The organism is Prevotella sp. HMSC077E09 (genome assembly GCF_001814685.1).
GTDB classification, from domain to species: Bacteria; Bacteroidota; Bacteroidia; order Bacteroidales; family Bacteroidaceae; genus Prevotella; species Prevotella oris.
The window spans coordinates 26,342-84,012 of the sequence record NZ_KV817599.1; the positions used below are offsets into that span (position 1 = coordinate 26,342).

At 43.5% G+C, this 57,671-nt stretch carries 43 protein-coding genes, 1 tRNA gene and 1 pseudogene (1 of these 45 cut by a window edge); 23 read left to right on the forward strand and 22 right to left on the reverse strand.

The window, feature by feature from the left end; all coding sequences use genetic code 11:
* A pseudogene (locus tag HMPREF2983_RS14205) lies at positions 1-227 on the forward strand (hypothetical protein); the annotation flags it as partial.
* 42 nt (positions 228-269) lie between these two features.
* On the opposite strand, the gene HMPREF2983_RS12935 reads toward HMPREF2983_RS14205, so the two are convergent.
* The 8 genes from HMPREF2983_RS12935 to HMPREF2983_RS12970 form a co-directional block, all read right to left on the reverse strand.
* Complete coding sequence (locus HMPREF2983_RS12935) at positions 270-2,414, reverse strand: alpha-amylase family glycosyl hydrolase (RefSeq protein WP_070669087.1); 2,145 nt, start codon at positions 2,412-2,414, stop codon at positions 270-272.
* Positions 2,414-3,301 (reverse strand): ACP S-malonyltransferase, encoded by an 888-nt coding sequence (fabD, locus tag HMPREF2983_RS12940; protein ID WP_070669089.1) that lies wholly within the window; start codon positions 3,299-3,301, stop codon positions 2,414-2,416. Before fabD ends, HMPREF2983_RS12935 begins: the two co-directional genes overlap by 1 nt.
* A 153-nt stretch (positions 3,302-3,454) precedes the next feature.
* A complete protein-coding gene (gene rplI / locus HMPREF2983_RS12945) occupies positions 3,455-3,973 on the reverse strand; it encodes a 50S ribosomal protein L9 (protein ID WP_070669091.1) in 519 nt (172 codons plus the stop codon).
* Between the two features lie 19 nt (positions 3,974-3,992).
* Positions 3,993-4,265, reverse strand: a complete 273-nt coding sequence (gene rpsR / locus HMPREF2983_RS12950; RefSeq protein ID WP_004372676.1) for a 30S ribosomal protein S18 — start codon at positions 4,263-4,265, stop codon at positions 3,993-3,995.
* 2 nt (positions 4,266-4,267) lie between these two features.
* Positions 4,268-4,612: a 30S ribosomal protein S6 gene (gene rpsF / locus HMPREF2983_RS12955; RefSeq protein WP_004376498.1), complete on the reverse strand. Its 345-nt coding sequence runs from the start codon at positions 4,610-4,612 to the stop codon at positions 4,268-4,270.
* 368 nt (positions 4,613-4,980) lie between these two features.
* The gene (locus HMPREF2983_RS12960; RefSeq protein WP_004372674.1) at positions 4,981-5,679 is read right to left on the reverse strand and encodes a response regulator transcription factor RprY; all 699 of its coding nucleotides are present in this window, start codon (positions 5,677-5,679) and stop codon (positions 4,981-4,983) included.
* A gap of 44 nt (positions 5,680-5,723) precedes the next feature.
* A complete protein-coding gene (locus HMPREF2983_RS12965) occupies positions 5,724-7,286 on the reverse strand; it encodes a sensor histidine kinase (RefSeq protein WP_070669093.1) in 1,563 nt (520 codons plus the stop codon).
* Positions 7,287-7,452: 166 nt separating this feature from the next.
* Positions 7,453-9,615 (reverse strand): elongation factor G, encoded by a 2,163-nt coding sequence (locus HMPREF2983_RS12970; RefSeq protein ID WP_070669095.1) that lies wholly within the window; start codon positions 9,613-9,615, stop codon positions 7,453-7,455.
* A 139-nt stretch (positions 9,616-9,754) separates the two neighbouring features.
* Between HMPREF2983_RS12970 and hemW the strand changes: the two genes are divergently transcribed.
* The gene (hemW, locus tag HMPREF2983_RS12975) at positions 9,755-10,909 is read left to right on the forward strand and encodes a radical SAM family heme chaperone HemW (protein WP_070669097.1); all 1,155 of its coding nucleotides are present in this window, start codon (positions 9,755-9,757) and stop codon (positions 10,907-10,909) included.
* Between the two features lie 652 nt (positions 10,910-11,561).
* Here hemW and HMPREF2983_RS14095 read toward each other — a convergent pair.
* The 7 genes from HMPREF2983_RS14095 to HMPREF2983_RS13010 all read right to left on the reverse strand — a co-directional run bounded on the left by HMPREF2983_RS14095 (position 11,562) and on the right by HMPREF2983_RS13010 (position 21,739).
* On the reverse strand, positions 11,562-11,729 hold the full coding sequence (locus HMPREF2983_RS14095) for a PG1828 family lipoprotein (protein ID WP_004372669.1): 168 nt from the start codon (positions 11,727-11,729) through the stop codon (positions 11,562-11,564).
* A gap of 271 nt (positions 11,730-12,000) precedes the next feature.
* On the reverse strand, positions 12,001-15,225 hold the full coding sequence (gene carB, locus HMPREF2983_RS12985; RefSeq protein WP_070669099.1) for a carbamoyl-phosphate synthase (glutamine-hydrolyzing) large subunit: 3,225 nt from the start codon (positions 15,223-15,225) through the stop codon (positions 12,001-12,003).
* Between the two features lie 7 nt (positions 15,226-15,232).
* Positions 15,233-16,309, reverse strand: a complete 1,077-nt coding sequence (carA, locus tag HMPREF2983_RS12990) for a glutamine-hydrolyzing carbamoyl-phosphate synthase small subunit (RefSeq protein WP_070669101.1) — start codon at positions 16,307-16,309, stop codon at positions 15,233-15,235.
* Positions 16,310-16,367: 58 nt separating this feature from the next.
* Positions 16,368-18,254, reverse strand: coding sequence for an amidophosphoribosyltransferase (locus HMPREF2983_RS12995; RefSeq protein WP_070669104.1), 1,887 nt, complete (start codon positions 18,252-18,254; stop codon positions 16,368-16,370).
* A gap of 13 nt (positions 18,255-18,267) precedes the next feature.
* Positions 18,268-20,112: a glutamine--fructose-6-phosphate transaminase (isomerizing) gene (glmS, locus tag HMPREF2983_RS13000; protein WP_070669106.1), complete on the reverse strand. Its 1,845-nt coding sequence runs from the start codon at positions 20,110-20,112 to the stop codon at positions 18,268-18,270.
* 94 nt (positions 20,113-20,206) lie between these two features.
* Entirely contained in the window at positions 20,207-20,983 is a 777-nt protein-coding gene (locus tag HMPREF2983_RS13005; protein WP_004372664.1) for a polysaccharide biosynthesis/export family protein, read from the reverse strand.
* 668 nt (positions 20,984-21,651) lie between these two features.
* Positions 21,652-21,739 (reverse strand) — tRNA-Ser (locus HMPREF2983_RS13010).
* Positions 21,740-21,895: 156 nt separating this feature from the next.
* Between HMPREF2983_RS13010 and uvrA the strand changes: the two genes are divergently transcribed.
* Complete coding sequence (uvrA, locus tag HMPREF2983_RS13015) at positions 21,896-24,715, forward strand: excinuclease ABC subunit UvrA (protein WP_070669108.1); 2,820 nt, start codon at positions 21,896-21,898, stop codon at positions 24,713-24,715.
* A gap of 35 nt (positions 24,716-24,750) precedes the next feature.
* Positions 24,751-25,608, forward strand: a complete 858-nt coding sequence (locus HMPREF2983_RS13020) for a glycosyltransferase family 2 protein (protein WP_083316845.1) — start codon at positions 24,751-24,753, stop codon at positions 25,606-25,608.
* On the opposite strand, the gene HMPREF2983_RS13025 is transcribed toward HMPREF2983_RS13020, so the two are convergent.
* A complete protein-coding gene (locus HMPREF2983_RS13025) occupies positions 25,592-26,062 on the reverse strand; it encodes a hypothetical protein (protein ID WP_070669112.1) in 471 nt (156 codons plus the stop codon). The two genes, HMPREF2983_RS13020 and HMPREF2983_RS13025, sit on opposite strands and share 17 nt — an antisense overlap.
* A 159-nt stretch (positions 26,063-26,221) precedes the next feature.
* Here HMPREF2983_RS13025 and HMPREF2983_RS13030 point away from each other — a divergent pair, with 159 nt between their 5' ends.
* A complete protein-coding gene (locus HMPREF2983_RS13030; RefSeq protein ID WP_070669113.1) occupies positions 26,222-27,025 on the forward strand; it encodes an MBL fold metallo-hydrolase in 804 nt (267 codons plus the stop codon).
* Between the two features lie 30 nt (positions 27,026-27,055).
* On the opposite strand, the gene HMPREF2983_RS13035 is transcribed toward HMPREF2983_RS13030, so the two are convergent.
* Positions 27,056-29,269: a translocation and assembly module lipoprotein TamL gene (locus tag HMPREF2983_RS13035; protein WP_070669115.1), complete on the reverse strand. Its 2,214-nt coding sequence runs from the start codon at positions 29,267-29,269 to the stop codon at positions 27,056-27,058.
* A 150-nt stretch (positions 29,270-29,419) separates the two neighbouring features.
* Here HMPREF2983_RS13035 and HMPREF2983_RS13040 point away from each other — a divergent pair, with 150 nt between their 5' ends.
* From HMPREF2983_RS13040 to rpmA, 4 genes are all read left to right on the forward strand, one after another.
* Positions 29,420-30,172: an RNA methyltransferase gene (locus HMPREF2983_RS13040; RefSeq protein WP_070669118.1), complete on the forward strand. Its 753-nt coding sequence runs from the start codon at positions 29,420-29,422 to the stop codon at positions 30,170-30,172.
* 48 nt (positions 30,173-30,220) lie between these two features.
* A complete protein-coding gene (locus HMPREF2983_RS13045; protein ID WP_070669120.1) occupies positions 30,221-31,093 on the forward strand; it encodes an amino acid ABC transporter substrate-binding protein in 873 nt (290 codons plus the stop codon).
* 207 nt (positions 31,094-31,300) lie between these two features.
* Positions 31,301-31,618, forward strand: coding sequence for a 50S ribosomal protein L21 (rplU, locus tag HMPREF2983_RS13050; RefSeq protein ID WP_004372655.1), 318 nt, complete (start codon positions 31,301-31,303; stop codon positions 31,616-31,618).
* A gap of 17 nt (positions 31,619-31,635) precedes the next feature.
* Complete coding sequence (gene rpmA / locus HMPREF2983_RS13055; RefSeq protein WP_004372654.1) at positions 31,636-31,923, forward strand: 50S ribosomal protein L27; 288 nt, start codon at positions 31,636-31,638, stop codon at positions 31,921-31,923.
* A gap of 255 nt (positions 31,924-32,178) precedes the next feature.
* Here rpmA and uxaC read toward each other — a convergent pair whose 3' ends face one another.
* Complete coding sequence (gene uxaC / locus HMPREF2983_RS13060) at positions 32,179-33,582, reverse strand: glucuronate isomerase (RefSeq protein ID WP_070669179.1); 1,404 nt, start codon at positions 33,580-33,582, stop codon at positions 32,179-32,181.
* A gap of 202 nt (positions 33,583-33,784) precedes the next feature.
* Between uxaC and HMPREF2983_RS13065 the strand changes: the two genes are divergently transcribed.
* Both HMPREF2983_RS13065 and HMPREF2983_RS13070 read left to right on the forward strand, forming a co-directional pair.
* Complete coding sequence (locus tag HMPREF2983_RS13065; protein WP_070669122.1) at positions 33,785-34,840, forward strand: asparaginase; 1,056 nt, start codon at positions 33,785-33,787, stop codon at positions 34,838-34,840.
* Between the two features lie 47 nt (positions 34,841-34,887).
* Entirely contained in the window at positions 34,888-36,159 is a 1,272-nt protein-coding gene (locus HMPREF2983_RS13070) for an O-acetylhomoserine aminocarboxypropyltransferase/cysteine synthase family protein (RefSeq protein WP_070669124.1), read from the forward strand.
* 96 nt (positions 36,160-36,255) lie between these two features.
* On the opposite strand, the gene HMPREF2983_RS13075 is transcribed toward HMPREF2983_RS13070, so the two are convergent.
* Positions 36,256-39,183, reverse strand: a complete 2,928-nt coding sequence (locus HMPREF2983_RS13075) for a TonB-dependent receptor (RefSeq protein WP_070669125.1) — start codon at positions 39,181-39,183, stop codon at positions 36,256-36,258.
* A 1,014-nt stretch (positions 39,184-40,197) separates the two neighbouring features.
* On the opposite strand from HMPREF2983_RS13075, the gene HMPREF2983_RS13080 reads away from it, so the two are divergent.
* From HMPREF2983_RS13080 to HMPREF2983_RS13105, 6 genes are all read left to right on the forward strand, one after another.
* Entirely contained in the window at positions 40,198-40,722 is a 525-nt protein-coding gene (locus HMPREF2983_RS13080) for a DUF4494 domain-containing protein (protein ID WP_018919171.1), read from the forward strand.
* 6 nt (positions 40,723-40,728) lie between these two features.
* Positions 40,729-41,403, forward strand: a complete 675-nt coding sequence (locus tag HMPREF2983_RS13085) for a YggS family pyridoxal phosphate-dependent enzyme (RefSeq protein WP_070669128.1) — start codon at positions 40,729-40,731, stop codon at positions 41,401-41,403.
* A 94-nt stretch (positions 41,404-41,497) separates the two neighbouring features.
* Positions 41,498-42,706, forward strand: coding sequence for a pyridoxal phosphate-dependent aminotransferase (locus HMPREF2983_RS13090; protein ID WP_004372640.1), 1,209 nt, complete (start codon positions 41,498-41,500; stop codon positions 42,704-42,706).
* A gap of 7 nt (positions 42,707-42,713) precedes the next feature.
* Positions 42,714-43,961: an ABC transporter permease gene (locus HMPREF2983_RS13095; RefSeq protein ID WP_070669181.1), complete on the forward strand. Its 1,248-nt coding sequence runs from the start codon at positions 42,714-42,716 to the stop codon at positions 43,959-43,961.
* Positions 43,962-44,054: 93 nt separating this feature from the next.
* Positions 44,055-45,722, forward strand: a complete 1,668-nt coding sequence (locus tag HMPREF2983_RS13100; protein ID WP_070669130.1) for an AMP-binding protein — start codon at positions 44,055-44,057, stop codon at positions 45,720-45,722.
* Between the two features lie 50 nt (positions 45,723-45,772).
* The gene (locus HMPREF2983_RS13105) at positions 45,773-47,437 is read left to right on the forward strand and encodes an AMP-binding protein (RefSeq protein WP_070669132.1); all 1,665 of its coding nucleotides are present in this window, start codon (positions 45,773-45,775) and stop codon (positions 47,435-47,437) included.
* Between the two features lie 466 nt (positions 47,438-47,903).
* On the opposite strand, the gene HMPREF2983_RS13110 is transcribed toward HMPREF2983_RS13105, so the two are convergent.
* Positions 47,904-48,311, reverse strand: a complete 408-nt coding sequence (locus tag HMPREF2983_RS13110; protein ID WP_004372634.1) for a DUF3127 domain-containing protein — start codon at positions 48,309-48,311, stop codon at positions 47,904-47,906.
* A 201-nt stretch (positions 48,312-48,512) separates the two neighbouring features.
* Here HMPREF2983_RS13110 and dnaN point away from each other — a divergent pair, with 201 nt between their 5' ends.
* From dnaN to HMPREF2983_RS13140, 6 genes are read left to right on the forward strand one after another with little or no spacing between them, the layout of a single operon-like run.
* Positions 48,513-49,634, forward strand: coding sequence for a DNA polymerase III subunit beta (gene dnaN / locus HMPREF2983_RS13115; RefSeq protein ID WP_004376538.1), 1,122 nt, complete (start codon positions 48,513-48,515; stop codon positions 49,632-49,634).
* 26 nt (positions 49,635-49,660) lie between these two features.
* Positions 49,661-50,521, forward strand: coding sequence for a 3'-5' exonuclease (locus HMPREF2983_RS13120; RefSeq protein WP_070669134.1), 861 nt, complete (start codon positions 49,661-49,663; stop codon positions 50,519-50,521).
* Positions 50,515-51,705 (forward strand): bifunctional phosphopantothenoylcysteine decarboxylase/phosphopantothenate--cysteine ligase CoaBC, encoded by a 1,191-nt coding sequence (gene coaBC / locus HMPREF2983_RS13125; protein ID WP_070669136.1) that lies wholly within the window; start codon positions 50,515-50,517, stop codon positions 51,703-51,705. The genes HMPREF2983_RS13120 and coaBC overlap by 7 nt, the downstream gene beginning before the upstream one ends.
* A complete protein-coding gene (locus HMPREF2983_RS13130; RefSeq protein WP_070669138.1) occupies positions 51,662-52,567 on the forward strand; it encodes a type IX secretion system protein PorD in 906 nt (301 codons plus the stop codon). The genes coaBC and HMPREF2983_RS13130 overlap by 44 nt, the downstream gene beginning before the upstream one ends.
* A gap of 10 nt (positions 52,568-52,577) precedes the next feature.
* Complete coding sequence (gene recN / locus HMPREF2983_RS13135; RefSeq protein ID WP_070669140.1) at positions 52,578-54,239, forward strand: DNA repair protein RecN; 1,662 nt, start codon at positions 52,578-52,580, stop codon at positions 54,237-54,239.
* Positions 54,240-54,299: 60 nt separating this feature from the next.
* A complete protein-coding gene (locus HMPREF2983_RS13140) occupies positions 54,300-55,955 on the forward strand; it encodes a tetratricopeptide repeat protein (protein WP_070669142.1) in 1,656 nt (551 codons plus the stop codon).
* A gap of 79 nt (positions 55,956-56,034) precedes the next feature.
* Here the strand turns inward: HMPREF2983_RS13140 and HMPREF2983_RS13145 are convergent, their stop codons facing one another.
* A complete protein-coding gene (locus HMPREF2983_RS13145) occupies positions 56,035-56,466 on the reverse strand; it encodes a DUF5675 family protein (RefSeq protein ID WP_070669182.1) in 432 nt (143 codons plus the stop codon).
* Positions 56,467-56,767: 301 nt separating this feature from the next.
* Positions 56,768-57,671, reverse strand: partial view of a BT4734/BF3469 family protein gene (locus HMPREF2983_RS13150; protein ID WP_070669144.1) — the final stretch only. It continues 1,334 nt past the right edge of the window; the window shows 904 of its 2,238 coding nt (coding positions 1,335-2,238); its start codon lies off the right edge, out of view; the stop codon is at positions 56,768-56,770.

The following is a 57,671-nucleotide window of genomic DNA, read 5'->3' on the forward strand; positions in this document are numbered from 1 at the left end:
GGGGACGCCCGAAAGTCGATTTTCTCCGTTTTTTCGCTTTCGGCTGTGCCCGAAACGCTGTTTTTACTGTTTTCTGCTCATCCGAGACCTCGGAAAGCCATTTTTTCCTGTTTTCTGCTCATCCGAGACCTCGGAAAGCTGTTTTTTTATCTCCGCCGCCCCAGCGAAACTCCGATTTTACGGATTACATTGCAAAGGAAAGAAAAATATCGCATATAAAAAAATGATGTTCTCTTTTTGACAAAGAAAACATCATTTTATATAAACTTCTACTGGACGACCTTGAAACGTATCCTGAAAGAATGTTTCAGTTCATCCCAATTTGTACCTAACAACTCGAACCGCCCTATTTGAGACGTTGATCTTACATGTTTCCCTAAACAAGGACAGACATCAAAATTGCCAATATGAACCAAACGAAGCATTTCTGATGCATCATCAGGGAGTCGATCAAGTTTCACATCCGCAGGGACATGGTCTCTGTCGACAAGTTCATAAGTGATAGGCATATCTTCTTGGATAAGTTCATTCATCCTTCTTTCAATCTCCTTCTCCTGCTGTCGGGTTGGTTTCTGCTCCAGGATGAAGCTCATTTTGCTCTTCTTTCGTTCAATATGCGCATTGTAGCTGCGCTCACAATGGAACATACGCATCATCAACTGATTGAGCAGATGTTCTGCCGTATGAGCCGGTGGGAACTCTTTCTTGTGATGCTCATTGAACAAATAATCACTGTCTTTCATATTCAAACTAAACTTAAAAATCCCACAACCATGGGCTGGAACTTTCACACGGACAGACGAATCGCGCATCAATTTCATTCCCACATACCTACCGGAAAACAACTCACGAGATAACACTTTCATTTCGGGCATTTGCCAAAAATCAAAGGCATGTGCCGGAATAATAACATCAGAAAGCCTGTCGGAGGAAGAAAAATTGGCAACGACCAATATGATGATATCGCCTTTCTTCCTTAAAAAAGCATACTCACGACACGAATCAAACCCTTCTTGAGCCTGATTAGCATAGGTGAGATCAAAGAATTCACCCTCACGGACAGCTGCTTCACGATGTGCAATATTCAGCAAAGTGCGGTACGAGTCTGAAAGTTTTCTCTCCTCATCTGTCAACAGATTGCAATCGGTAAAAGCCCGACGCACAGTCGACAGTGACCAATAATCGAAGATTGTTGTTCTTCCATCTGTACCGCTGAAACCCTCATGATCCATTCCCCTTTCGCCGAATTCCTGTCCACTATAAAGCATAAAAGGATTGGTTCGCATCAAGATTGCAACCGCGGCAGCAGGGATTGCCTTATCACCTTCTCCCGCAAAGAAATCACTTGCTATACGCTGTTCATCATGATTTTCGAGGAAGTAGAGCATATGTTCGTTGATATCATCCGTAGCCTGCCACCAATGGGTGATTTCATTTGCACTACGTGTACCCGTAATGACACCCCGCAAACAATCATACATGCCGACTTTATCATAAAGATAGTCGAAACCATTTGCGATATATGTGCGATATTGTGATCTGTCGTAAACTTCACCAATGAACAATAAAGAAGGACATCGTTCCTTTACTTTAGAAATAGCATAGTTCCAGAATTCGGTCGGCACCATCTCTGCCATGTCGCATCTGAATCCATCTATACCTTTTGAAGCCCAAAACAAAAGGATATCTGTCATTTTATCCCAGGTATCAGGACGTGGATCAAAATGATAGCTTTTACCCCCTGCATCACAGTAGTCTATACCATAATTCAACTTAATGGTCTCATACCAGTCATTAACTCCCGGGCGTGCACCAAAATAGTCATTGCCTGTTGCCTTAGCAGGGATTTCACTATAACTTACATCTGATGTTATTAGACTAAGATCAAGCGGGGTTCCCCAACAATAATAGAAATTATTCCTTGTCGAAAAAGCTAATGAAGTGTCATCATCCTCACCCAGATCACGCACACCAACTGGTTTGCAGACAGACTTGTACTCACGAGCAACATGATTAGGCACAAAATCCATAATCACTTTCATGCCTGCATCATGGGTGCGCTTTATCAACTCCTCCCATTCTGTCATACGCTGCGAGACATCATCCGCAAGGTCCGGATCTACGTCATAGTAATCTGCAATAGCATAAGGAGAGCCGGCTTTTCCCTTTACCACTTCTGCGTGTTGACGTGGAAGTCCAAAAGCAGAATAATCAGTTTGTGTAGCATGCCGCAAGATACCCGTAAACCAAATATGGGTAAATCTCATGTCATGAATTGTCTTCAGCGTTTCGTCATCAAACGAAGAGAACTTACCACAACCATTTTCGGCAATCGTGCCGGACTCCACAAGAGCCTCATTACGATTGCCGAAAAGTCTGGGTAATACTTGATATATTACGATTTTATCTTTCATTATGCAATGCCATGAGCATTAACATTCCTGTCTATCCTGCCAATCATGCCTTGTAAAGCCTTGCCAGGTCCACACTCTGTGAAATCATCTGCACCGTCGCTAATCATAGCCTGGACACTTGCAGTCCAGCGAACAGGACTTGTAAGCTGAGCTATCAAGTTATTCTTTATCTCAGAAGCATCTGTATGCGCTTTTGCATCAACATTCTGATAAACAGGACACTTTGGCGTATTGAATGTAGTTGCTTCAATAGCTGCCTGCAACTCATCCTTGGCTGGCTGCATCAATGGAGAATGGAATGCGCCACCGACTTTCAAAGGCAGAGCACGCTTTGCACCAGCCTCCTTCAGTTTTTCACAAGCAGAATTGACAGCATCTACATTTCCAGAAATAACCAACTGACCAGGGCAATTGTAGTTTGCGGCTACAACTATGTTATCTTCAGAACTTACAGAAGCACAAATTTCTTCAACCTTCTCATCTGGAAGACCAATAATTGCAGCCATTGTTCCAGGATTTACTTCACACGCTTTCTGCATGGCATTGGCACGCGATGCAACTAACTTCAAGCCATCCTCAAAACTCAAAGCACCCGAAGCAACAAGCGCAGAGAATTCTCCCAATGAATGACCTGCAACCATATCTGGGTTAAACTCCTCCCCCAAACAAAGAGCCTGAATAACACTATGCAGGAAAACAGCAGGCTGTGTCACCTTGGTTTCCTTTAACTGTTCATCAGTCCCATTGAACATAATCTCTGTAATCTTGAAACCAAGAATTTCATCTGCTTTATCGAAAAGCTCTTTTGCAAGAGCATTATTCTCATATAGGTCCTTGCCCATACCAACAAACTGGGCACCCTGCCCCGGAAATACAAAAGCTTTCATTTTCTTTTAATTTTATGTTTTATGATGTATGCTGCAAAAATACAAAAAAAAAAGCAGAAACATGCATAGATAAAAGAAAATCCCGAGAACAAACAAGTTGTTCTCGGGATTTATATAGATTTGCTTTACAGTGCAATAATCGTTGCGCTATAATTATTCTGCAGCAGGAGCTTCTTCAACTTCTTCCTCTGCTTTTGGAGCCTCCTCTACAGGAGCTGCTTCAACAGGTGCGTTCTCTGCAACAACAATTACAGGAACCTTAACCTCGACCTCTTTGTGGAAGTGAACAGTTGCCTCAAACTCACCAACCTTCTTAATATCGTGCATGGTGATAATCTTACGGTCAACTTCGATACCCTTCTTAGCAAGTTCCTCTGCAACGATAGCAGCATTTACAGAACCATAGAGAGCACCAGTAGCACTAACCTTTGCTGCAATAGTAAGTGAAACGCCATCCAAAGCACTTCCTTTCTTCTCTGCTTCAGCCTTAATTGCTGCAAGCTTGTGAGCCTGCTGCTTCAAGTTCTCAGCCAAGACCTTCTTTGCAGATTCAGAAGCAATAACGCCTTTACCTGTTGGAATCAGGTAGTTGCGTCCATAACCATTCTTTACATTTACAATATCATTCTTGTATCCAAGTCCGATAATATCTTCTTTCAGTATAATTTCCATATTGACAGTTCCTCCTTAATTATTTCATCAAATCGGTTACATATGGAAGCAGTGCTATCTGGCGAGCACGCTTTACAGCCTGTGCCACACGACGCTGATACTTCAAAGATGTACCTGTAATACGGCGAGGTAAAATCTTACCCTGCTCATTCAAGAACTTCTTCAAGAATTCAGGATCCTTGTAGTCAATATACTTAATTCCGCTCTTCTTAAAACGACAATACTTCTTCTTACGAGTGTCGATTGAAGGAGCTGTCAAATAACGGATTTCTGTCTTTTTCTGCTCTGCCATAATTAAGCCTCCTCTTTTTTACCAAGTTTGTTTCTACGCTTTTCAGCATACTGTGCAGCATACTTGTCAAGACGTACAGTCATGTAACGAATAACTTTCTCATCGCGACGATAACCTGTCTCGAGAGTGTTAATGATTGATGGCTCGCCCTTGAACTCAATCAGACAATAGAAGCCTGTTGATTTCTTGTCGATAGCGTAAGCCATCTTCTTCAGTCCCCAAGCCTCTTCATTCAGAATTTCAGCACCGTTATCGGTGAGAAGTTTCTTGAATTTAGCGACCGTTTCCTTCATCTGTTCATCAGACAAAACGGGAGTCAAAATGAAAACGGTTTCGTATTGATTCATACTAATAAAATTGAAAAAATTATTATTTAAATATTTAAATTACATCCCATAAAAACAAGTCTTAAAGAACCTATATTTCAGAAATGCGATGCAAAAGTACTGTTTTTTAATGACATAAACAAATTATTTCGTACTTTTGTACCAAACTTTTAATAATGAAGAAATTCTATTCAACAATGCTCAAGCATGCCATTCAATATATTGGGTTACCACTTGTATATTTAGGAGTTGCGCTCTTATGTGCCCACCATTTCCTAAATCTACACCACCATAACTGGATACTTTTCACAAGTTTGGCGCTTGTCATTATTGGAATTATCGGTCACACAATAAATGACAAACGCCAAACTAACTATTAGAATCTCATTTTAATCCTCTTCTGGTGTAATCAGCTTATAGCCTTTACCATGAATATTGATGATTTCAATCTGTGGATCATCTTTCAAATGCTTACGCAACTTCGTAATATACACATCCATAGAACGCGCATTGAAATAGTTATCATCAATCCATATCGTCTTCAAGGCAAAATCACGCTGAAGAATTTCATTTGCGTGTGAACACAGCAACGCAAGCAGTTCATTCTCCTTGGTTGTCAACTTTGTCTGCTTTTCACCTATAACAAGCAACTGCTTCTGGGTATCAAATGTAAACTTACCAATATGATAAAGCGTACTTTCCTTATTCTTCTTGCCACGTACGCGACGCAGGATGGCCTCAATACGGAACACGAGTTCTTCCATAGAGAAAGGCTTGGTAATGTAATCGTCAGCACCAATCTTAAAGCCTTCAAGGATATCTTCCTTTAAAGTTTTAGCTGTAAGGAAAATAATTGGAATTTCAGCATTGGCCTGACGGATTTCCTGTGCCAAAGTGAAACCATCTTTCTTTGGCATCATTACATCAAGCACACAGATATCAAATTTATTCTTCAAGAACTCTCTATAACCAACCTCACCATCAGGGCAAAGCGTAGCGGCAAAACCTTTTGCCTGTAAATATTCACGAAGAAGCATACCTAAGTTTTCGTCATCTTCGCACAAAAGAATTTTCAACTTGTCTTCCATAACTTCATTATTTTAAATGTTAGTAATCTATTATAACTTCAAAGTTAGTTTTCTACAAACGGCAATTTTATCGTAAAGGTAGTACCTTTTCCATATTCACTGTCAACATAAATCTCCCCATCTTGAAGATCAACCATCTTTTTAACATAGGCCAAGCCAAGTCCGAAGCCCTTGACATCATGAACATTACCGGTATGAACGCGATAAAACTTATCAAAAACCTTCTTCAAATTTTCTTTCTTAATGCCCAATCCCGTATCCTTTACCGACACGCAAACCTTCTTTCCTTCATTCCATGTCTTGAGATAGACATTCAATGGCTTATCTGGCTTCTTGTATTTCACCGCATTATCCAAAAGATTGAAAATCACATTCTGAAAATGCATCTCGTCTACATAAACCGTTGAATCTACCGCTTCTATATCCGTATAAACCTTTCCTCCCGTATGCTCTACACGCAATGTGAACGAATTTCCTATGCTCTCAATCATTTCGTTGATATCAACCTCACGATTTTTAAGTACCGCTTTCTTACGGTCATACATGCTCATCTGCAGCACTTTTTCTACCAAGAAACGCAAACGACGGCTTTCATCATTGATAACTCCTCCCAAATGTACCATCATCGTCTCGTTCATGGTCACACTCTTGTCATTCAACATTTGTGCAGCTAAAGAGATACTGGCTATCGGGGTCTTTAACTCATGCGTCATATTGTTTATGAAATCATTCTTGATTTCGCTATAGCGCTTGGATCTGAAGATAACAACTATCGTGAAGACAAACGTTATTAAAAGTACCAATGTAAAGATTATACTCGGTATCATGAAACGGATACTGGAGAATATATAGTTATTCATATCCGGAAAATGTATCTTCACAACACCCATTTTCGCCTGGGGATCATTTCTGAACAACACCTGTGAATAGGTAAATTCTTCACCTTCATCAGAATAGTCGGGGCAACGATAAACCACTCTTCCGTCCTGTGTAGAGACCGTAAAATGATAGGGAATATTGATACCATTATTCATTAATTCCGCTTTCAAATCCTGATCCAACAGCTTGAAGTTAATGCGTTCTTTCAAAGGCTTATCCGAAGCAGAGTACAAAATAGAATAAACTACTTCATCCAACAAAGCTTTCTGATATACATAGCGGTTCTTAACAATTTCCTGTAAAGATTTAGATGCCTCCGAAAGCGAACTCTTATCTGTTTTTACAATCATCCCTTTCGGCATAGACGCTGGCTTGGTTGCGATAGTTTTCAATTCAAATGAGGAATAAACGGTTCCATCTTTTCCTATTGTTGAATACTGACGACTCTGCTGTATTGTCCCATCATTGGGCTGTCCTGAACGCGTTCCAATGGAATCACGAATAAAAGAACGCCGCTCCGTCTCTTTCACATCTTTTTCCAGATACCTAAGCGTTTCATTCAATTCAAGATTGCGTGAAGCTTGATAAAGGGCACGATTGACAGACTCGTCAAACTGCTCTTTCTTCATCTCTGCCATCTCCTGTATATAGCTCAACTGCAGGAAAAGAAGCCCCATAAATGAAAGCCCCATAATGATAGCAATTGTCCATATCGTTCTTTTCTTCATAATCGCAAAGATAAACTAAATCTTAATTAGTTAACATCGTTGTGTTAAATAAATCATCTATATTTATCAATTTTAACAAACAATCGAAACTGTAGTTTTATATATGCAAATAAAAGAGGCAAGAATAATTAAATTCTTGCCTCTTCAATCTTCAATCAGTCACAGATTATTCCTCTTCTTCTGCCAGCTCTGCAGCATGTTCACTAATCAGTGAAGTTTGAAGTTCTGTTGGAACAAGCTCATAACTTGCAAACTTTGTTGTGAATGAAGCTCGTCCACCTGTCAGCGAACTCAATGAAATACTATAGTTACTCAATTCTTTTAATGGAATCTTTGCCTGCAGCTTCTGATAACCCGCTTCTGTATCCATACCCATAATCAGTGCTCTTCGTCCCTGCAGATCACTCATGACATCACCCATGAAGTCGGCTGGAACAAACACTTCCAAATCATAAATTGGTTCCAAAATCTTCGGACCTGCATTTCTGAAAGCATCTGCGAAGGCATGACGAGCTGCCAACATAAACGAAAGTTCGTTACTGTCAACCGGATGCATTTTACCGTCATAGACAACAACCCGCACATCTCGTGCATAACTTCCAGTCAACGGACCATGTTCCATACAATCCATCACACCTTTCAGAATGGCAGGCATGAAGCGAGCATCAATAGCACCACCAACAACAGAATTGATGAATACCAACTTACCACCCCACTCCAAGTCGACAACTTCCTTGCCTTTGATGTTCATTTTGAACTCTTGCCCATTGAAATTATAGTGAGTTGGATCAGGCATACCCTCTGCATATGGCTCTACTATCAGATGCACTTCACCGAACTGACCAGCACCGCCACTCTGTTTCTTATGCCTATACTCCGCCTTTGCTTTCTTGGTAATAGTCTCACGATATGGAATTCGAGGCTCACCAAACTTTACCTGCAGCTTCTCATTGTTTTCAAGACGCCACTTCAACGTTCTTAAATGGAATTCTCCCTGGCCGTGAACAATAATCTGTCGCAACTCTTTGCTTTGCTCAACCACCCACGTTGGGTCTTCCTGATGCATCTTTATCATAGCAGCCATCAGCTTCTCTGTGTCTTGCGAATTGACAGCCTTTATAGCTCTGCTGTATTTTGAATTTGGATATTTGATGAAATTATAACGCCAATCACAGTCTTTACCATTCAAGGCATTACCAGTCTTCACATCTTTCAATTTAACCGTACAACCGATATCACCGGCATTCAGAGAATCAACAGCGATACGATTTGCACCTGCACAAGCGTAAATCTGACCAATACGCTCACGGCTTCCACGGTCGGCATTCGTCAAATCATCACCTGGTTTCACCTGTCCACTCATCACTTTAAAATAGCTGACCTCACCAATATGCGGTTCCATTCCTGTCTTGAAGAAATACAAACTGGTGGGACCTGCCGGATCAGGTGCAACTTCTTCTCCGCGTGTATTATGTAACTTTGGCATCTCACTAACGAAAGGAACCACGTTTCCGAGGAATTCCATCAGACGCTGAACGCCCATATCCTTGCCTGCACAAACACAGAAAACAGGGAATATACTACGCGTAACAAGACCTTTACGAATACCTTCGCGTAATTCATCTTCGGTCAAGGTTTCTTCTTCAAAGAACTTCTCCATCAAGGTTTCATCGTTCTCAGCTGCTGCTTCAACCAAGGCTTTATGAAGTTCCATGGCCCTGTCCATTTCCTCAGCAGGAATATCTTCAATGATAGGTGCACCGCCTTCGGGTTTCCATGAATACTTCTTCATTAACAGAACATCAATAAGTGCATTGAAACCTGGCCCTGTCTGCAAGGGGTATTGCACAGGAACACATTTCGAACCATAGATATCCTGCATCGAAGTTATGATGCTGTCAAAATCACATTTATCGCTATCCAACTGATTAATCAAGAAAATAACAGGCTTCTTAAGCTTCTCCGTATACCGGAAATTATTCTGTGTTCCAACCTCTGGGCCATACTGACCGTTAATCAAAATAACCGCCTCATCTGTTACATTCAATGAAGTTATAGCACCTCCTACGAAGTCATCACTTCCCGGACAATCAATAATATTCAGCTTCTTATTGTTCCACTCAACATGAAAAACAGTTGGAAATACAGAATAACCATATTCCAACTCAACCGGAAAATAATCGCTTACAGTGTTCTTTGCCTCAACACTGCCACGGCGTTTAATGACTCCGGCTTCAAAAAGCATACTCTCGGCAAGTGTAGTCTTGCCGCTGCCCGCACTGCCAAGCAATGCAATGTTTTTGATTTCATTCGTTTGATAAACTCTCATATCAAAAGATTTAAAGCGTTAGTAATAATTCATGGTTTCTAAAGGCATTATACCTTTGTTGGCCTCTAAGTTAGAAAAAAAAGACATACTGACCAAGAATATTTTAGGAAAATTAGTAATTTTGTCATAAAAAAACAACATGGCAGGTCTATACATTCATATTCCCTTTTGTGCAAGTCGCTGCATCTACTGTGGCTTCTACAGCACAACCCAGCAGTCACTCCATCAGCAATATGTTGACATGCTCTGTCATGAAATGGACTTGCGCCAAACAGAAATCACAGGAGAACAGGCCGATACCGAAAATACCATCACCACCATTTACTTGGGTGGAGGTACGCCAAGCATGCTCTCTGGAAATCAATTGGAACAGATTCTATTATATATATATAAGGTATGGGGCAAACATATCGACCTGCGCGAACTGACTATAGAGTGCAATCCCGACGATGTGACCGAGGCTTTTGCTGCCCGCCTTGCCACGCTCAATGTCAACCGTGTCAGCATGGGTGCACAAACATTCAACAATAATCGCCTCCGGTTTCTTCACCGCCGCCACAACCGAGAAAAAATTATGCAAGCCGTGAACCATTTACGTCATGTAGGTATCAAGAATATCAGCATCGACCTCATGTTTGGCTTCCCTGAAGAAACCATGAAAGAATGGCAGACCGATCTGCAAGAAGCTATTAAACTTAATGTAGAACACATTTCAGCTTACAGTCTGATGTATGAAGAAGGTACACCGCTTTTCCACATGAAGCAGGAGAAGAAAATAAAAGATATTGACGAAGAAACAAGCCTTGCCATGTATGAGATGCTTATAAACCTGCTCACCAAAGCAGGCTATGAGCACTATGAAATCAGCAACTTTGCCCGGCCAGGCTATCGAAGTCTGCACAACAGCAGCTATTGGCATGAGGTTCCCTACATCGGCCTTGGTGCTTCTGCTCATAGTTACGGCCATGGAACCCGCAAATGGAATATCAGCAACATCAAGACTTATATGAACAGTATCGCATGCAACCGGCTTCCCTATGAAATCGAAATCCTTAATCAAAACATGCAATACAACGACTTGATAACCACGGCACTCCGCACACGTGAAGGCATTAACCTGACAAATTTCAAAAGAAAATACGGAGAAGAACGTCTCAACTACCTGCTCCACGAGGCAAAACCGCATCTTGACTTAGGCAACATAGAACTTTCAAAACATCATCTCTCACTCACAAGGAAAGGACTTTTCACGTCTGACGACATCATGAGCGACCTCATATACATTGAAGATTAAGTATCAACAATCATCTAAATACCTCTTCGCCTGCATAAACCTATACATTCAATATACCTCATCCATTCATTAATTTATCCTATCTTGCAAGCAATAACTTCAAAGAGCGAATTATATGTTAATTCTTATCAAATGATTTAACAAATCTCGTTACAATGTTCATACTTTCGAAACAAAATAAATTCCTCTTCCAAATACACGTGTTTTTCCAGTGTTTCATAATCCATTGACATTCAAAACATTACAAAAGTAAAGCCAAAAAGCGATACAATATCATGCAAAAAAGTACTGCAATTTGCATCAAAACACCACGCAATATGCTTCAAATCATCACGCGTTTTGAGTCAAAAAGCCTGGCAATTAGACTCAAATTGCAATGTATAACGAGGCAGATTACACCCTAACCTTCACCAGAGTACAAAACAACATGCTCTTTTTTGCACCATCTATCAGCTTTATTTCTCCAGAATAAACTACTCGGAAGTATTAAAAAGTGACAGTAATCTTTACAAAAGAAAGAAGGCATGGAAACACAGTCACTGCTAAATTAGAATATCAACAGGCGACATTCAAAGAATAACTACAAACAAAAAAACCGCTGAACCTTAATGGTTCAGCGGCAATCTCTCATTTTTTCAGTTCGAGTGCAAAATTATTTTGCAGTGTCAGCAGCAGCTGTGTCAACAGCAGCAGTATCAGCAGTATCAACCTGAGCAATAGAGTCAGAGTCGTTATTACCAGCATTTGCTGCAGTTTTGTTACCACAAGATGCGAAAGAGATAGCTGCTACAGCTACGAACATTAAAACTAATTTCTTCATTTTCTTTGCTTTTTTAAATCTGTAAAACAATCATTTGTTTATTAAAACGATGCAAAGATAAGTATTTTTTTTATATGACATTCAACTTTTAACGACTTTTTTTTGTTCTCTCTGTAACTTTTTATTAAACAGTTGATACACAGTAACTTATGAATATTAAAATAATGTTAACAAAATAATTAACTATTGAGGATAATACTTATCACTGAAGATAAGAGATATCTCCGACAGGTAAAAATCAGCCGGAAACATTTCTATGAAACCTTTATCCTTAGTATTCGTTCCAGGATTTAATATCAATATCATCAAGTGTCATCGTGCAGAAAGCATTGATGAAAGCACTTGCCAAGCGGCTATTCGTAATCAGTGGCACATTAAGGTCAATCGCAGCACGCCGAATTTTATAACCATTAGTCAGTTCATGCACCGTCAGGTTCTTCTGAATATTAACGACCAGATCAATCTTTCGCTCGTGCAACAGATCCAAAGCCTGTGGTTGTTGTCCCTCTTCCGATGGCCAGTAAACCCGCGTATTGGCTATACCATTCTCTTCGAGGAACTTACTGGTGCCACCAGTAGCATAGAGTTCATAGCCATGTGCAACCAATTGTTTGGCAGCATCAAGCATATCAACTTTCTGTTTTGCACCACCTGTAGAAAGCAGTACTGTCTTCTTAGGAATTCGCTGCCCTACAGACAGCATGCTTTTCAACAGCGCGGCATTCGTATCATCAGCCAAACAGCCAACTTCTCCCGTAGAGCTCATATCAACACCCAGCACAGGATCGGCCTTCTGCAAACGGTTGAAAGAGAATTGACTGGCCTTGATGCCCACATAATCAAGGTCGAAAAGGTTCTTACTTGGCTTCTCAACAGGCAGTCCAAGCATCACTCGCGTAGCCAATTCTATAAGATTAATCTTCAATACCTTACTTACAAATGGGAATGAACGACTGGCACGCAGATTACACTCGATAACCAGTATGTCATTATCTCGGGCCATAAACTGAATGTTGAAAGGGCCGTTGATATGAAGTTGCTTGGCAATCTGCCGACTTATACGTTTAATACGACGCACCGTCTCTACGTAGAGCTTTTGCGGGGGAAACTGAATGGTGGCATCTCCAGAGTGAACTCCGGCAAACTCTATATGCTCACTGATAGCATAAGCAAGTATCTCTCCATTCTTAGCTACGGCATCCATCTCGATTTCCTTAGCATGCTCAATGAACTTTGAGACTACAACAGGGTGGTCTTCGCTGACATTTGCCGCCAATTGGAGGAAGCGTTTCAGTTCTTCTTCGTTGGAACATACATTCATTGCTGCACCGGAAAGTACATAAGAAGGACGCACAAGCACGGGGAAACCGACTCTACTGATAAACTCATCTATATCTTCCATACTCGTCAAGGCACTCCACTCCGGTTGATTGATGCCATTTTCGGTCAGCATAGATGAGAATTTTGCACGGTCTTCTGCGCCGTCAATATCCTGTGCCTTGGTACCTAAGATAGGCACATTCTGTGCATCAAGCTTCATTGCCAGATTGTTTGGGATCTGTCCGCCCGTACTGACAATCACACCATGTGGATTTTCCATTTCGATGATATCCATAACACGTTCGAATGTCAATTCATCAAAATAAAGACGATCACACATATCATAATCTGTTGAAACGGTCTCTGGATTGTAGTTTATCATTACAGAACGCCAGCCTTCCTTGCGGATAGTATTCAATGCCTGCACACCACACCAGTCGAATTCAACGGAACTTCCAATACGATAAGCACCCGAACCAAGTACGATAACAGAGCGTTTGTCGTTTTCAAACGTGATATCACTCTTCACGCCACCATAGGTAACATAAAGGTAATTCGTCTGTGCAGGATACTCAGCAGCAAGGGTATCAATCTGCTTCACCACAGGAAGGATGCCATAGAACTTACGCTTATTTCGAACCAATAAGGCTGCCTTATGCATATTTCCTATTTCCTTTTCCAACCCGATAGCACGTGCTATCTGGAAGTCGGTAAAACCATAAACCTTTGCCGTACGCAGCAACTCCTTGTCCAAAGTATTGATATTGTTCTTCTTTAACGTTTCATCAATATCAATAATGTGTTTCAGTTTTTCCAAGAACCACTTGTCAATCTTGGTGAGTTCGTGTATCTGATCTACCGTGTAATCCTTGTGCATGGCCTTCGATATGACGAAAACACGCTTGTCGGTAGGTTCACGGAGAGCAGCATCAAGGTCTTCAATCTTGAGTTCCTTATTCTCAACAAAACCATGCATGCCTTGCCCAATCATGCGAAGTCCTTTCTGAATAGCTTCTTCAAAGTTACGACCAATAGCCATAACTTCACCGACAGACTTCATACTCGACCCCAATTCCTTGTCTACACCGTGGAATTTGGAAAGATCCCAACGCGGAATTTTGCAGACCACATAATCGAGAGCAGGCTCAAAGAAAGCACTGGTCGTTCGGGTAACAGAGTTTTTCAACTCAAAAAGTCCGTAGCCCATACCTAATTTAGCAGCGACAAAAGCCAAAGGATAGCCCGTAGCTTTCGAGGCAAGTGCAGACGAACGAGACAATCGGGCATTAACTTCAATAACACGATAGTCCTCACTCTTGGGGTCGAAAGCATACTGCACGTTACACTCTCCTACAATACCTATATGGCGAACTATCTTGATTGACAGTGCGCGAAGCTTGTGGTATTCACTATTAGTCAATGTCTGAGAAGGTGCAATAACAATACTTTCACCGGTATGAATGCCCAAAGGGTCGAAGTTTTCCATGTTACAAACCGTCACACAGTTGTCATAACGGTCACGCACTACCTCATATTCTATCTCTTTCCAGCCTTTTAAACTCTTTTCAACAAGCACTTGAGGGGAAAAAGAAAAGGCCTTTTCACAAAGTTTGTTCAGTTCAGTTTCATCATCAGCAAAGCCTGAACCCAGTCCACCTAATGCATAAGCAGCACGCACGATGACAGGATAACCAAGAGAAGACGCAGCTTTTCGGGCTTCTTCAACATTTTCACAAGCCTCACTCTTAATGGTTTTTACATGAATTTCATTCAGCTGTTCAACAAAGAGTTCACGGTCTTCAGTATTCATAATGGCAGCAACTGGTGTACCCAACACCTTGACACCGTACTTTGCAAACACACCCGTTTGTTCCAATTCCACACCACAATTGAGCGCTGTCTGTCCACCGAAAGAGAGCAAAACGCCATCAGGATGTTCCTTTTGAATAACCCGTTCCACGAAATAAGGCTGCACAGGAAGAAAGTAAATCCGGTCAGCAACGCCTTCAGAAGTCTGGACTGTAGCAATATTCGGATTGATAAGAACGGTCTCAATACCCTCCTCATGCAATGCTTTAAGCGCCTGTGAACCCGAATAGTCAAATTCTCCGGCTTCGCCAATCTTTAGGGCTCCCGAACCAAGGAGTAACACTTTCTTTATATTTTCGTCTTTCATCGTCTTTCTACTTTAATGTTTCTACAAATTTATCAAACATAAACTCAGTGTCAACAGGCCCCGAGCAAGCCTCTGGATGGAACTGACTTGAGAACCAAGGATTCGTTTTATGACGTATCCCTTCATTGGAACCATCATTCATGTTGACGAATAACTCTTCCCAATCCTTACCTAAAGTTTTTGCATTCACAGCATAACCATGGTTCTGACTCGTAATAAAACATTTCTCGGTACCCACGAGACGCACTGGTTGATTATGCCCACGATGACCATATTTCAGTTTATAAATCTCACCACCTGCAGCTTTTGAAAGCAGTTGGTTACCCATACAGATACCACATATAGGCTTTGTGGTCTGGCTCATCTGCTTTTTGATGATATCAACTACATCAGAACACATATCAGGATCACCCGGGCCATTGGCAAGGAAAAGGCCATCATACTCCATATTGGTGTAATCATGGTTCCAAGGAACTCTGATAACCTCCACACCTCGATTGATTAGACAACGAATAATATTAGCCTTCACACCGCAATCAACCAAGACCACTTTCTTCCCTGCACCTTCATTATATCTGATAATCTCCTTGCAAGAAACCCTATCTACAAAGTTCACACCTTCATAATCAGCTTCAGGTATGTTTTCTGGTTCGTCATCAAAGATAATTTTTCCCATCATGACACCATGTTCACGCAAGACTTTAGTCAACTCACGCGTATCAATTCCAGTTATACCTGGCACATGTTCACGCTTCAACCAATCGGCAAGACTCTCTGTTGCATTCCAATGACTATATTCCTCACTATAGTCATTTACGATGATTGCAGAGGCATAGATCCTATCGCTTTCCATGAAAGTAGGGAGTCCGTTGGCTTCAAAAGTGAAAGGAGGCACACCATAGTTTCCCACAAGTGGATAAGTCAAAGTCATCAACTGCCCTGCATAAGAGGGATCGGTGAGACTTTCCGGATAGCCCATCATTGCCGTATTGAAAACTACCTCACCGGCAACAGGCGCATCATAGCCAAAACTTTTGCCATGGAATTTAGTTCCATCACTCAAGACTAAAGTTACGTTCTTCATTATATACCTTTATATAAAGTTTAAACAAATCATTTTATCCTTCTGCTATTATCTGTCATCAACAACCTTTTTCTATTCGTTCATAGTAGTTAATGAAAGCTTGATTACACAGTTTTGTCCCCCCCGGAGTCGGGTAATGCCCCGTGAAATACCAATCACCCTTTTGCGAAGGGATCGCTTTATGAAGTCCTTCAATGCTCTGATAAACCAGTTCTATTGGTGTAGAAACACTTTCCGGACAAAGCATCTCCACTATCTTTGCATTGATTTCGTCAACAGTAAACGGAGCATATATAGCGCGAACCCGGTTAATCATCTGTTCCTTAGGCTTTCGAAGCTCTTCCAAGCAAGCCTTATAAGTATCGTAAATGACACTCTCCATGCATCGCTCTTTCAGCAAGGCAATAGTTGCACGGAACACACAGAATTCTTCCAAGCAAGGCATATCAATGCCATAATAGTCAGGGTAACGTATCTGCGGTGCACTACTTACTATCACCATCTTCTTCGGATGCAAACGATCAAGTATCCGAAGAATACTCTTCTTCAGCGTTGTTCCTCTTACAATACTGTCATCTATAATCACAAGATTATCTTGATTGGCCTCTATGCTCCCATAAGTTATATCATAAACATGGCTCGCCAAATCATTACGACTGTTTCCTTCCGTGATAAATGTGCGGAGTTTAATATCTTTCCAAGCCACCTTTTCAGAGCGAACGCCTTCATGCATGATAGCCATAAGCTCCTCATGCGTAGGCACGTGTCCCAACGCTTCAATCTTCTTTATCTTTTCGTTATTCTGATAACGCATGAAACCGTCTAACATTCCATAATATGCAACCTCGGCAGTATTAGGAATATAAGAGAATACTGTGTGCTCCGTATCATAGTTTACAGCCTTCAAAATCTGTTCTGTCAACTGCTCTCCTAACTTCTTCCGCTCATTATAAATATCACGGTCAGAACCTCGACTGAAGTAAATACGCTCAAAAGAACAAGCGGCATCACCACGTGGTTCAAGAATTCTTTCAATTGAACATTCCCCGTTTTTCTTCACCATCAACGCCTTTCCTGGTTCCAACTCCTTCACATCTTCGTACTCAAGTTCAAAGGTTGTCTGCAAAACAGGACGTTCACTTGCCAACACTACCATTTCATCATTCTTGTAATAGAATGCCGGACGAATTCCCCAAGGGTCACGCATAGAGAACATCTCCCCACTTCCGGTTACACCACACACCACATAACCGCCATCAAAATCAGGCATTGTAGTTTTCAAGACATTCTCCATCTTGACATGATCTTCAATATAACGGGTAATATCAGTATTCGTAAGGTTCTGCTTTCTGGCTTCGACAAAATTCCTTTCGACCTCACGGTCAAGTCTATGTCCCATGAGTTCAAGCATGATGTACGTATCACTGTAAATGCGGGGACACTGCCCCTGCAAGGTCAACTTCTCAAAGATTTCATCAACATTAGTCATGTTGAAGTTTCCACAGAAGCAGAGATTTTTTGCCCGCCAATTGTTTCTTCTCAAGAAAGGATGCACATACGTAATGCCACTCTTACCCGTTGTGCTATACCGAAGATGCCCCATATAAAGCTCTCCGGCAAAAGGAAGATGTGCCTTTGCATAGTCTACATCCGATAACTGTTGAGGACTTACATCTGCATAATTCTTATGTACATTACCAAATATCTCTGTAATGGCATTCGAACCCTCGGCCCTTTCACGGAACATATACTCATGTCCGGGTCTCGAATTCAGCTTTACACAAGCCAATCCTGCACCTTCCTGCCCTCGATTATGCTGTTTCTCCATCATGAGATAGAGTTTATTGAGGCCGTACATCCAAGTGCCATACTTCTGCTGATAGTATTCAAGTGGCTTCAACAAGCGTATCAACGCAACGCCACAATCTTCCTTTATCTCTTCCATCTCTTTGATTTGATTATTCTACGGTAACAGATTTCGCCAAATTTCGAGGCTGATCAACATTCTTATTCTTACAAACTGCAATGTGATATGCAAGAAGTTGAAGAGGAATTGTTGCCAACAAAGGTTCAAGACATTCCAATGTCTCAGGCAGTTCGATAACTTTGTCTGCAATTCGGCTAATCGTTTCATCCCCTTTGGTTATCAAGGCAATCACTCTCCCCTTGCGTGCTTTGATCTCTTGAATATTACTCAACACTTTCTCATACATGGCATTGTGCGTTGCTATAACGACAACGGGCATGTCAGAATCAATCAAAGCGATTGGTCCATGCTTCATTTCTGCAGCCGGATAACCTTCAGCATGAATGTAACTGATTTCTTTCAACTTCAATGCACCTTCCATTGCAACCGGATAACTATAGCCGCGTCCCAGATAAATAAAGTTATGAGCATAAGTGAAAACTTGGCTCAGATTAGCTATTTTATCATTTAGCTTCAACACCTCCTGCATCTTGTAAGGAATCAAAGAAAGTTCTTTAACAACCCTTTCGTAATCCTCTTTGCTCACTGTTCCTTTCTCTTTTGCCAGTGCCAAAGCCAACATTGTCAATACAATCACTTGCCCAGTGAAAGCTTTTGTTGATGCAACACCGATTTCCGGCCCTACATGAATATAGCTTCCAGTATCAGTTGCACGAGGTATACTTGACCCCACAGCATTACAAATGCCATAAATAAAAGCACCGGCTGCCTTTGCAAGTTCTACAGCAGCCAACGTATCAGCCGTTTCTCCGCTTTGCGACATGGCAATAACAACGTCATCACTCGAAACCACCGGATTGCGATATCTGAACTCACTCGCATATTCTACGTTTACAGGTATACGGCAATAGGTTTCTATGAGTTGCTTGCCAATCAGTGCAGCATGCCAACTTGTACCACAAGCTACAATGATAATTCGTTTTGCCAGAAGCAAACGGTCTTTATTGTCTATGACAGCACTCAAGGTCACATTTGTAGCCTCAGCATTTATACGCCCACACATACACGTTTTCAAGCAATCAGGTTGCTCAAAGATTTCTTTCAGCATAAAATGTGGATAGCCACCTTTTTCTATCTGACCGAGGTTGATATCAATGGTTTGAACCGAAGGATTCTGCTCCCGATTGAGCAGATTAACAACCTTCAACTCTTCACCCAAGCGCATCACGGCTATATTTCCATCTTCCAGGTAAACCACTTTATCAGTGAATTCAACTATCGGACTGGCATCCGAACCCAAGAAGAATTCATCTTTTCCGATGCCTACAACCAAAGGACTCTGCTTGCGTGCCGCTATAATCTGATTGGGTTCACGCCTGTCAAGCAAGGCTATAGCATAGGCACCAATCACCTGATGAAGCGCCACTTGCACGGCAGTCAGCGTGTCAAGGTTCTTCTTCACCTGCACATATTCTATCAACTGAACAAGTACTTCCGTATCCGTTTCTGATTGAAATACAACTCCCTTGGTTATCAGGTTACGCTTTATCTCTACATAATTCTCAATAATTCCATTGTGGATGATAGCTAAATTCTTAGACGAAGAATAATGCGGATGGGCATTAACGGATGAAGGCTCACCATGGGTAGCCCAACGTGTATGTGCTATTCCAACTGATCCAGACGTATTCTTATCTGCACAAAATGCCTCCAAATCAGCAACTTTCCCTTTCGTTTTATAGACGTTAAGATTGTCTTCACGATCTATCAATGCAACTCCTGCACTGTCATATCCTCTATATTCCAATCTCTTAAGCCCCTTTATCAAAATGGGATAAGCCTCACGCTTACCTATATATCCTACAATTCCACACATGTTTTCGTCTGATTATTTTATATCTGTGATATTAAAAAAAGAAGAATGAAACCGATTAGAAATCAATCATCATTCTTCATTCTTCTTTTTCATTCTATTTTAACACCGTTACTAAGAGAGAAGTCAAACTGGTAACTATCCCAACAAAGGAGAACCAAAGCGACGTCGAAGTGCCGATTATCGAATTACGTGCCTTCACCTTGTTCGGTTCAACATAGATTACATCGTTTTGCTGCAAATAGTAATAAGGAGAGTTCACGATGTTCGCATCATTCAAGTTCAAGCGATGATACTCCTTTCCACCGTCAGCATTCTCGCGCAAGAGAATGATATTATCACGCTTTCCATAAACCGTAAGGTCACCAGCCTGCGCCAAAGCCTCAATAATACTCATCTTCTCCGTTGACACGGGAATGACTCCCGGAGAGCCAACCTCACCTATCACCGTGATGCGATAGCTTGATGTCCGCACTGTAACGATAGGCTTCTCTTCATCTGAAAGATAAGGGGCCAACTTGCGTTTTATCAAGTCTTCACACTGTTCTTTCGTGAGACCTGTCACATGTATCTTGCCGATTACGGGAAAATTTATATCCCCCTTGTTGTCAACTAAATAACCTTGGGAAGCACTACTGGTGCTCTGTCCGTTGGTTCCCGTCAGATTAAATGGAGCTGAAACCGCCGGATCAACCGTATTAACAGTAATCGTCAACAAGTCTTTTGGCATGATATGCGCATCATAAAGGCCTTTAGATGCCGCGAAATCTACTTGATCAATATTTTGAAAATAGGGCACTTTCTTTACCGAAGCACAACTACTCAGAAATAAAACTATCGCTAAAACAAACAGCGAAGACAATGTTTTCTTCATATCCTTATTTGGGTAAATTAAACCTTTGCAAATTTAATTCTATTTTTTCAGAATGGCAAATTTTTCACTCATTAAATAAATCTTATCCACCAATTTGCAGGTAATAACAAACTCGTTTCCTACATGGGAATTCTTCATCTACACATAAACGCGATATCAAGTAAGGTTGATTTGCACACAACTCAGACATGCAAATTATCTTACAAAACCCCTCTCAAGAAGGCCTCTGTTTCAAAATAAAACCAAGGAGGATGCAAATACGCGAGTTATGAGCCATATAAATAAACCTCTGATAACCAGCAATATAACTCCAAAGCAAGGAGAACAGCTTAAATTATCAGGCAAAATATCAACTCTGTCTATGTCAAACAACATTGAAAAGCATTGGAAACAGCTTGCAACAAGCCTCACTTTAGCCTGCAAAATGACACAGAGCAGAGGCTGAAGTGACGCTAAACACCGTGTAATGTGACACAAATCACGACACAGAATAACCGAAAAGGCAATACAAGAGTATATTTTCCACTAAGTTCTTTTCTATTTCATGGAAAATCAGATGCACTTTTTTAGTGAATAAAATCTTACATAACGATGTATTTCTCAAATCTTGTCAACCCGTTTTATACAAAAAGTGAGACACTCAAACAAAGCATCTCACTTTCATTTCGCGGAAAGGATAGGATTCGAACCTACGAACCGCTTTAGGCGGTTACACGCTTTCCAGGCGTGCCTCTTCAACCACTCGAGCACCTTTCCTTTTTCTAAATGCGGTGCAAAACTAACACTTTTATTTTAATTTCTACCATTAAAAAGCAAAAAAAATACGGTATAAGACAATTAAAATGAATGTTTGCCTGTTTTGTCATAGAAAACAAGTACCTTTGCTACTTTCTGAAACATTGCATTTCATTTATGGACGAATATATAGAAATAAAAGGAGCACGCGTCAACAATCTCAAGAACATTTCGCTCAACATTCCCCGCAATCAATTCATCACTGTAACGGGGGTATCAGGCTCAGGCAAGTCTTCTTTAGCCTTTGACACGCTCTATGCCGAAGGACAACGCCGTTATGTAGAGAGTCTTTCGGCCTATGCCCGACAGTTTTTAGGGCGTATGAGCAAGCCCGAATGCGACTTTATCAAGGGGCTTCCACCTGCCATTGCCATCGAACAGAAAGTGATTTCGCGCAATCCCCGCTCTACTGTGGGCACCAATACAGAGATTTACGAATACATGCGCCTGCTCTTTGCACGTATAGGACACACCTTCTCGCCCATAAGCGGAGAGGAGGTGAAGCGTCATACGCCTGAAGATGTCATTCATTGCATCATGGAATATGCCAAAGGAACGAAGTTCATGATGCTCTCACCACTGCATATCATCGAAGGCAGAACATTGGAGAAACAACTCGAAATGTATATGCAGGAGGGCTATTCCCGCCTTTACAAAGGGAATGAAGTCGTGCGTATTGAAGATATGTTGAATGAAGGTGATATTGAGAAAACAGACATTTCAACCCTCTTTTTGGTCATAGCCCGCATGAGTGTTGACGACACAAAAGATGCCATTTCGCGTATGACCGACTCTGCAGAGACGGCATTCTACGAGGGCGATGGCCTGCTGAAACTGGTATTTCTGCCCAGTAATATCACCTATGAATTCTCTACACGCTTTGAAGCCGACGGCATCAAGTTTGAAGAACCCAACGACAACATGTTCTCATTCAACTCTCCATTGGGTGCCTGTCCAACGTGCGAAGGCTTTGGAAACGTTATTGGAATTGATGAAAAACTTGTCATCCCCAACTCTACACTCAGTGTCTATGACGGCTGTGTACAATGCTGGCATGGTGATAAAATGGGGGGATGGCTGACGGAATTCATACGACGTGCGGCTACAGATAACTTCCCTATATTTGAACCTTACTATCAACTCGACCGCAAACACAAAGACATGCTTTGGCATGGACTGCCCAGTGAAAAGGGAAAAGACATACATGATAAAGTCTGCATTGATGCCTTTTTCCAAATGGTGAAAGAGAACCAGTATAAGATTCAATATCGTGTAATGATGAGTCGGTACAGGGGAAAGACTGTATGTCCTGACTGTCATGGAACCAAACTGAAGAAAGAAGCCACATGGGTAAAGGTGGGCGGAAGAAGCATTACCGAGCTTGTTGAGATGCCAATCAGTAAACTTAAAGATTGGTTTGATAAGCTTCAACTCGAAGAACATGAGTCAGACATCGCCAAACGCTTGCTTACTGAAATTAAGAATCGATTAGGATTTCTGGTTGAAGTGGGGCTGGGCTACCTCACACTCAACCGCCAATCAAGCACACTCAGCGGTGGAGAGAGTCAGCGCATCAATCTCACGACATCGTTAGGCTCTTCATTAGTGGGTTCACTCTATATTCTCGACGAACCGAGTATCGGTCTCCATAGTAGGGATACCGAACGATTAATCCATGTACTGAAAGACCTTCAGAAACTTGGGAACACGGTCATGGTGGTTGAACATGACGAAGAAATCATGCGTGCTGCCGACTATCTGATTGACGTCGGCCCCGATGCCGGAAGCCATGGAGGGGAGATTGTCTTCCAGGGAAGTACCGAAGAACTGAACAACACAGCAGAGAAGCTGCTCAAGAAATACCCACGTTCCTACACTATTAAATATCTCACCGGGAACGAAAGCATTGATCCTCCCAAGTCAAGGCGCAAATGGAACAGAGCCATTGAACTGAAAGGAGCACGCATGAATAACCTCCGTGGCATTGATGTCAAGTTTCCTCTCAATGTCTTTAACTGTGTAACAGGTGTGTCTGGATCAGGCAAATCAAGCCTCATCAAAGGCATACTCTATCCTGCCATGAAGCGTCATTTAGACGAAGTGGCCGATGCTCCCGGCGAATATACGGCTCTTGAAGGTGACTGGGAGGCTGTTAAACACGTGGAATTCGTTGACCAAAACCCCATTGGAAAGAGCACTCGGTCTAATCCTGCCACCTATGTCAAGGCCTATGAAACCATCCGACAACTCTTTGCCGACCAACCGTTAGCTAAGCAAATGGGCTTCACGCCCCAATATTTCTCATTCAACACCGAAGGCGGACGATGTGAGGAATGCAAGGGAGCTGGCGTTATCAATGTTGAGATGCAGTTCATGGCTGACCTCATTCTGGAATGTGAAGCCTGCCATGGCAAGCGCTTTAAGCATGACATTCTGGAGGTACGGTTCCATGACAAGAACATCAATGACGTGCTTAACATGACTGTATCTGAAGCCATTGAATTCTTTGGAGAATATAAACAACAGACCATCGTAAACCGCCTGAAACCTTTAGAGGATGTAGGACTCGGCTATATCAAACTTGGTCAGAACTCAAGTACGCTGTCCGGTGGTGAGAACCAGCGCGTGAAATTAGCTTACTTCATCGGTCAGGAGAAGCAAGAGCCCACATTGTTCATTTTCGATGAGCCTACAACAGGACTTCACTTCCATGACATACAGCGATTGCTAAATGCTTTCAATGCACTGATAGAACGAGGCCACACCATTCTTGTCATAGAGCATAACATGGATGTTATCAAGTGTGCCGACTATGTGACAGACCTTGGTCCTGAAGGTGGTGACAAAGGTGGAAATCTCGCTTTCGAAGGTACTCCGGAAGAACTTGTAAAGTGTAAGGAAAGTATAACGGCAAAATTCTTAAAGGATAAACTTTAGAATCTGAACTTATCAAAACAGAACTAAGCATACTCATTCCCTGCTACAACTGTCAATGTGTAGAATTGGTAAAGGCGCTTGACGTGCAATGTGAAGACATTGAAGGCTTGCGTTATGAGATTATCGTGGCAGATGATGGCAGTACTGATAAGCATACATGCCATATCAACAAAGAGATACTTGAACTTGAAAATGCCCGTTATATTCTGCGTAAAGAGAACGTAGGACGTGCCGCCATTCGCAATTTTCTTGCTGATGAAGCCGCCTATGAATGGCTTCTGTTTATTGACAGTGACATGACAGTGCTCCTTGACGACTTCATTCTGCACTATATAGAACTTGACAACAGCTTCAAAGTTGCATACGGAGGTTATCAATTGGGGAATGGAGAAATATCCAATTTAAGGTATCTTTATGAGAAAAATGCAGTCAGCAAGGGTCTTCCAAAACCCAGGAAGCAGAACGCTTACAGCAATCTGCACACGGCAAATCTGTTGATAAACCGAATGACAGCCCTTGCCCACCCTTTCGATGAACGCTTCAAACACTATGGATATGAAGATGTGCTCTTAGGGAAAAGACTGTCAGAAGATGATATATCCTTTGCCCAAATAAACAATCCCCTGCTGTTTGACAAATTTGAAAGCAACAGTAGGTTCGTGGAAAAGACAGAAGAAGCCATGCGGACACTCTACACTTTCCAAGCAGACCTAAAAGGCTTTTCGCCATTATTAGACACGGTTCATGAAATGAAACGTTTTCATCTGCAAGGTCTTTTCTTGTTTTTTTGGAAAATAAGAAAGGAGAGTTGGCGTGCAAAACTCTGTGGCACACATCCTAACTTAAAACTTTACAAACTATATAAATTGGGATATTTTATTTCACTCTTTTAGGGAGTCCCTCAAGATCAACCAACCATTTCCCATTTTGAAAACGGAGTTTGAGTTCATAGGTAGCTTTATCCACTAGATGAGCAGCCTTTCCAACCGTATCCATACACAAGAAACCATTTACTTCAACATGCGAAATCGCCGTTGAATCTTCGGGATTTTCTTCGACATCTACAAGCTGGCACTCTGCTCCCCGCACCATGCTGCGCAGTCGGTCAACGTCAGCCTGTTCCACTTGACTGGCCGCATAATATAACCATTGGTGAGAAGAATGTGTAACATAAGGCATGGCTTGTTGGAACTGCCAATTGAAATAATTCTGTGAAAAGGAATCTACGCTCATTTTGACAGTATCGCCTTCTTCCTGATGACTACACGAACCGAAACCAAACCAAAACAGACTAAGCAAACCTATCGTCATTGCTTTCCTGACAAATGGATACAGAATAAAACTCATATACTAATTTATTTTAAGACAAAGATAGATAAATTCTTTGGCTTTTTCATCTTTTCTTAATAATTTTGTAAGGCAAAAGCCGACACCCTCATCTATAATAGGCCATGTTTCTATTGGGTGTTGACTAAGCTATATTATGTAGAAAGAATTAAGAAGATAATGCTAAAATTCATATCATTCGGCAGTGGTAGTAGTGGAAACTGCTATTATCTTTACACTGAAACCGATGGACTTATCATAGATGCCGGCGTGGGAATACGCACCTTGAAGAAGCACTTTAAGAACTACGGACTGCACTTGGATAATGTCCACCACATGCTTATCACACATGATCACGCTGACCACGTGAAATCGGTAGGCAGTCTGAGCAAGGACTATGGGCTTGACGTTTATACAACTCACAGTGTACATGTAGGTATCGAACACAATTACTTCGTTAAGAAGAAGATTGAGCCTATACACGTGAAAATAGTAGAAAAGGGTGTAACTTTCAAGTTAGGAGAATTCAAAGTGACTCCTTTCGGCGTTCCTCACGACAGTTCCGACAATGTGGGATATAAAGTTTGCTACGGTGATGTGGTCTTTGTACTGATGACAGATATCGGACATATCACACCCGAAATGCAGCCCTATATCAACGAAGCCAATTATCTCGTGATTGAAGCTAACCACGATGTAGAGATGTTGTCACAAGGCCCTTACCCTCAACATCTGAAAATGAGGATACTTGGCCCCAATGGTCATCTAAGTAATGCAGACTGTGCGCAGGCTATTGCAGACGATGCCACCCCGCAACTAAAGAAAGTATGGCTGTGTCATCTAAGTGAAGAAAACAACCATCCTATTTTAACCCAGAAGACCATTGAAGACATCTTGCGCAGTCATGGCATTATTGCAGGGGTTGACTTTACCGTTGAAGTGCTTAAACGCAAAGTGCCAACAGGGGTATACGAGCTGCTCTAAAGAACCACTTTCCCTAACAGGAAGTCGTCTTTAGAACGGCAGACCGACAGCAAAATGGAAAGCTATATCACGCCCAAAGTCAGGATGGAAGATTGCATAATGCTCATTACGGGTTCTATAACCTGGATTAATGGCTTTCATACCCACATCAAAACGAAGGATAAAATAGTCAAAGTTCAGTCGTAAGCCCAAGCCATAGGCCACAGCGATTTGCTTATAGAACGTAACAATATTGAACTGACCACCCGGCTGTTCGGCATAGTTGCGTAGCGTCCAGATATTACCTGCATCGATAAAGGCTGCTCCGTTCAGTTTCCAGAAAAGGTAAGAGCGGTATTCAAGATTAAGGTTTAACTTCACATCTCCTGTCTGGTTGATGAAGTCTATACGTCCATCACTACCGCGATATTTACCTGGTCCGAGTCCTCTTACAGTCCAACCACGCACACTGTTGGCTCCACCCGAGAAGTAACGCTTTTCAAAAGGTAATACAGTGCTGTTGCCATAAGGCCACGCTATACCCAAATCCACATGGGCGGCCAATGAGTTTCGACTGTCAAAATGAAACAGATGCGTGTAGTCTATATCGAATTTTACATACTGGGCATAGGCTATATTAAATAAGGTGTATTGTCCATTCTTATTCTGTTTGAACCGAAAAGCATTAGATAATCCACGAAGAATATTGCCTGCAGTCTCTATATTTGCACGCACAGCATTCTCTCCATCGCTATAAGACAAGCCCGCACCAATCTTCATGATAAACAAGTCCTCATAGTTATAGCGCAAGATGGCATTACGATTGGTAACGTCATCAAGGTAATCACGCTTGAAAGTAGAACTAATCCAAGGCATATAGATATAGTTGAGATCAAGCATGTCTACACGATAACTGATATGGTGATGAGGCTCAGACCAGCGGTAACGCCATGCAGAAGAGAACACCCGACGATGAAACTCAGGCCGATTCTGCAGGTTATAACTTAAAGAGAGTTCTGAAGTTGCAAGACTTCTGTGTTTGAATGTACTTGAAAGGAAAGGGGCAAGAAACCTTGGAAACTGAAGCTTTGACTCCAATCCATACTCCACATAATTCTGATTTTGATAGCCTTCCAACCCTGTAATAGCCTCATAAGCACCACGAAGCTGGACACTCAACAACTCAGACCCGCGGAAAAGATTACGGTTTTCCCATGTTAAGCTGGCCGCAGCACCGAAGTCGCCTGCCGTATTCGTTCCTTCCGGCTGAAAAGAAATCGTGTTAGGTTTATTAGTACTGATTTGAATATCACAATCAAGCAGAGTTGTATCAGGATGTTCACGAAAACTGATATTCGTATATCTCACAGCCTGAAGACGGGCAAACTTGTTATAAGTCTGCTGTAAACCATCAGCGCTATAGGGTGTATGTGCATCGAGCATCGTTGCATTACGAAGCACACTTTTTTTCAAATGAAGCCTTTCATCATCGTCTCCGCTCAAATAACGTATAGAGTCTATGGTGTAACAGGGATGCAATGTATCAGATGAGAGATTGGTTGTACGGTAAGGAAGCAACTGAAGTGTGATATTGATATCCCGACTATTACGTGCCGAGTCGGCACTATATTGAATGAAATCCTTATGGAATTTATAGTAACCATGATTTAGAAGGAAAGACGTCAGCTTAGTGCGTTCCGCATTGAGCGCATCAACTGTAAATCTACTTCCACTCTTTAATGAGGGCTTAAAAGCATTCCTGCCCCTATATGTGGCTATCAACTTCTTGATCAGACTATCCTGAATATCATAATGTACTATGGCAATCCGATAAGGTTCACCTGGAAGAAGCCGATAGACAACCTTGACCTTACGCCCTTTTCGCGTGACTTTCATCTCGGTTCGGCCATGCATATATCCCATATTGTGCATGGCTGTTGTGAGGTCATCCATGGAAAGTTGAGCCTGCAGGGAGTCGAAAACAACTGGCTCTTCACCGATATGCCTGAGCATACGGTTAAGCCATTTCGTTGAATCCTGGCCTGCAAGTGCATAGGTTCCCATAGGTATCTTGAACAAAGAAAACCATTTAGAATTTCCTTTTTGGCGCACATAGTCCTGAAGTGTTGAAGCATCAAGTTCTTTGTCGGCCGACTCCACCTTGACACCATCAAGCAAATAACTTCCCTCGGGAACGAACTTCGTTGCATTGCAAGACACCAATAGCAATGAAACCACTAATATGTAAATCCACTTATACTTCATAAACTGCACAAAGATAATATCTTTTTCTGATATATGCAAGTTATAAAATTCTGTGAAAAGCAAGCCTTAAAACCGTAATATTACGCCTCTTAACATTCACTAACATGGCAAATGCTCGTGTTTTTACAAAAATATATGTAAGTTTGCAGTATGATCAGTAAGACAAAAACCAAATTCATCAAATCCCTTCAGCTGAAGAAGAACCGAGAACAGACACGTCTTTTTATTGCTGAAGGACATAAACTTGTCGAAGAATTGCTTGCCATGAGCCGAGCACATACCCTTGTTGCCACTCAAGAATGGCTTGACAGTCACTCTGCCCCACCTGCAGATGAGGTAATAGAAGTGACTTCTGATGAACTTAGAAAAGTCAGTTTGCTGCAACATCCACAACAAGTGCTGGGACTATTCCCTTTCTTTGCTTCTGACACTCATGCTATCAACACATCAACCCTATCGTTGATGCTTGACGGCATCCAAGACCCGGGAAACCTTGGAACGATTATCCGTGTTGCTGATTGGTTTGGTATCAACGACATCTATTGCTCGCAAGAAACAGCCGATATGTATAATCCCAAGGTCATACAGGCTACTATGGGAAGTATCACACGCGTAAGACTCCATTATGGAGCACTTGAACCTATGCTCAAACAACTCCCAGCAGACTTTCCCATTTATGGCACCCTGCTCGAGGGGAACGATATCTATAGCGAGCAACTTTCTGCTCATGGTCTCATCATCATGGGCAATGAGGGCAATGGAATATCTGCCCAAATCAGGCAAATGGTCAACTGTCCACTGCTTATTCCCAACTATCCACCCAATACTCCCACGGCAGAATCGCTCAATGTAGCAATAGCAACAGCTATCACCTGTGCGGAATTCAGACGAAGAATAAAATAAATCATCAGAAAGATAAAACCATAAGAAGAATGAAAGGAAATCATTAATATGGAAAACGACATCTATAAAAACAGAAGCATATCGGCCTGTATCAAAGCTTCCTTTGATGTGCTGACTATCAATTTTGCAACTATTTTCAAGAAAACATGGCTTGGAAGCCTTGCATGGGCCATTTGCCTGACTGCTTTAATCTTTTTCTTTGGCAAGTTCGCCCTCACTGTTACAGCCAATGAACCTTCAGTATGGGCAACAGCTATCCCTACGCTTTGTGCCCTTCTGCTCAGCCTGACAGCCTCATCCTACATGACTGCCAGTATCGTCAGCATGCTCTTCAAGCATGCTCTCAAACCTGTTTTCCTAAGAGCATTTATTACGATTATCTTATTGACAGTTCTCTCTTTGGCTGCTCTTATCCTTGTCCCGGAAGTTTCAAAAGGCCTTGCACACTTACTGTCCACAAGCAAACTGCTATCCCCTATCCAAGCTGTTATCGCAGGGTTCGTGTTATTTGGCCTGATTATTTTAGCCATCCTCGCATTCATGCTACCGCTTGGATATAGCCTGACACACTACATCTGTACACCAAAAGCAAAGTTAATCCAAGCGTTCGGTAAAGACTATAAGGTAGGTTTACACCACTGGGGATTCCTTTTCATCGGGCAAATCCTGACAATATTCTGTGCTATCATACCACTTGCATTCCTTGCTTTGCCCCTATCCATCCTGTTTATGGCCTATGGTTACAACCTCTGGGGCATGCTGACACTTGCTGATCCTGATGGTCTCCCTACATATTTTATTCCTATGATGATTGCTTTTGTTGGCATCATCTGTTTCATTGCAAGCTATATTTTCACTTTCGGCGTTTTCACCAATATCTACGTATACGGCTCTGTAAACCAACAGATAAACAGCAAATAACAATCCTTCAAAAACAGAAAGCACGCAAGTTGAGACATACGCAGCCAAATAGTTAACGAGTATTAAAAGGCAAAGATTTATCTTCTGTCACCCTTTTGATTTCGACAAAATTGCGTAACTTTGCACCGATTTAGTCCGTTTTCAGGCTCAAAGAAGTGCTGACAAGGGTCAGACGCCTGGCGGAAAAACCCGTTTAATAAATAAACAATGTACGCAATCGTAGAAATTAACGGTCAACAGTTCAAGGTTGAAGAGGGCAAAAAGCTCTTCGTGCATCACATCAAAGATGCTGAAGCCGGAAAGACTGTTGAATTCGACAAGGTGCTGCTCGTTGACAACAACGGTACAGTAAAAGTCGGTGCACCAACTGTAGACGGTGCAAAAGTAACAGTAGAAGTTGTGAACCCACTCGTGAAAGGCGACAAAGTAATCGTGTTCAAGATGAAACGTCGTAAGGACTATCGCGTAAAGAATGGTCATCGTGCACAGTTCACAGAAGTAACAGTTAAATCAATCAACGCTTAAAATCAGGAGGACAAACAATGGCACATAAGAAAGGTGTAGGTAGTTCTAAGAACGGACGTGAATCTGCTTCACAGAGATTAGGCGTAAAGATTTGGGGTGGTCAGAAGATCATTGCCGGCAACATCATTGTTCGTCAGCGCGGCAACAAGCACTTTGCTGGTGAGAATGTTGCTCAAGGTAAGGACGATACGCTCTATGCACTTGCTGACGGCGTGGTATACTTCCACAAGGGCAAGTTCAACAAGAGCACAGTATCTGTACTCTCTCCAGAAGCCTACGCAGAAAAAACAAAGGCTGAAGCTTAAATAAACAAAGCACTTATTCCAAACAAACAATAGAATGCCAATCTCGCTGAGATTGGCATTTCTTTTTTAAAAGCTATAGCATTCAGTTTGCAACATGAGGCACTTTGCATTGTAATATGAGCCATATTACAATATGAAATGAGGCATATTGCACGCTATTCTGACGCAAATTAAAACTGCAGAAGAAACAAGTGAACCACAAAAAAGCAATCCCTTTGATAATCAAGGGGATTGCTCTATAATCAGAAAAGCTTTTTAATAGAATTTGAAATACTGACGGGCGTTGTTATAGGAAATATCTTCCACCATACGCGCCAGACTTTCTTTATCATTCGGCAGAAGGCCTTTCTCCACGTCATTACCCAACAGATTGCAGAGCAAACGGCGGAAATACTCATGCCGTGGATAACTCAAGAACGAGCGACTGTCTGTCAACATACCAACGAAACGACTCAACAAACCCAATACAGAAAGGGCTTTCAGCTGTTTAGTCATACCGTCAAGCTGATCATTGAACCACCAACCTGAGCCGAATTGCATCTTCCCCGGACATGAACCATCCTGAAAATTACCAATCATAGTGGCAAGAACTTCGTTGGCACATGGGTTCAGACAATAGAGTATTGTACGCGTAAGCTTGCCTTCCTTGCTCAATTCGTCCAGGAAATGACTCATGGCACGCGCTGTATTAAACTCTCCGATAGAGTCAAAACCCGTGTCGGGACCAAGCCTGTCGAACATCAAACTATTGTTGTCGCGGATAGCTCCATAGTGGTATTGCTGGGTCCAATCGGCCTCAGCATCCATTTCTCCACACAGCTTAAGGAAAGCATGCTTATACTGACGGATTTCAAGTGTACTCAATTGCTGACCGCGAAGTGCTTTCTCAAAGATAATCTCTATCTGACTATCGGTATAAGGTTCATCATAGAACTCCTCCACTCCGTGATCTGAAAGACGGCATCCATTCTCCGTAAAGAAGTCATGACGCTTCTTCAAAGCATCTACCATATCGACGAAATGATTGATTTCCACACCGCTCACTTCGCCTAATTGAGACATATATTCAGCATAGCCCGGCTTCTCAATATTCATAGCCTTGTCGGGACGCCAAGCAGGTATCATCTTGATTTCAAAGCCACTTTCACGTGTCTTTTTATGATAACGTAGGTCATCAATGGGGTCATCGGTCGTGCAGACACACTCCACATGATAATGCCTCATCAGCCCACGTGCACTGAACTCGGGCTGTTGGAGTTTCTCATTACACTCATCATAGATTTCACGGGCTGTTTTCGGATTGAGCTGTTTGGTAATACCGAAAGCCGTTTTCAACTCAAGATGACTCCAATGATACAATGGATTACAGAAAGTATAGGGCATTGTCTCGGCCCATTTCTCAAACTTTTCCCAATCATTAGTATCCTCTCCGGTACAGTATTTCTCTTCAACTCCATTCGTACGCATGGCACGCCACTTGTAATGGTCACCTCCCAACCACAACTCCGTGATGCTACGGAACTTATGATCATTGGCAACCATCTCCGGAACCAAATGACAATGATAGTCGATAATAGGCATTTTAGCCGCATGATTGTGATAGAGTTCCTGCGAGGTAGCCGTTTCCAAGAGGAAATTCTCATCCATAAATTGTTTCATAAATGATTTGATATTTTGATTGTCTTCGATGAAATAGATTAAGTTGTTCATTAAAACATTGACGGAAAGTGCAAAGAGAAATCTATTCAAGCCTTGCACCAAGCCTGCCTATGCTTTATGCAAATGTAATGCTATTTTTTGGAACTACGAGAAAATTAAACTATATTTGCAATGTTTTTTACGTAAACGATGACGTACACGCATGGATAATCAGAGAACTATAAACCCTACAGGCAGAGTGCTGCTCATCTATACAGGCGGCACCATTGGCATGGGAATCAATCATCAGACCAATGCTCTGGAACCATTGGATTTCAATCATTTGGTGAGCAACCTGCCCGAAATGAAATATCTTACGACAGGTATTGATGTGTTTCAGTTTGACCATCCCATCGACTCCAGCGACATGGCGCCCGAGCTTTGGGCCAGTCTCGTCAGGATTATTGCCGAAAAATACGAGGCGTATGATGGTTTTGTCATTCTCCATGGCACCGACACCATGGCTTATACGGCATCGGCTCTCTCCTTCATGCTTGAGAATCTTACCAAGCCCGTCATCCTTACAGGAAGTCAATTGCCCATCGAACACCTCCGCACTGATGCCAAGGAAAACCTCATTACGAGTATCGAGTTGGCCTCGGCTCAGCATGAAGACGGCACACCTGTCGTTCCCGAAGTCTGCATCTACTTTAGTGGCAGACTGTTGAGAGGCAATCGTTCAACCAAGCAAAATGCTGACGGATTCAACGCTTTCGACTCTTTCAACTATCCACACCTGTGTGAAGCAGGAGTCAGATTTCAATTCTCTACGCATCATATTCTGAAACCTGACTATACGAAACCTATGGTTCCACATTTTGAGTTGAATCCCAACATCATGGTTTTATCATTATTTCCAGGCATTCAAGCCAGCATTTTCAAGCATGCACTCGATGCCCCCGAACTGAAAGGGGTGGTCATGAGAAGCTTTGGAAGCGGCAATGCGCCTCAGCAACCATGGTTAATGGAAATTCTAAAGAAAGCTTCACAACGAGGCGTCACCATTGTCAACATCAGCCAATGTGTGACAGGCTTTGTTGAAATGGGGCGCTATGACACAGGCTATCAGCTAAAAGACACAGGAGTTATAAGCGGACAAGACAGCACGGTGGAGGCCGCCGTCACCAAACTGATGTATCTCTACGGACGCTATGGAGATGACACCAAGACCATACGCCAAATGCTCTCCTGCTCTTTAGCCGGCGAACTTCACGTCTAAATGGATTAACTTTGCCAACAGATATCAAACAAATTAACAGACACAATATGAAAAGAAGTCTTGAAACTATCTGCATTCATGGCGGATGGAAACCAACAAAAGGGGAGCCTCAGCAGCTGCCGATTTATCAGAGTACAACGTTCAAATATGAAACGAGTGAACAAATGGCACGCTTGTTTGACTTGGAGGACAGTGGCTATTTCTACACACGTTTGGCCAATCCCACCAATGACGCAGTGGCCAAGAAGATTGCAGCCCTTGAAGGAGGCATCGGAGCCGTGCTCACCTCTTCAGGCCAGGCAGCCAATTTCTATGCTGTGTTCAACATTTGTGAAGCAGGAGATCACATCGTTACTTCCAACGCCATTTATGGTGGAACGTTCAATCTTTTCGGCGTTACCCTGAAGAAAATGGGCATTGAATGCACATTCATCGACCCCGACTGGGATGACGAAAGAATAGAGGCCGCGTTCAAACCGAATACAAAATGCTTTTTCGGCGAAACAATATCCAACCCGGGAGGCAACGTGTTTGATATCGAACGTTTTGCTAAAATAGCCCACAAGCATGGAGTTCCACTGATTGTGGATAACACATTTGCCACGCCTGTCAACTGCCGTCCTTTTGAATGGGGCTGTGACATTGTTACCCACTCTACGACAAAATATATGGACGGACATGCCACACAGGTGGGAGGCGCAGTCGTAGACTCCGGCAACTTTGATTGGGAAGCCTATGGTGAAAAGTTCCATGGACTGACCACTCCCGATGAAAGCTATCATGGCCTTATTTACACCAAAACCTTTGGAAAAATGGCATACCTCACCAAACTCATCAGTCAACTGATGAGGGATTTGGGAAGTATTCCTGCGCCACAAAACTCATTCCTGCTCAATATAGGACTCGAAACTTTACACCTCCGCATGAAACAACACTGTTCCAATGCACAAAAGGTGGCTGAATGGTTGGAAAAGAACGAGAAAGTGGCTTGGGTAAACTATTGCGGTCTTCCCTCAAATAAATATTACAGGCTGGGGCAAAAATATCTTCCCAAGGGTTCATGTGGTGTCATTGCATTTGGCTTAAAGGGCTCACGAGAGGATGCTATCCAATTTATGGACCGCCTTGATTTCATTTCTATCGTAACCCATGTGGCTGACGCCCGCACCTGTGTGCTACACCCAGCCAGCCACACTCACCGTCAGCTGACCGACGAACAACTCCAAGAAGCAGGTGTTGCCCCTGATTTAATCCGCCTCTCTGTGGGCATTGAGAATGTGGATGACATCATTGCCGACATCGAACAGGCTTTGAAGTAAATCTGCAATAAGAATATAAAAAGGCACTCAATGATTGAGTGCCTTTTTCGTAACTTTATAAAACCACCGCACTAAACCAAACGGAACCATTGATTATTACATCGGCCGTCTGACGAAACCACCTGGGATTCCTCTTCTCCCGGGTCTTTCCATCGGCAGACCAGGCATTCCCTTAGGTGCAGCCTTTCCTCCAAACAGGTTCAGACGATAGACCACATGGAGCATGGCATAGCTGTAAATGCTGTTATATTCCGTATCACTACGCATGAGCGCATTGACCACACGACTGAAATTACTTTGCTGATGAAGAATATCATAGAACTGCAAACTTATCGTCAGAGGCTTTCCTTTCATCAATCCTTGAGAAAACTGTGTATTCCATATCAGTTCGTTGGTATTCATAGAGGCATCACTGTAACCTCGACGTGAATTGTTATGCAGGTCTGTAGCCACCGACATTCCCCATGGAAACGTGACATTCAACGAACCTCCATAGGCAAATTGCCATGTGTCAAGATTGCTTCTTTGCTGAAGCTGATTGCGACTGTGTGTATAGTTCAGCGAGCCATCAAGAGCAAATTCAAGCCAACTGTTACGCAGACTGGCCTCTATCCGTTCACCCAAAGACGTGGAACGGGTTGTATTCTTTACAGAGGACGAACTGGCATTCTGAGCTGCATAGGCCACATAATTATTATAGTTCACATTTGTAAAGGTGTTGATATTGAAATATCCTGCAGAGTCAACAGCTGTGTTGAACATGAAAGCCCCCATCACATTCCAGTTTCCATTGATATTCTCGGGCTGAATGATTCGCCCTCCCGTCTTCTCATCATAGGTCACCTTGTCACTGATGCTGTTCTGTGTGTTGCTATAGTTCACAAAAGTCATGATAGCCCGTTGCCTGTTTTCTATATAATTATTGTAAAACAACCTAAAGTAGTTGGTAAACGAAGGCTTCAGGCCAGGATTACCTTTTGAGACATTCAGAGGGTCACTGTCGTCTGTGATATCCAGAAGCTGTGACATGCCGGGCTGAGCAGTAGTACCGCGATAGCTGATGCGGAAATTGCTCACCTTGCTGAAACGATAACGGAAATCGAGTGTAGGCGAGAAGTTGGTCACCGTGCGCACTGTGTCAACATGAATCCCTTGATAATCCTGTCTGTATTCCGACTTCTGCGGCTGAAGCATCACGCCGACATTCAAATTATACTTCTTACGGATAACGCGCAACATCAACTGAAAATCATGAATATAATTACGATACTCCGAAAAACGACTCAAATTACTGTCATAATAACTTTCAAGAGGATTTGTCAGACGCGAGAGATAATGATTCCATGCACCATATTCCAGTGGTAGCCCGCTGAAAAATGTTTCTCCCAAATTACTGAAATCATAGGTTGAACGGTCGCTCTTGCTGTACTTATACTGGAACTCATAAGTGAATTGCAGAAACATCGCCCGCAGGATTGGTTCACTATAAGCAAAGCGCAGGCTGTAACCATAGTTCGTTGTTGGCATAAGTTTCCAACGGTTTTTCTGATAGGTAGAGTCAAGCCCCATGGCATTCATCACCTGATAAAGATGAACATTGCTCAACGACAGATTACGGTTGTCGCGCATTCCATAGTTACCACCGACACGCAATGTGACATTACGCCCCCGACTTCCAAACTTACGATTAAACTGGAGCACACCCTTTATGCTCTTATTCTCATTATTACTGATACTACTGTTCTCGCGCTTATTGACCATCAGCCCCTCGGCATCGAGTTTTGCAATAGACTCGGCTGCCAACGGATTGACCACATAGAGATAAGGGTCGGCATTGAATGAGGCCGAGAGATTACTTGTGAGATTATCACTATTGGTATAACTGAACTGTGGCCGAAACATAATATTCGTCATCGTATCGGGCTTCCATTCCAGACGCAGACGCCCCTCCCACGAATCACTGCGCGACAAAGTGAACTTATTGCTGTTGGAAAAAGCACCAACCTTACTGACAAAATTCTCAACAGAGCCAATTGCATTCACATCTCCGTCAGAATGATTCCAACGCAGAGATGCATCAAGTTGCAGTTTGTCCTTCAATTCAAAGTTATAGTTCACACCAAGCATCTTTGAAGCATTAAGCCCCTGTAATTCACTACCGAAGCCACGAAAGCCTCCGCCAGGAAAACCCTTGTCATTGATGTTATTGGCATTTGCAAACACCATGAAACGATTCTTATCATTGAAATAACTGCCCATGGCTTTCTCCGCATAACGATAATCAGTGCCAATGCCCAAATCAACATTGCCAAACACTCCCTTGTTCATACCTGGTTTCATGCCAAAATCAAGCACAGCTTCTTCTTCGCCATCATCTATGCCGGTGACTTTTGCCATATCACTCTTCTGATCATAGGCCTTGATTTTATTGATAACTGAGACAGGAATGTTCTTCAAAGCAGTCTTCGTGTCACCTGCCATGAATTCTTTTCCTTCAACAAGAATCTTCTTAACCTCCCTGCCATTAATCGTAATCTTTCCGTCATCACTGACCTGTGCACCCGGCAAGCGCTTCACCAACTCTTCTATCGTAGAACCTTCTGGAGTTCTGAATGCCGATGCATTATAGATGAAAGTATCTTCTTTCAGCGACACTTTAGTGGCCTGTCCCGTAATAGTTGCCCCTTTCAGCATCACGGCATCAGCACTGACAAGTATCGTTCCAAAATCCACATCTTTCCCACCTCTGATATCTGCATGCTTGACAACGGTTTTATAACCCACGCTCGTAATCCTAACAAGGAAGTTCCCATCGCCAGGCGCTTTCACAGAAAACCTACCATTATTGTCAGAAATGGCACCCGCCACAAATGAACTGTCCTTAACCCGAAGCAGCTGGACAGTCGTCTGCGCCAATGCTTCCTTGGTGTCTTTATCTGAAAGCGTCCCACTTATCTGGCGACTTTGTGCAAGACAGACCGTCCATGTGATTGTCAAAAACAAGCCTGCAATTATTCTTCTCATTTCGTTTATTCTAATATAAAAGTCTGATAAGTTAGACGCCTAAATGCAAAAAACGTTTAATCAGAGCATATATTTTTTCTACCCCCGTAATACTCCCAACATTTCCCATTCTCATTTCATACACTCACCCCAAAAAGCAACCTATATTTCCAAGAGAGAGAGAGAGTTAAATTATAACAATATTAATCAACAGATTTACCATGAGTCGCTTTACCTTTTCTTCAATGAATAAGGAGAGACATTTTAACAGGTATCTTTTACAAAGATAAAACATCATATGAAGAAAACCATAAAAAGAAGGTTTCCGCGAGAGTTAACAGAGGTTAAAGAGAATAAGGCGCCTGTTTGCACCCACAAAAGAGACCATTTACAAAGAACATGTGCAAGAAAAAGAACACTATAAACGCACACAAAAACTCATCCTGCTCGGGATAAGACAAAATGAGGTTTCATCACATGGCGTTTCAACTTACATTGAATCACCTCGCAATTCAAGTCATTCTACGGCCTGATTTGATTCAGAAAGCAATGTAATCTATCTCAAATTGCCATGTAAACTGATATGAATTAAACTCACAGATGAAAAACCTTTGCCCAAGATTCTCTAAAATATTACATATTACATATTACATGTAACATTTAGGTCGATACACTGTTTTGAGGATTAGGGGAGAGAGATAGTTTATTATAATATATAATAATACTAATAATTATTATATATAATCTCTATAAAGCTATCAATCTGTAAGCATTCAGCCTCTCTTATGCATCATGCGCAACTATGCATTATGAATTGTGAATTAACATATGGTGCTAAATGTTACATGTAATATGTAATATTTTGAAAGTTCACAACTCTCTCCTACTCTACGCCTAAAAAATTTTATCTCACACTCTCACAATAAGTTAACTAAACATTAACAGCTCGACAGGCATGGGTAAGCTCCAAAAATTTGCATAATTCAGATTCTTTTTATAACTTTGCTCAACAAATAAAACATAATAAAAGAAAAGATGAGAAGCAGAACCGCAGTTTGGTTTGAAACCAAAATACGTTACGAAAAAACAATGGAAGACGGCATGCAGAAAAAAGTGTCTGAAAGCTATGTCGTAGATGCCTTGAGCTTTACTGAGGCCGAGAACACCATTATTGAAGAGATGCGCGTTTATATCAGTGGAGAATTCAAAGTGACCGACTTGAAGCAAGCAGCCTACGGAGAGATATTCTTCAGCGATGCCGACGCTGACGACAAATGGTATAAGAGCAGACTGCAATTCATTACCATTGACGAGAAAACCGAAAAGGAGAAGCGCTCAACAGTGACTTACTTAGTGCAGGCAGGAAGCGTTCCGGCGGCCGTGAAGCATATAGAGGAAGTCATGGGAGGAACACTGATTGACTATGTTATCGTGAGCATTCAGGAAACCCAGATTATGGATGTATTCGAGCACAATGGCCCCAAGAAGAACCCAGGCGGAGGCAATGACGTTCCGGAATATGAGGCCCCTGAAAAATCAGAAGAACCGACAGTTGAATAAAGGCGTATGAATGTTGATGTAGCAAAGAATTTGCATGAGGTGCTGGGCAATCTGCCTAAAGACGTCAGATTGGTTGCTATCAGCAAATATCATCCCTGCGAATATATCGAGGCGGCATATGCTGAAGGCCAGCGCATCTTTGGGGAAAGCCATGAGCAGGAACTCAAACTGAAGGTTGAGAAACTTCCCAAGGATATCCAATGGCACTTCATCGGACACCTGCAGACCAACAAAGTGAAATATATCGCACCTTATATTTCAATGATTGAAGCTGTGGACAGCATGAAGCTGTTGAAAGAAATCAACAAGCATGCCAACAAGCACAACCGCATCATCAAAGTGCTTTTAGAGCTCCACATTGCCGAGGAAGAAACAAAATATGGACTGACACCCGACGCCTGTCGGGAACTGTTGGCAGAGGGAGAATGGCGCACGCTCGACCACGTGCAGATATGCGGCCTGATGATGATGGCCAGCAACACCGACAATCAAGACCAGATTGCCAGCGAATTTGAAACTGCCGCACGCTTCTTCGATGAGATAAAGACCCACTACTTTGCCGACAGCGATGCCTTCAAGGAACGCTCATGGGGCATGAGCCACGACTACAAGACAGCTATCTGTCATGGTTCGACAATGGTTCGCGTAGGAACAACGATTTTCGGCCCACGTGTTTATTAAACCGGCAAAGAAGTTTCGTTTCAAAAAAATTACTATCTTTGCAAATAAAATGAAGAATGATGGTCTGAAAAGCCATTTCAAAAAGAACAATTTTATGCCAGAAATATCAGTACGCGGATTAGAAATGCCAGAGTCGCCTATCAGAAAGTTGGCACCTCTTGCGGCAGCAGCAAAGAAACGTGGCACGAAGGTATATCATCTCAACATCGGTCAGCCCGACCTTCCAACTCCCCAGTGCGGACTCGATGCATTGAAGAAAATCGACCGCAAACTGCTGGAATACTCTCCAAGCCAGGGCAATCTGAGCTATCGGGAAAAGTTGACAGGCTACTACAGAAAATACAACATCAACGTTGAAGCCGACGACATCATCATCACTTCGGGAGGTAGTGAGGCCGTGTTGTTTGCGTTCATGAGTTGTCTGAACCCCGGAGACGAGATTATCATTCCAGAGCCAGCCTATGCCAACTACATGGCATTTGCTATCAGTGCAGGCGCCACTATCCGCACGATTGCAACGACTATTGAAGAAGGTTTCTCGCTGCCGAAAGTTGAAAAGTTTGAGGAATTAATCAATGAGCACACTCGTGCCATCATGATTTGCAATCCCAACAACCCTACCGGATACCTCTACACACGGCGCGAGATGAACCAAATTCGCGACCTCGTGAAGAAATATGACCTCTATCTGTTCTCGGATGAAGTCTATCGGGAATACATCTACACAGGTTCGCCCTATATCAGCGCCTGCCATTTGGAAGGCATCGAGGAAAATGTCATCTTGATTGACTCTGTTTCAAAACGATATTCAGAATGTGGCATCCGCGTTGGTGCATTGATAACTAAGAATGCCGAAGTGAGAAAGGCCGTGATGAAATTCTGCCAGGCCCGACTCTCTCCACCCCTCATTGGACAGATTGTTGCCGAGGCCTCTCTGGATGCGCCCGAGGAATACTATCGTGATGTCTACGATGAATATGTGGAGCGCAGAAAATGCCTTATTGACGGTTTGAACCGCATCCCCGGCGTTTATTCGCCAATACCAATGGGAGCTTTCTATACCGTGGCAAAACTTCCAGTTGACGACAGCGAGAAGTTCTGCCGTTGGTGTCTTGAAGAATTCAACTATGAGGGCGAAACCGTAATGATGGCACCTGCCGCAGGTTTTTACACTACACCAGGTGCAGGCATCAATCAGGTGCGCATTGCCTATGTCTTGAAAAAGCCCGATTTGGAGCGTGCCTTGATAGTATTGAAGAAAGCCCTTGAAACCTATCCAGGGCGCGTTGTCGACGAAGAATAACCCCATATTGAACCTACCTCTTTTCATAGCAAGGAAAATCTATAGTGGCAAGACCGAGGGAAAACAAGTATCTCGTCCTGCCATACGAATAGCTACGGCAGGCGTGGCTATCGGTCTTGCCGTGATGTTGATATCCGTGAGTGTTGTGCTGGGCTTCAAACATACTATCCGCGACAAGGTTATCGGATTTGGAAGCCACATTCAGGTGGGTAGCTTCATGACTTTGCAAACAGGTGACTTCTACCCCATTCAAATGGATGACTCGATGCTGACCGTTCTGAAAACGATTCCGGGAGTGAAGCATGTTCAGCGCTATGCTATGAAACAAGGCATTCTCAAAACCGACCACGACTTTTTGGGAGTGGTATTCAAGGGAATAGGAGCCGAATATGACACAACTTTCCTGCATCAAAACATGCGCCAAGGCCATATTCCGCGCTTCACGGATAATGCCTCAAGCAACAAGATTCTCATTTCACAAAGCATTGCCGACAAATTGGGGGTGAAAGCCAATGACAAGATTTACAGTTACTTCATCGACAAAAACGGTGTGCGCACCCGACGTTTTATAATAGAAGGAGTCTATCAGACCAATCTCTCACAATATGATGACATCACCTGCTTTACCGACCTCTATACGGCCGTAAAGCTCAATGGGTGGGAAGACGACCAGACAACAGGGGCAGAGCTGACCGTCAAGGATTTCAACCAGTTAGACGATGTAGAAAACCTTGTGGTGAAAAAAGTGAACCGCACACTCGACCACTATGGTGAAACCTATTCATCGAAAACCATTCGTGAACTGTGTCCCCAAATCTTCTCGTGGCTCGACCTGCTCGACCTCAATGTATGGATTATTTTGGCATTGATGATTGCCGTGGCTGACGTAACGATGATTTCCGGTTTGCTCATTATCATTCTCGAACGAACCGTGATGATAGGCATTCTGAAAGCATTGGGCGCCCGAAATAAAACCATCCGCCATACATTCATGTGGTTTGCCGCCTTCATCATTGGCAAAGGAATGCTGATCGGCAATATTGTCGGACTTGGACTGATTTCCCTTCAACAGTTTACAGGCCTTGTCAAGCTCAATCCACAGACCTATTATGTCAACACAGTCCCTGTGGAATACAACATTCCATTGTTCATCATTCTGAACGTAGCCACCCTACTGATTTGTCTTTTTGTGCTCATAGCCCCAAGCTATCTGATTTCTCATATACATCCCGCTAAATCCATGCGGTACGAGTAATCAAAAACAACTGCTGACAATAAATAATGCACATAAAGTTTTGAGATGTGCAGATAATACCTTATCTTTGCACAAAATTTTTGATATTGTGCAATGAATTCATTACCAAATTTCAATAGTTACATAGAACAAAGCATCATCAACAATTGGGAGAAAGATGCCCTGACCGATTATAAAGGAGCCACCCTCCAATTCCATGATGTAGCAAGGAAGATAGAAAAGCTACACATTCTTTTTGAAAACAGCGGTCTTCAGAAAGGCGATAAGATTGCACTATGTGGCAGAAACAGTTCGCATTGGGCCGTGGCCTTTCTCGCCACACTGACCTATGGTGCCGTTGCCGTACCCGTACAAAACGAATTCAAAGCCGAACAAATACACAACATTGTCAATCATAGCGAGTCAAAACTGCTATTCGTAGGTGATGTCGTGGCTACCGAGATTAACGCTGATGAAATGCCTTCGTTGGAAGGTGTAATTTATATTCCCGACTTTTCAGTCATGCTTTCACGTTCTGAAAAGCTGACATACGCTCGCGAACATCTGAACGAAATCTTCGGACATAAATACCCCAAATATTTCCGAAAAGAGCATATCCACTATCATGTGGACCAGTCTGAAGAACTGGCATTAATCAATTACACCAGTGGAACAACGGGCTTTTCCAAGGGAGTGATGCTACCCTATCGTGCACTCACAAGCAACTATGATTTCCTTGCAGAAGCTATCGGCCCCAAACTTCCCAAACACTGTGATGTGTTGGCAATCCTACCAATGGGGCACATGTATGGTATGGTGTGTGAGTTCATCCTCGAATTCTGTTTAGGCAATCACACTTATTTCCTCACAAGGTTACCGAGTCCTACGATTATCCAACAGGCTTTTACCGAAATTCGTCCGGCTATCATCGTTGCTGTGCCCTTGATAGTCGAGAAGATTATACGGAAAAACGTATTCCCAAAGATACAGACCAACGTGTATAAACTGCTGATGAACATGCCCGTCATCAGCAAGAAGGTCAAGGAACGCATCCTCGACATCGTCCGTACAGAGTTTGGAGGCAATATGTATGAGGTCATTGTGGGTGGTGCCGGACTGAACAAGGAAATTGAAGAATTCCTCGTAAACATTGGCTTCCCTATCACTATGGGCTATGGAACCACGGAGACGGCTCCTCTGATTACCTATACAGACTGGCATGATTTCCAAGCAAGAAGCTGTGGCACTCCCGTCAAGAACATGGAAGTAAAGATTGCAAGTAACGACCCGGAAAACATTCCAGGAGAGATTATTACGCGTGGACTAAACGTGATGTTGGGCTATTATAAAAACGAAGAGGCCACAAAAGCCGTTATAGATAACGAGGGCTGGTATCACACGGGAGACCTCGCTACCATGTCGGCTGACGGACATGTGTTTATCCGCGGACGCATCAAGAATATGCTTCTCGGTGCAAACGGACAGAATGTCTATCCCGAAGAAATTGAAAACAAACTCAATTCAATGACCTTGGTGAGTGAATGCCTTGTCCTGCAAAAGGAGGAAAAACTCATAGCATTGGTTCATCCCGACTATGAAGAGGCCGAAGCCATGGGCTTCAGCGGAGAAGACTTGCAGAGCATTATGGAGCAGAACCGCGGAAACCTCAACGATATGTTGCCAAGTTTTTCAAAAATCTCCGCTATCCAACTCCATGAAGAAGAATTTGCAAAAACTCCTAAAAAGAGCATCAAACGCTATCTGTATCAGGATGCTATCTAAAGAATGAAAACTATATCTAAAGCAAAAAGTAAAATAGAAAAAATAACATTATGGAACAAACACCAAGTTTCAATAGTCTGATACAACAGTCTATCATCGACAATTGGGATAAGGATGCACTCACAGACTTTAAGGGTGCAACGCTGCAGTATCATGATGTAGCACGTAAGATTGAGAAACTTCACATCATGTTTGAAAGTAGTGGTGTGGTTAAAGGCGACAAGATTGCACTGGCCGGACGCAACAGTGCCAACTGGGCTGTGGCTTTTCTGGCTACGCTCACCTATGGTTGTGTGGCCGTTCCTATCCTTCATGAATTCACACCCGACCAGATGCACAACATTGTTAACCACAGTGAAGCCCGCCTTCTCTTTGTTGGAGATGTTGTAGCCACACAGATTGACGCAACGAAAATGCCTGGACTTGAAGGCATTATCTATATCCCCGACTACTCGCTTGTGCTCTCACGCACAGACAAACTGACCTATGCGCGCGAGCATCTGAACGAGATGTTTGGCAAGAAGTATCCTAAATACTTCAGAAAAGAACATGTCAATTACTATATTGACACTGATCCCGAAGAGTTGGCACTCATCAACTACACCAGTGGAACGACAGGATTTTCCAAGGGCGTGATGCTCCCCTATCGCGCATTGTGGAGCAATGCCTACTTTGCCAACCAAGTATTGGGTAAACAGATTAAATGTGGAGACAATATCATCAGCATTCTTCCCATGGCCCACATGTATGGCATGTCGTTTGAATTCATCTTCGAGTTCATCAAAGGTTGTCATATCTTCTATCTCACCCGGGTGCCAAGTCCGGCCATTATCGCCCAGGCTTTCAGTGAAGTAAAGCCCAAGGTTATCATCAGTGTGCCATTGGTCATCGAAAAGATTATCCGCAAGAAAGTGTTCCCGAAAATACAGAACAACCGCATGCGCATGCTCCTTCATATGCCTGTTGTGGCTAAGAAAGTGCGTGAAAAGATATGCGAACAGGTGACCAATGCCTTCGGTGGTGAATTCTATGAGGTCATTATTGGTGGTGCTGCTTTCAATCAAGAGATTGAACGCTTCGTACATCAGATTGGTTTCAGATATACTGTAGGCTATGGAGCCACGGAATGTGCACCAATCATCTGTTATTCAGACTACAAGGAATATGTACCGGGAAGCTGTGGCCGAGCTGTTGTCAACATGAAAGTGAAGATTGACAGTCCAGACCCAGAGAATGTACCGGGAGAAATTCTTGCAAAGGGACTCAATGTGATGTTGGGCTATTACAAGAATGAAGAAGCCACGCGTCAGACCATTGATGCCGACGGCTGGTATCACACGGGCGACCTCGGAACAATGGATGCCGACGGGAATGTCTTCATCAAAGGACGTTCCAAAAACATGCTCTTGGGTGCCAGCGGACAGAACATCTATCCTGAAGAGATTGAAGACCGCCTGAACTCAATGCCTATGGTCAATGAGAGTGTAGTGATTCAGGAAGGTGACAAACTCATTGGATTGGTTTATCCTGATTATGAAGAGGCCAAGAACATGGGCTTCTCCAACCAAGACTTGGAAACCATCATGGAGCAGAACCGCAACGAACTTAACCAGACGCAACCCGCCTACTGCAAACTCACGGCTATCCGTATCCATGAAGAAGAGTTCGAGAAAACACCAAAAAAGAGCATCAAGAGATACCTCTATCAAAAGTAAAAAAGCAAAAAAACAAGAAAACAGAAAAGAGGACAGAGAGGGTAAAAAAGTAAATGAGACTATTGAATGGAACGATAAGGAAATCATTCCCGACCAAACAATCTACAAGTCTTTTTACTCTTTTGCCCTCTCACTTTATGTTTCCTTTACTTTTTACTTTCTAAAAGCATTGTAATCTGCATCAAGTTACATCGTAATCTGCATCAAGTTACACGATAACTTGCATCAAGTTACAACGCATTCTGCATCAAATTACAACGCATTCTGCATCAAATTACAAGCAAAGATCAGCGAAGAAAAACTATCATACCGCTTTTATCATCATTTCACCGATAAATACCACTTTGCAGAAAGATAAATAAAAGGAAAACGGTATGCATAGGAAGAACAAAAGAAGAATTATGAAGAAAGGTGCATTGTCAACAGGCAATGCACCTTTCTTCTGCTTTAGTAAAATCTGTTTTCCTTAGAATGGCAGATCATCTGCACTTTCACCTTCAGCATTCTGCTGTGGAGGGAATGGAGCCTGAGCACCTGCAACAGGAGCCTGTCCAGCCGGAGCAGCACCAAAAGCCTCTGGAGGAACAGCTGCGCCAATCGTTGCCGGATCAATCTGACGGACATCAAATGCACGGATACTGTTGAACCAACGACCGTTATATTCATGGGCATCAATATCGAAAGAAACGTTCACTTCCTGACCAATCTGAATATTGAAACGCTGCAGACGCTCTTCACCGAAAACGCTGAAAACCATCTTATGAGGATAATTTTCATGAGTCTCGATAACAAAATCCTGCGCTTTCCATTCGCCACGTGCAGAGGTACCCGAACGTGCGGGAAGTGCTGCAATAACCTTACCTTGTAAATCCATAATCGTATTTTATATTATTTTTTCAAGTTTCAAAATGCAAAAAAGAAGTTTTTGTTTTTACACTTTATTCTGCGAAATTACTAAAATAGTTCTAATAAATGAAACATTTTGTACCTTTTTTTTGTTTTACACAGGGGTTTTTACTATTTTTGTATGTACAAAAAACGTAAATGGAATAATAACTAATAAACAACGATACTAATGAGATTTACATTATCCAGCAGCGCACTGAATGCACGCCTGCAATCACTTGCCAAGGTTATCAACAGTAAAAACTCACTGCCTATCCTCGACAGTTTCCTTTTTGAAGTCAGCAACAGCGGACTCAAAATTACGGCATCAGACAGTGAGAACGTTATGACTTCGCTCGTGGCGCTTAGCGAATGTGACGGTGAAGGAAGCTTCGCTGTGCCCAACCGCACAATCCTTGACGCTGTCAAAGAACTGCCCGAGCAACCACTTTCGTTCGATGTTGACATTGAAGCGCTCACTATCAAAATTCTCTATCAGAACGGTATGTACAATTTCACGGCACAGAATGCCGATGAATATCCTCATACACAGGCCGTACCCGACGGTGCAAACGTTATCACCATGACCTCAGCTTCATTGGTGAGCAACATCACCCGCTCGCTCTTTGCAACGGCTACCGATGAACTTCGCCCTGTAATGAACGGCATCTACTTCGACTTGACAACCGACTATTTAGCCATTGTTGCCACAGACGGTCATAAGTTGGTGCGCAACCAAGACTATACGGTCAAGAGCGAAAACGCGGCATCATTCATTCTTCCCAAGAAGCCTGCTACGCTCTTGAAGAATGTTCTGAGCAAAGACGACAACGAAGTAGTCATCAGATTTGATGACCGCAGCACTGAAATTCGCTTTGCCGAGGGTCAACTCACCTGTCGCCTTATTGAAGGAAACTATCCTAACTACAATAGCGTTATCCCACAGAACCCCCACAATATGAACATCGACCGCAAGAGCCTTATCGGTGCACTGCGTCGTGTGTTGCCGTTTGCAAGCGAGAGCAGTCAGCTTGTTCGGTTCCGCATTGAGGCTGGCAAGTTGGAGGTTTCGTCAGAAGACATTGACTTCGCTACCAGTGCCAAGGAGCAGATTATCTGTGACTACAACGGTCCGCAAATGAGTATTGGCTTCAAGGGAAGTTCATTGCAGGATATCCTTAACAATCTTGACGGTGATGAAGTCATCTTCCAATTGGCAGATCCAAGCCGTGCAGGGGTCATTGTTCCAGCCCAGCAGCCTGAGAATGCCAACATTCTGATGTTGATTATGCCCATGCTTCTCAACGATTAACCGCTTGCTCACGCTTAATATTGACAATGAAATTAAATCTGAAAAAGCCCCTCGTAGTCTTTGACCTTGAGACTACGGGGCTTGATATTGTTAACGACCGCATCATCCAGCTGTCGTTTATCAAGGTTTGTCCTGATGGAACAGAAGAGCGCGGAGATCATCTTATCAATCCGGGAAAGCATATTTCCGACATGGTGTCTGACCTTACGGGTATTGACGATGAAAAAGTGAAGGATGCTCCAAGCTTCAAACAACTGTCTGCAACACTGGCCGAGGAGTTCAAAGGCTGTGACTTTGCAGGGTTTAATTCCAACCGCTTTGATGTTCCAATGCTGGCCGAGGAATTCCTTCGGGCAGGTATAGATTTTGACTTTTCAAAGTGCAGGCTCATTGATGCACAGACCATTTTCCACAAAATGGAGAAGCGAAATCTGGCGGCTGCCTACGAATTCTATTGTGGACGAAAAATGGAGGAAGACTTCGAAGCACACCGTGCCGACCAAGATACCGAGGCCACCTATCGCGTGCTGTTGGGACAGCTTGACATGTATTCGGCAGACAAGCAGAGTGAAGCCGAGCGCATATTGCCCAACGACATGGACTATCTGGCTGATTTCTCCAAGCAGAATGATAATGTTGACTTTGCAGGACGCATTGTCTGGGGGCCTGTAAAGGATAAAGACGGCAAGCCTTTGCTGGATAAAGACGGTCAGCCACAGGTGCAAGAGGTGTTCAACTTCGGCAAATACAAGGACATGCCAGTGGCAGAAGTTTTGAAGAAAGACCCTGGATATTATTCCTGGATGTTGGCGGCAGAGTTCCCAAACAACACCAAACAGGTGCTCACACGCATCAGACTACGAGAATTCAACAAGCGCTCATGCTGAAAGGAAAGAAGATAGTACTTGGAATTACAGGCTCTATAGCAGCCTATAAATCGTGCCTCATCATTCGTGCTCTTATCAAACACGGTGCTGAGGTACAAGTTGTTATAACCCCATCGGGCAAAGAGTTCATTACGCCGATAACGCTTTCTGCACTCACCCATAAGCCTGTAATCAGCGAGTTTTTCTCTCAAGGTGACGGCACATGGCACTCCCATGTAGACCTTGGATTGTGGGCCGATGCCATGCTCATAGCCCCTTGCACGGCAAGCACACTCGGAAAAATGGCACATAGTGTGGCCGACAACATGCTTATCACCACCTATCTCAGCATGAAAGCCCCCGTGTTTATTGCTCCGGCAATGGACCTTGACATGTTTCAACATCCTTCTACGCAGGCCAATCTCCAGCAACTGAAATCTTATGGCAACCACATCATAGAACCCGCAAGCGGCTTTTTGGCCAGTGGACTTGAGGGAAAAGGGCGAATGGAAGAGCCGGAAAAGATTGTGGAACAACTCGACAAATTCTTCAACCCTACTGCTGACCTGCAGGGAAAGCATATCATGATTACAGCTGGTCCTACCTACGAGAAGATTGATCCCGTGCGTTTCATCGGCAATTATTCAAGCGGAAAAATGGGATATGCACTGGCCGAAGAATGCTATCGCCGTGGAGCTGAGGTCACATTGATAAGTGGCCCCGTGAGTCTTAGTTGCTCGGAGGGCATCAAAAGAATAGACGTGGAGAGCTGCAAAGAGATGTATGAGCAGGCAACAAAGGCCTTTCCACAACAGAATGCAGCCATTCTGTGTGCGGCAGTGGCCGATTTCAAACCCGAAAACGTGGCAGAAACGAAGATTAAACGTGAGAAAGACGACTTGCTTATCCGTCTCAAACCCACGCAGGATATTGCTTCTACGCTCGGAAAGATGAAGACCTCAGACCAGCGTATCATTGCTTTTGCACTCGAAACCAACAACGAAGAACTGAATGCCAAGCAAAAATTAGAGAAGAAGAATGCCGATTTCATCGTGATGAACTCTACCCGAAATCCAGGAACGACATTCCAGAGCGATGAGAACCAGATAACGATTATCCATAAAGAAGGAAAGAAAGAATATGCCAAGAAGCCGAAAACAGATGTTGCCAAAGATATTGTTGACGAGCTGGCTACTCTTTTGTAGTGGCTCACTGCTGGCACAGGAACTGCAGGCTACCGTCAATATCAATCATGCACAGATACAAGGCACAGACAACACGATATTCGATAATCTGCAGACTACTCTCATGCAATTTCTGAACGACCGCAAATGGACGGCTTTACAGTTTCAGAAAAATGAGCGTATATCCTGTAGTTTCAATATCACGGTGAACAAATACGACCGCAAGACCAACACTTTCAGCTGTAAGGCAATCGTTCAGGCTAACCGCCCGGTATTCAATTCTTCATACACCACTACCTTATATAATAATATTGATAACAACTTCGACTTTGAGTTTGCTGAATTCAGCCAGCTCGATTTCAACGAGGAACATATTGACAACCAACTGACGGCTCTCTGTGCCTACTATGCCTATCTCATCATCGGCATGAACCTTGACAGCTTCTCGCCCATGGGAGGAACTGACATTCTACAACAATGCCTCAACGTGGCCAATAATTCTCAAGGGTTGAACTTCACGGGTTGGAAGAGTTTTGACGATGACCGAAACCGATATGCCTTTATCAATGGCTATATGGACGAGGCTTTGAAACCTTTCAGAATGCTTCAGTATGATTACTATCGGACAGGACTTGACGAGATGGCCAATAATGTGGAAAAGGCACGTGTGAACATCACTACGGCACTCGAGAACGACCTCCAGAAAGCCCATGAGAACCGTCCTTTGAGTATGTTGCCACAGATATGGACCGACTATAAAAAGGATGAGCTTGCCAATATCTATCAAGGCAAAGGCACGCAGAAGGAGAAAGAAAGCGTCTACGAAATTCTTTTCAGACTCAATGCCAGCCTGAATGAGGCATGGGATAAAATCAAACGATAAAACATAGACAATGCTGAAACAATTATATATCAAGAACTTCACGCTGATTGACGAACTGAACATTGCATTCAACAGCGGTTTCTCTGTGATTACCGGAGAAACAGGTGCAGGAAAAAGCATCATTCTCGGTGCTATCAACCTGCTTCTGGGTCAGCGTGCCGACACGAAAGTCATAAAGGCAGACAGGGATAAATGCGTGATTGAGGCTCACTTCAATCTTTCGAAATATGGCATGGACCAATTCTTCGCCGATAATGACATTGACTATGATTCAGAAGACTGCATCATCCGTCGGGAAATCAACAAGAATGGCAAGAGCCGTGCATTTGTCAACGACATGCCCGTACAGCTTACACTCATGAGAGAGTTAGGCGAGATGCTTGTAGACATTCACAGCCAACATCAGAACCTCCTTCTGCAAAAAGAAAACTTCCAACTCAATGTGGTTGATATCATTGCCCACGACGAGCAAGAACGAGAGAACTATCAGGAGAGTTTCAAAGCCTATCGAAAAGCTCATGCCGACCTGAAACAATTGGAGGAAAATATAGCACAAGGCAAAGAGAATGAAGAGTTTATGCGCTTCCAGTTCAATGAAATTGAAAAGGCAAACTTGAAAGCCGATGAACAGGAAAACATAGAACAGGAAACCGAACAACTCTCGCATTCAGAAGAAATCAAGGAGGCGCTTTTCGAGGGTGACGGCCTGCTTACAGGCGAAGAGCGGGGAGCCGTGGAACAAGTGAAACGAGCTGCCAACCGACTGCATGCTATCGAGCAGGTGTACCCCAATGCCAAGGAATTGGCCGAACGACTCGACAACTGCCACATCGAACTTAAAGATATTGCCCAGGAAATCAGTCGTGATACTGACCATATAGAATTCGACCCAGCCCGACTTGACCAACTCAATGAGCGCCTCGATACCATCTATTCCCTTCAACAGAAATTCCATGTGTCGACCATTGCCGAACTCCTGCAAATCAAGGAAGAACTCGGGAAGCAGTTGGGCAACATCGACAACTCGGAAGAATTGCTTGAAGAAACCCGACAACGCGTGAACCAACTCGAACAACTCTGCCATGAGAAGGCCGAGATGCTCACACGGAAACGTGAGAAAGCGGCCTTGTTGGTAGAGAAAGAAATGGCCAACCGACTTGTACCTTTAGGGATTCCCAATGTGAGATTTCAAATTCAACTCACTGTCAAAGAACTCTCTGAAGACGGTCGCGACAAGATAGCTTTCCTCTTCAGTGCCAACCGAAGTACGCCGCTCCAGCCTGTCAGTCAGGTCGCCTCGGGGGGTGAGATAGCCCGCGTCATGCTCTCTCTGAAAGCCATGATCAGCGGTGCCGTTCAGCTCCCGACAATCATCTTCGATGAAATAGACACCGGGGTCAGCGGACGAGTGGCCGAGATGATGGCACAAATCATGCAGGAAATGGGCCTGCACGACCGACAGGTCATCAGCATCACCCACCTTCCACAGATTGCAGCACTCGGCACCACCCACTATAAAGTGTCGAAAGAAGAAACCAATGAAGGCACAGTCAGCCACATGCGCCAACTCACCAACGATGAACGCATACAAGAGATTGCCCAGATGCTCAGCGGAAGTAATATCTCGGCCGAAGCTATCAGCAATGCCAAGGCCCTGCTCAAGAAAGCATGAGGCATCGTCTGGAAATATCCACCATATCACATTACGAAACAAGATAACCCTATATCAACAATGAAAAAATCAATCATCATCATCTTAACCTTCGCATTCTCCCTGGGGATGTTCGCACAATCGGCCTCCATGCAGAAGACTGCCAAATCCGTATTTACACTCACAACTTTCAATAAAGACGGCAGCCTGCGTGCCTCAAGCCATGGCGTCTTCGTGTCTTCCGACGGACAGGCTATCAGCACATGGACACCCTTTACCGGCGCTGATCATGCCATTGTCATTGATGCCAACGGCAAGCAACACAACGTAGAGACCATCATTGGCGCCAACGAGCTCTATGATGTCTGCAAGTTCACCGTCAGCGGAACCACTCTCCCCGCTCCCATTGCCAGTTCTCAAGCCAATGGAAAGGCTTATCTCATAGGCTATTCAGTGGCTAAAGCCGACGTGAAGCCCTTCAAGATAGGCAGTGTGGAGAAGTTCATGAACAAATATAACTACTATATTTTCACCCAAGATGCCGCCGAAAACATGGCAAGCTGTCCGTTTGTCAACGACCGTGCACAGGTTATCGGACTCCTCCAGCATGGCAAGAATGGCGAAGTATATGCCACCGATGCCCAATTGGCCAACGACATCAAGGCAAATGCTTTCTCTGTCAACGACCCCGTATTGCGCACCTGCGCTATCCGCACGGCACTGCCCGAGAAGCAGGAAGAAGCCTTGCTCACCATGATGATGACAGGCGAGACGGTAGACTCTCTGAAACGACAGGCCTACATCGACGACTTCATCAAACGTTTCCCCACAGCCACCGAAGGCTACACCAACAAAGCCATAAGCTATGTGGATGCAGGCAAATATGCAGAAGCCGACAAGATGATGCAGACCGCCATTGAGCGTGCCACCAAGAAAGACGAGGCACACTCTGAATACGCCAAGGTCATCCTGCAAAAGCAAATCTATCATGCCGACAGTCCCTATCCAGCATGGACACTCGACAAAGCCCTTGAAGAGGCACGCAAAGCCGAGGCCCTCAATCCGCTCGACGTGTATCGGCATCAACAGGCACAGATTATCTATTCACAAGGACAATATCAGCAAGCCTACGACCGTTTCATGGCACTCACCCAAAGCCCTATCCGCAATGGCGAGTTCTTCTATGAGGCCGCCCAATGCAAGACCATGCTCAAGGCTCCGCAAACAGAAATCATGGCCCTGCTCGACAGTGCGGTAGCTGCCTGTCCCCAACCGCTCACATCCGTGGCTGCCCCCTATGTGCTGGCACGCGGCATGGCCCTTGATGCCCAGGAAAACTACCGACTTGCCCTGAAAGACTACAATCTCTACGACTCACTCATGCAGGGACGCCCACTTGCCTCCAACTTCTATTACATGCGCTATAAGTGTGAGACCAAGACCCGCCAGTATCTTCAAGCTCTCAACGACATTGCCCGCGCTATCATCATGACCCCCGACGAGCCAACCTACTATGCAGAAATGGCATCGCTCAGTCTTCGGGTAAAGCGTACGGAAGATGCCGAGAAAGCCGCACAACGCTGTACAGAACTTGCCCCCGAATATGCCGACGGCCACCTGCTTCTCGGCATTTCCCAACTCGAACTTGGCAAGAAAGAAACAGCCCGTTTATCATTGCTGAAGGCCAAAGAATTGGGTGACAAACGGGCCGATGAGTATCTCAAACAAATCAAATAAAGAGTCTCAAACAAAGAGCATAAAACAGGAAAGTATCAAATAGCATGCAAGCCCGCCTCCTTCCATGGAGGTGGGTTTTTCATTCTATCTCCACCTCCACACGCTCCCCTCTTCCCAAGGCCTCCGTCATCTTTTGCATCAGCAAATGCAGGGCGGTTCGAGAGTTCATCAATTCTCCCACCCTGCGGTTCCACCCCACAAGAATGCAACCTGAGGTGTCAGCGGGCCTATTTCCTGCATGAATGCGGATACCCTTAAATCCACGCACACCATAGACCAACGGGAGCCAGCAACCAAAACGCGGGCTCTTGGTGATCAGCACTCGATAGCATCCCATGGGGATAGCCACCCTGCCACGTGCTTTTGCCAACTGAATATCACGGAGCGGTGTTTCCTGGGTCAATCCGCAATCAGCAGGTTCCAGCGTGTCACAAAAATATTGTCCGCCGACATAGAGATATCCGATAGTATAATCCGTTTTTCGCGCTATACGTTTAATATTGATTTTCATAAGTACTTTTTTAATGATTAATGCACAATTCATAATGCATAATTCATGAATCATGATTCCTCGTGCCACATTACGCATTATAAATTATGAATCATGAATTATGAATTAACATATGGGCCTAATGTTACATGTAATAATGTAACGTGTAATATTTTACCTTACCCTCACCCCCTCTCCCAAAGAGAGGGGGAGGTCTAATTTGAGTGGACTTACTCACCTTCCTCAAACAATATTCTCCAGCTCGCACTCCCCTCTCCTTGAGAGAGGGGTCGGGGGGAGAGGTGTCCGGGGAGAAGTTATCTTATATCTTCTTCCACATTCCTTTTCCAACACGTTCAATCCAGCCACTCGCTTTCCAACGATGAATGACAACCCGAAGCGTACTCGCATGCTGATGTTTCAACACCTCAAGGTCGTGGAGGGTGAAAGTCGTTGGAAGTTCATCGAAAATCGTTGTATCTCTCCTCTTCCGACCGACAGAGGAAACTGACTCCGCCTGTTCCAACAGCACCTCACCAAATAGCCTGCTCTGCTCGCGAAGTACATAATCTGCCATCGTTACGGCAAACTTCAAACAATCATTCGACTCTTTCCCATAGAGCAACCGATAGACCACCCCACAACGAAAACCAATGACAGCAGCCCGCTTGCGATAGGTGTCCATCACTGTGTCGGCGCTCTTCATGGCCTCCAACCGCCGTGCCTCAACCCAGTTGGCCATAGCCCTGCGCAACCGAGGGGTATCCACAAATCCCTTAGCCTCTCTCAATCGGGTGACACACTCACTGATAGCCTGCCGGTGCGCATCATTCATGCCCTTGAAGTGAGGCATCGGGGCAAACGAATTATCAGGCATCTCGGCAAGCATCAGACGGGAGGAAAGTCCGTTTTCCACATTATCCGTCTTAAAACATTTGCGCAATGCTCCATACGTGCCAAGAATTGTCCAATTATAAGCCACCTCAACAACTCCACTCTCTGCCTGGTCGGAATTATAATCCTGGCCCCAACGTCCGTTGTCGAAAGCCAATCGGTAGATGTCATATTTCGTAGACCACGAGCCAGCTCCATTGGTCTTATACAACGTATCGAGTTCTTCGCCGAAAGAATAAAGCGTGTGTCCATGTGCATTCTTCATTCGCTTTAGAAGCGTGGAACAGGAAATCGTGACAGGCACATTCCTAATCATCACTTCTGGGTCGCGA

Coding starts and splice junctions, on each gene's coding strand:
- HMPREF2983_RS12935 (WP_070669087.1), bottom strand. CDS start 2,414: ATGAAAGATAAAATCGTAATATATCAAGTATTACCCAGACTTTTCGGC.
- fabD (WP_070669089.1), bottom strand. CDS start 3,301: ATGAAAGCTTTTGTATTTCCGGGGCAGGGTGCCCAGTTTGTTGGTATG.
- rplI (WP_070669091.1), bottom strand. CDS start 3,973: ATGGAAATTATACTGAAAGAAGATATTATCGGACTTGGATACAAGAAT.
- rpsR (WP_004372676.1), bottom strand. CDS start 4,265: ATGGCAGAGCAGAAAAAGACAGAAATCCGTTATTTGACAGCTCCTTCA.
- rpsF (WP_004376498.1), bottom strand. CDS start 4,612: ATGAATCAATACGAAACCGTTTTCATTTTGACTCCCGTTTTGTCTGAT.
- HMPREF2983_RS12960 (WP_004372674.1), bottom strand. CDS start 5,679: ATGGAAGACAAGTTGAAAATTCTTTTGTGCGAAGATGACGAAAACTTA.
- HMPREF2983_RS12965 (WP_070669093.1), bottom strand. CDS start 7,286: ATGAAGAAAAGAACGATATGGACAATTGCTATCATTATGGGGCTTTCA.
- HMPREF2983_RS12970 (WP_070669095.1), bottom strand. CDS start 9,615: ATGAGAGTTTATCAAACGAATGAAATCAAAAACATTGCATTGCTTGGC.
- hemW (WP_070669097.1), top strand. CDS start 9,755: ATGGCAGGTCTATACATTCATATTCCCTTTTGTGCAAGTCGCTGCATC.
- HMPREF2983_RS14095 (WP_004372669.1), bottom strand. CDS start 11,729: ATGAAGAAATTAGTTTTAATGTTCGTAGCTGTAGCAGCTATCTCTTTC.
- carB (WP_070669099.1), bottom strand. CDS start 15,225: ATGAAAGACGAAAATATAAAGAAAGTGTTACTCCTTGGTTCGGGAGCC.
- carA (WP_070669101.1), bottom strand. CDS start 16,309: ATGAAGAACGTAACTTTAGTCTTGAGTGATGGAACTAAATTCCATGGC.
- HMPREF2983_RS12995 (WP_070669104.1), bottom strand. CDS start 18,254: ATGGAAGAGATAAAGGAAGATTGTGGCGTTGCGTTGATACGCTTGTTG.
- glmS (WP_070669106.1), bottom strand. CDS start 20,112: ATGTGTGGAATTGTAGGATATATAGGTAAGCGTGAGGCTTATCCCATT.
- HMPREF2983_RS13005 (WP_004372664.1), bottom strand. CDS start 20,983: ATGAAGAAAACATTGTCTTCGCTGTTTGTTTTAGCGATAGTTTTATTT.
- uvrA (WP_070669108.1), top strand. CDS start 21,896: ATGGACGAATATATAGAAATAAAAGGAGCACGCGTCAACAATCTCAAG.
- HMPREF2983_RS13025 (WP_070669112.1), bottom strand. CDS start 26,062: ATGAGTTTTATTCTGTATCCATTTGTCAGGAAAGCAATGACGATAGGT.
- HMPREF2983_RS13030 (WP_070669113.1), top strand. CDS start 26,222: ATGCTAAAATTCATATCATTCGGCAGTGGTAGTAGTGGAAACTGCTAT.
- HMPREF2983_RS13035 (WP_070669115.1), bottom strand. CDS start 29,269: ATGAAGTATAAGTGGATTTACATATTAGTGGTTTCATTGCTATTGGTG.
- HMPREF2983_RS13040 (WP_070669118.1), top strand. CDS start 29,420: ATGATCAGTAAGACAAAAACCAAATTCATCAAATCCCTTCAGCTGAAG.
- HMPREF2983_RS13045 (WP_070669120.1), top strand. CDS start 30,221: ATGGAAAACGACATCTATAAAAACAGAAGCATATCGGCCTGTATCAAA.
- rplU (WP_004372655.1), top strand. CDS start 31,301: ATGTACGCAATCGTAGAAATTAACGGTCAACAGTTCAAGGTTGAAGAG.
- rpmA (WP_004372654.1), top strand. CDS start 31,636: ATGGCACATAAGAAAGGTGTAGGTAGTTCTAAGAACGGACGTGAATCT.
- uxaC (WP_070669179.1), bottom strand. CDS start 33,582: ATGAAACAATTTATGGATGAGAATTTCCTCTTGGAAACGGCTACCTCG.
- HMPREF2983_RS13065 (WP_070669122.1), top strand. CDS start 33,785: ATGGATAATCAGAGAACTATAAACCCTACAGGCAGAGTGCTGCTCATC.
- HMPREF2983_RS13070 (WP_070669124.1), top strand. CDS start 34,888: ATGAAAAGAAGTCTTGAAACTATCTGCATTCATGGCGGATGGAAACCA.
- HMPREF2983_RS13075 (WP_070669125.1), bottom strand. CDS start 39,183: ATGAGAAGAATAATTGCAGGCTTGTTTTTGACAATCACATGGACGGTC.
- HMPREF2983_RS13080 (WP_018919171.1), top strand. CDS start 40,198: ATGAGAAGCAGAACCGCAGTTTGGTTTGAAACCAAAATACGTTACGAA.
- HMPREF2983_RS13085 (WP_070669128.1), top strand. CDS start 40,729: ATGAATGTTGATGTAGCAAAGAATTTGCATGAGGTGCTGGGCAATCTG.
- HMPREF2983_RS13090 (WP_004372640.1), top strand. CDS start 41,498: ATGCCAGAAATATCAGTACGCGGATTAGAAATGCCAGAGTCGCCTATC.
- HMPREF2983_RS13100 (WP_070669130.1), top strand. CDS start 44,055: ATGAATTCATTACCAAATTTCAATAGTTACATAGAACAAAGCATCATC.
- HMPREF2983_RS13105 (WP_070669132.1), top strand. CDS start 45,773: ATGGAACAAACACCAAGTTTCAATAGTCTGATACAACAGTCTATCATC.
- HMPREF2983_RS13110 (WP_004372634.1), bottom strand. CDS start 48,311: ATGGATTTACAAGGTAAGGTTATTGCAGCACTTCCCGCACGTTCGGGT.
- dnaN (WP_004376538.1), top strand. CDS start 48,513: ATGAGATTTACATTATCCAGCAGCGCACTGAATGCACGCCTGCAATCA.
- HMPREF2983_RS13120 (WP_070669134.1), top strand. CDS start 49,661: ATGAAATTAAATCTGAAAAAGCCCCTCGTAGTCTTTGACCTTGAGACT.
- coaBC (WP_070669136.1), top strand. CDS start 50,515: ATGCTGAAAGGAAAGAAGATAGTACTTGGAATTACAGGCTCTATAGCA.
- HMPREF2983_RS13130 (WP_070669138.1), top strand. CDS start 51,662: ATGTTGCCAAAGATATTGTTGACGAGCTGGCTACTCTTTTGTAGTGGC.
- recN (WP_070669140.1), top strand. CDS start 52,578: ATGCTGAAACAATTATATATCAAGAACTTCACGCTGATTGACGAACTG.
- HMPREF2983_RS13140 (WP_070669142.1), top strand. CDS start 54,300: ATGAAAAAATCAATCATCATCATCTTAACCTTCGCATTCTCCCTGGGG.
- HMPREF2983_RS13145 (WP_070669182.1), bottom strand. CDS start 56,466: ATGAAAATCAATATTAAACGTATAGCGCGAAAAACGGATTATACTATC.